We start from the raw sequence: 57,671 nt of genomic DNA, 5'->3' as shown, positions 1-57,671 counted from the left end.
TGTCCACTCGCGGGACCAAGGCAGCTATACCCACGCTGTTGCAGCCGCGCTACATTATGTTGAGTCGCCTTATTCTCCCACATCAAACGATTCATCGCTGGGGCAAGAGCAAGTGGCGCAGAGGTTGCCAGGCAGAGCGTCGTCAATAGATCATCCGCCATCCCAGCCGCTAAACGTGCCAGTGTATTGGCGCTCGCCGGTGCGATCAAAATAAGGTCCGCCCAACGCGCCAACTCAATGTGCCCCATGGATGCCTCAGCGGCAGAGTCGAGTAGATCGAGATGCACGGGGTTGCCTGTGAGCGCCTGAAAAGTCATTGGAGTAATAAACTCACAAGCCCCTCGGGTCATCACGACCCGCACCTCTGCCCCAAGGCTGCCCAGCTGACGAACCAGATCGGCCGATTTATAGGCGGCAATACTGCCCGTTACCGCCACGATAATATGTTTTTTGTCGAGTAGACTCATCAATTTCATTAACAATTCAGGTTGTTTGCGCTACTTTATACAGGATTAGAAATCTTTACACGAAAAAGATCACCGTAAGTCACCCTTTGTGGCTAAATCGAACACCACCATAATACAGGGAGAGATTATGGCAATTACCGACTGGCCCAAAGAAGAGCGGCCCCGCGAAAAATTACTTGCTCGGGGTGCCGATGCACTCTCCGATGCAGAGCTTCTCGCTATTTTCTTGCGTACTGGCACCCGTGGAAAGACCGCGGTCGATCTTGCCCGTGAACTGCTCAATGAATTTGGCTCACTCAATGCTTTGCTTCGCGCTGATCAGCAGCAGTTTTGTCAGGGTGCCGGGCTAGGCGAGGCAAAATATGGCCAACTGCAAGCCGTATTGGCAATGGGGCGTCGTTATCTTTTTGAGTCTTTGCAGCGGGGTGATGCCATTGCCAGCCCCGATGCTACTCGGCAATTTTTGAGTGCTCGGCTACGCCACTATCGACATGAAGTTTTTGCCTGCCTGTTCTTGGACACACGTCATCAGGTCATCCAATTTGAAGAGCTTTTTAATGGCACCATTGATGGCGCGGCGATCTACCCCAGAATTATCGTGCAAAAAGCACTTCAATATAATGCCGCCGCCGTGATATTGAGCCACAACCACCCTTCGGGTATAAAAGAGCCTAGTCTGGCAGACAAACAGATTACCCAGCAGATTTGCAACGCCTTAAAGCTGGTGGATATCCGGGTATTGGATCACTTTATTGTAGGGGATGGCGAGGCGCTCTCTTTTGCCGAAAAAGGGTTGCTGTAGGGTTGGTCTAACAAGGCAGCAGGGGGTAAGCGCTTCTATTTTAACTCTTTTTTGTACTCATCAAAAATCGCCTTTAACGCATCGACCGCATCGCTGACATCATCCTTCGATTTTGTTGGGCTCTTATCCGCTATTGGGCTCTCCTCCTTTGCAGGGGCTGGGGCCTTAGCCGCTGCTGGACGCTTGTCTATTACAGGTGGTCTGAGCACGGTGGGGTTTTCTACACTCACTGCCGCCTGCCTTTTCAAGGCCGGTAATATGTTCTGGCTAGCACTTAACCAGCGCATCAGTATGATCGTAATATTATCAGCACGGGGTGCTGATCGCTTATCCGCCTCGGTGGCGAGTTTGCTGGCCATATCATCGACATAATAGCCATTAACCAATGTTTCAATTTTCTGGTCACCCATTGCGCTCCACAGCCCATCGGTGCAGAGCAACACCATATCTCCCATCTTTAAGGGCACCGCTTTGCTAACACTGATCGATTTAATCGCCTCTAAACCACCCAGACAGCGCGTTACCCGGTGACGCTCCGGATGCGTCAACGCTTGTTGAGCGGTCAATGAACCCTCCTGCATCAGCTCTTCTATGCGAGAGTGATCGCGGGTTCGAAACATCAGCTCGCTCTGACGAAAAAGATAGAGGCGGCTATCACCCACATGCGCCCACCAAGCCATACCGGCCTGAACCAAGCAAATGACAGCAGTGGTACGAGGTTGGATAGGCGGTTGTTGACGGATACCGACACGGTTAATTTCGGCATGGGATTCCAGTACCAATTTTTGTAAAAAAGTGACCGGATTTTTTATTAAACCCTGCTCTTTTTCAAATGAGGAGGCGACACAACGAATAACCGTCTGAGAGGCCAACAGCCCCCCTCGGTGACCACCCATTCCATCGGCAACAACCATCACTAGCGCCTCACCATTAGAGAAGCTGCCATAGCTATCCTGGTTCTCTTTACGATTACCAATACGAGTGACGGTACCAAGCTGATATTTCATCCTAGTCCTTATTAAAACTCGAGAGTGCGGTGCGAATTTTGGTGAGGTTGTCGCTCACCCACTCCATGAAGGCATCTTGTGTGTCATCAGGCGTGTTCTCATTTTCGCCATACCCATCATTCAGCGCATTAAGAAACTCATCAACACTCTGTGCCCGTAACAGCGGGTCTGGCTCCATTGCCCAATCTATCGCCGTCAACAAACTCTCTGAATAGCGTTTTCGATAGAGGGATAGCATCGGCTTGAGTTTGTCATGCTCCATGCGCTGATTAGCCGGAATAGGGGACTCCCCTTCAATACAGGCGCGCATGGTAGTGCCAATCGCATAAATGTCAGACCATGGGCCCATATACCCCCCGGGCTGACACTGTTCATAGGGCGAGTAGCCCGGTGATACCACCTGCCCCGGTTTATTTTGACGGCTGATATGCTGCTGGTGTACCGCACCAAAATCGAGAAGAACCGGCACACCACCTCGACAGATATGAATATTACTTGGCTTAATATCGAGGTGAAGAATACCCATCGAATGGATATGTTTGAGCCCCTCAAGTAGTCGACTGAAGATGGTACGAATAAAGCGCTCGCTCATCCCCCCTTTATGGTCACGAATATAAGCGCGTAAATTCACCCCTTCGGCGTAACCCATGACCATATAGACCGTCTCATGGGCACTGAAAAAATTACTCACATCAACAATGTTTTCATGTTTGATATTGGCCAGGGTGCGCGCCTCGTGAAGAAACAGGCTGCGCCCTTGGTTAAACAAGGCAATATCCGCCTCACTTTTCGGGGCAACGTTGCCATTCTCCTCGCGCATCGCCAACCGTCTGGGCATGTACTCCTTTATCACCACCTTTTGGTTACTGTTTTCCAGATCAGCTGCACTGTAGACCACGCTGAACCCACCCGTCCCTATCACCTCTTGAATCTGGTAATTATCGACGATACAGCCCGCTTTGAGCGTTTTAACTTTTTGGTTCATAAAAAACTATCGGTTAAAGTAGGGTTTTCTTTTCATGCTAATTGGAATATTTCATTCACAGTATGGAAAGATGCGACGGGAAGTATAAATCGTGCAGCGCTCTCGGTATAGTTATAATGAATTTGTAACTATTCAGCGTGTTTAGATTTTGCCTCAAATCAAGGCATTTTCACACGGAAAGAGGGAGCATATTGAACCTATGTAACCGATTGAGTACGAAAATAACCCAGAGTTGAGGTAAAAGATGAATACGCTGAACAGTGACATGAATTGTTGCGAGGGGAAAACCCATGATTAGCAGCATGACCGCCTTTGCGCGCAGTGAAGCCCAAACACCCCAGGGAGAGCTCAGCTGGGAAATAAGGGCAGTCAACCAGCGCCACCTTGATTGCCAACTCCGTCTTGCAGATGAATTTCGTCTCTTCGAGCCAAAAATAAGAGCGCGCATCAACCACAGCCTGAAGCGGGGGAAAGTAGAGTGTCAGCTACGCTTTAAGGCCGCCACTCCGCAAGAGAGTGAATTTTCAATTAACGAACCACTGGCCCGGCAACTGGCACAGGCCAGTCGCACCGTGGATGGCTTTCTATATAGCCCATCCCCTGTCAGCTCCCTTGAGGTGATGAAGTGGCCGGGTGTGCTGCAATTTCCGCCACTCGACCTCAAGCCACTCGAAACCACCGCGATGGCGTTACTGGATCAAGCACTGCAACAACTGGTTGAAAACCGTCAGCGGGAAGGGAGCAACCTACAGCAACTCATTGAGCTGCGCGCTAGCGGCATTCAACAGCAGCTCGAGCTGATTCGTCAGCGGATGCCGCAACTCCGCAGTGCTATAAAAAGCCGCCTGCAACAAAAACTGGCTGAACTGAGTGAAGCGTTTGATAATAACCGCCTCGAGCAAGAGGTACTGTTACTGGTACAAAAGAGTGATATTGATGAGGAGCTGGATCGTCTTGAGGCACACCTTAAGGAGGTGGCTCATATTTTCGCCAAGGGTGGCCTCTGTGGTCGCCGGCTCGACTTCCTGATGCAGGAGTTCAATCGCGAAGCCAATACCATTGCCTCAAAATCGGTCGATACAGAGATTACCCGCGCTGCAGTCGAGCTAAAAGTGCTGATTGAGCAGGCTCGCGAACAGATACAAAATATAGAGTAGAAAGGGTTATAACTAAAAACCCCCGCCAAAATTAATCTGGCGGGGGTTTAAGCGGAAACAGCCCGTTAAGGCCATAAAACCGACACAAGCCGTTTAGTGATTATATTCCAACTCACTCTCAGTACTTACGGTTTTGGTAATCAAGCCCATAATAACAATAACCAGCGGCAGTATGGTGAAAAAAGCTACAATCCCATAAAAGGGTATAGTCAGGTGTTCCATGGCAACAATCCTCTCTCTAGTCTATATAGTTATAATATTATACCGGCCGCCAATGACAGGATCCCCATAACCCTTTATTTGTCACTCGCGTTCAGACCGGATGAGTCGAATCTAGTCGCTTTCCTGAGCAGTGTCCATACATTTCAACCGCCAATTTGCAATATTGCTAAAAATAATCAGACTCTAGGTATGTTGTTGTCTTTTAAGACAAAAGACAACAGTATCCGCAGAGTTTGTGGTGCTTTACTCGCAAGCAAGCTGAATACCTTGCCATGCCACCTCAGCAAGGTGATCAATTTCATCCGTAGAGATCACATAAGGGGGCATGAAGTAGATAACATTACCCAGTGGGCGTAACAGCGCCTGGTGCTTAAGCGCGTGCCGGTAAACAATCAAACCACGTCGCTCTTGCCATGGGAATGGCTCGCGACTCTTTTTATTTTTTACCATCTCAATGGCCAGCACCATACCCGTTTGGCGTACCTCGGCAACATTTGGATGCTCCGCAAAATGTGCAGTCGCCTGCTGCATGTGACGCGCAAGGTGCCGATTACTCTCAATCACATTATCCTGCTCAAAAATATCCAGCGTCGCCAGTGCGGCACGACAAGCGAGTGCGTTGCCGGTATAGCTGTGAGAGTGCAAAAAGGCTTTCAAGGTATCGTAGTCATCATAAAAAGCGTCGTAGATTTTATCGGTAGTCATGGTAACTGAAAGCGGCAAATAACCACCGGTGAGCCCTTTAGAGAGACACATGAAGTCCGGGGTAATATCGGCCTGCTCGCAGGCGAACAAGGTGCCGGTGCGGCCAAAGCCCACCGCAACCTCATCTGCAATCAGGTGGACATTGTGACGATCACAGGCCTCACGCAACAACTCCAGGTAGACTGGGTGATACATACGCATATTGCCTGCACACTGGATCAGGGGCTCAATAATCACGGCACACACCTCATCAGCATGCTGCTCCAGTGTCTGCTCCATCTGCACAAACATGCGACGACTATAAGCCTCTTCACTCTCGCCCTCGTCACGATAGAAACAGTCGGGTGAAGCAACCGTAATCGGCTCTAGTAGCAACTCGGCGTAGATCTCTTTATAAAGCGCCACGTCACCCATCGCCAGCGCACCCAGCGTCTCACCATGGTAGCTATTGGAGAGATTGATAAAGCGCTTCTTTTTATTCTGCCCAGTGTTGTACCAGTAGTGGAAGCTCATTTTAAGTGCCACTTCCACCGCTGAGGAGCCATTATCCGCATAAAAGCAGCGGTTGAGCCCCTCAGGTGTCAGTTTAATAAGGCGCTCGGCCAATTCAATGGCAGCATAATGGGTAAAGCCGGAAAGAATCACATGCTCCAGATCTTCCATCTGCTCACGTAGTGCCGCATTAATACGCGGGTTGGCATGGCCGAAAATATTGACCCACCACGAGCTAATGGCATCGATATAACGATTACCATCAAAATCCTCCAGCCAGACCCCTTCACCACGTTTAATCGGTGTCATGGGTAACCATTCATGGTCTTTCATCTGGCTACAGGGGTGCCAGATGGCCGCAAGGTCACGTTGAATCAGGTCAGCGTTATTCATAACAGTTCCTATTTATCGGTAAAGGGTAGGTCGGACTAAATAGTGGTTGATGTACTAGTCATCGGACAGAAATAGGGTGTTTATTACGAGTGAAGCTATCTGCTAAAACCGCTATAGTGGTGTGATGTCTGAATCATTCTACATCCCCCCCCCTAAACTTCAATGGCAAGAGCAGACTCCCCGCGCAACCGACTATGATGATATCTATTTCTCCCAGGGTTTAGGGCCAGAGGAGAGTCAGTACGTTTTTTTAGAGCAAAATCACCTGCCACAACGCTGGAAGGAGGGTGGCCACTTTACCATTGCCGAAACCGGTTTTGGTACCGCACTTAACTTTTTACTGACATGGCAATTATGGCGCAAAAAAAGCCAACCCAGTCAGCGGCTACACTTTATATCGGTAGAGGGCCATCCACTCACCCATGACGATTTATGCCGTGCAACCGCCCCATGGCCATCACTCCAACCACTGGTAAAAAAGCTGTTAGCGGCCTATCCCGCGTCGGTTGCGGGCACCCATCGCTTGCAACTTGATGATAATGTTAGCTTAACCCTGTTATTTGGCGATATCAGCGAGGTGCTGCCCAGCCTGCACGCCCGGGTTGACGCCTGGTTTCTGGATGGTTTTGATCCAGCCAAAAACCCCGCAATGTGGAGTGATCGCCTCTACCAGCAGATGGCACGACTCACCGCATCCCAAGGCACTTTCGCAACCTTTACCGCCGCCGGAAAGGTGCGGCGAGGTTTACAGACTGCCGGCTTTGAGGTGCAAAAGGTTAAGGGCTTTGGCCGCAAGCGAGAGATGCTTCGGGGTCTCTTGCCACACGCTACTAAACCCGCCAGTAAAGCCCCCTGGTTTGATCTACCTAAACCCGCATTCAAAACAAACTCAACACCACGAGCCGTCATCATTGGTGCCGGTATTGCCGGAGCAGCCTGTACATATCAGCTCTCACGCCACGGCTGGCAAGTCTCGGTGGTAGATCAACACCCCGCCCAAGCTCAGGGTGCCTCCGGTAATCCAGCAGGCGCTTTTTATCCGGCACTCAGCAATGACTTAAGCCCTTACTGCCGCTTCTACCTCAGTGCATTCCTCTACACCACTCGCTGTTTCTCCCAGTGGCAAGCGGCGGGTAAGCAGTTTGGCCTGCTGGGTAAAGGGTTGCTGCAACTCGCATATGATGATTTACGCCAACAACGCCAGCAAGGCATTATCAAACTACTGGGCGAGAGCGCCATTGCGCTACACCTGGATAGAGAGCAAGCCAGTGAGCAGAGTGGTATTCCACAACACACCGGCGGAATCTTTTTCCCCCAGGGTGGCTGGTTAGACCCAGGCAAGTTATGTGAATTTTTATTACAGCAGTCACAGCCAGAGCAGCACTACAACACAACGGTTAAGCGCCTGGAGCGGAGTGGAAAGGGCTGGCGATTAATCACTGATCAATGTGAGTTGGAGGCAGATATTGTAGTGGTTGCTGCTGGCGATGGCATTCAACACCTCAAACAGAGCCAGCCTTTTCCCATCACCATTGCCCGTGGTCAAATCAGCCTGCTGACAGCCTCCGAGCAGAGTAAAAAACTCAAGTGTGCCGTCTGCCACGAGGGCTACCTACTACCCGCCATAGGCAATCAACACGTCGTGGGTGCCAGTTATGGCGTGAATGACCGTGATAGCCGCATTCGTATAGAAGATCGGCAACATAATCTGATGCTGCTGAAAACACGCCAAAGCAATTTTTTTGAATACATCAATATCCACGAACAGGGCAAGGAGCGGGTAGGACTGCGAGCGACCACCCGAGATCGTTTACCACTGGTGGGGGCGATACCGAATCATCACGCTTATGTAAAAGATTATGCCACGCTCTGTCACGGACATCGCCCTGCGCGCTACCCCAGCCCACGCCACCTGGATGGCCTCTACATTTTAGGTGGTTTGAGCTCACGAGGGATAACCAGCGCACTGCTCTGTGCCGAATTGCTAGCCTGCCAGATTAACAACGAGCCACTCCCCCTGCCACAAACGTTGGTGGATGCCCTCAACCCGGCACGTTTTCTGGTGCGAGACCTGAAACGAGGCAAGTGGAAAACAGAGGCATCATTATGAACGCAGTAGTCACCGATTCTGATAATAAACCACGCGGCCACGGGTGGGGGGTATCACCATCATATATGGACTATCACACTCAACACAATGTGCAGCACCTACTCAAAAACACATGATGACCGTACAGCGGCAGAGTTTCAATCTCTCAATAGAGAGGGTAAGCTACCACAATGAATTTATCCTTTACAAAAATGCAGGGCTTGGGTAACGATTTTGTGGTGATTGATGCCATCAACCAAGCGGTTGAACTGACATCGGAGCAAGCCCGATTTATTGCTGATCGTCACTTTGGTGTTGGCTGTGATCAGCTGTTGCTAGTGGAAAAAACAGCACTACCCGGCGTTGATTTTCGCTACCGGATTCTGAATGCCGATGGCAGCGAAGTGGAGCAGTGTGGTAACGGTGCCCGCTGTTTTGCGCGCTTTGTGCGGCATAAGGGGCTGACAAATAAAAATGTCATCGTGGTTGAAACCTGCGCTGGCAACATGACGCTCCACTTGCTGGAAAATGAGCAGGTGCGAGTCGATATGGGGGTGCCGCAGTTGCAACCCGCCAAGATCCCTTTCGATGCACCACAGCAGGCCAGCCGTTACGAAATTGATGTTGCCGGCAAAACATGGCAGGTGGGAGCGGTCTCGATGGGCAACCCCCATGTGGTGGTCGCGGTTGATGATATTCAGCAGGCACCCGTCACAACGCTAGGACCCTTACTGGAGTCACACCCACGTTTCCCAAACCGGGTAAATGTAGGCTTTATGCAGCGGCTCAGCCCACAGCATATCAAACTGCGAGTATATGAACGGGGTGCTGCCGAAACCTTCGCTTGTGGCAGTGGCGCATGTGCGGCGGTGGTTTCTGGTAGAATGCGCGGCTGGCTGGATGAGTCTGTTACGGTCTCCCTCCCTGGGGGGGATTTAATGATCCGTTGGCCTGGTGAGGGTCAATCGGTTGAGATGAGTGGCCCGGCGGTCATTGTTTTTGAAGGTAGTATGGTGTTATGAGTTCACAACAAAAAAGCGCAACGATGGAAGAGCAAGAGAAGCAAACCATCGAATATTTGCGTAACCACCCTGGGTTTTTTAACGACAACGCGGCACTGCTGGCTGAGCTGGAGGTGCCCCATGTGCAGTCGGGCAATCGAGTCTCATTGATTGAACGCCAGGTCAAAATATTGCGCGAGCAAAAGGGCGAACTCAAGGTGCACCTGCAAGAGTTGATTGCCATCGCCCGGGATAATGATAGCCTGAATAAACGCCTCAACAGCCTTACGCTGGCTCTGTTACTTGAAAAAGATAGAGAGGCTTTCATCACGCAGCTAAAAAAACGGCTACATGATGACTTTGCAGCTGATATCGTCACCCTGCACCTGCGTGAAGGGGATATTGAGCCTGGCTGGCAAGATCTCTACCAAATCGTTAAACAAGAGGGTGTGAAGTGCGGCAGCCCCGCAGAGAGCAACAAGCAGCAACTGTTTGGTGAAATGGCCGATGGAATCGACTCTGTTGCGCTCATTTCGCTGGGTGAAGCGGGCTTGCTAGCCATCGGCAGCCACGACAGCGAGCACTTTCACAAAGATGTTGCCACCGACTACCTCAAGCAGCTTGCCGCCGTGGTCAAAGTAATTTTAGCGCGTTTAAACTAATCAGTGGATGCCTCCGAAGCCGACTGGATCAGTGATTTTATCGGCCACCTCAGCAATGAGCGACAACTCTCACCCCACACCCGTAACAACTACCAGCGTGACCTCAAGCAGCTACAACGCTATTGTGATAAGCAGAAAATTGAGCACTGGAGACAGCTCGACAGCGCCGCCATTCGCCACTATATAGCATGGCGACACCGTAATGGCCTAGCAGGCAGTAGCCTGCAACGTGAGCTCTCGGCAATACGCTCCTTCTTCAATTATCTCATTCGAGAAAAGCGCCTAAACAACAACGCAGCGCAAGGGGTGAGCGCCCCCAAGAGAGGGCGAAAGCTACCCAAAACCCTCGATGTTGATGAAATTAGCCAGCTGCTGGATGGCCCTGCCATTGACCCCGAAGATCCGCTGCAACTGCGTGATTTCACCATGATCGAGCTGATGTACTCCTGTGGTTTACGACTCACTGAGCTGGTCACACTGGATATGAGTGGTCTCGACCTTAACAGCGCCATGGTGCGCGTACTGGGAAAGGGCAACAAAACCCGCGAAGTGCCGGTGGGTAGTAAAGCAGTTGCCGCGCTGCGTGACTGGCTCAAGATTCGCCCCTCCCTTGCCAACACCGACGAAACAGCACTCTTCGTCGGCAAACAGGGTAAGCGTCTCACCCCCCGCGCGGTACAAAAGCGCATTAAAGAACAGGGCTTAAGGCAGGGGCTTATGGCCAACGTACATCCCCATCGCCTTCGCCACTCCTTCGCCAGCCACCTGCTCGAATCCAGTGGTGATCTGCGCGCTGTACAAGAGCTGCTCGGCCACGCCGACATCTCAACTACCCAAATTTACACCCACCTCGACTTTCAACACCTTGCCGAGGTGTATGATAAAGCACACCCAAGGGCCAAAAAAAAACCATCACCATGAGCACCAAAAGCCGCAGTTTCAACGGCCTGTGGATTTAAGTGAGTGGTTTGATCAAGAACATGAAACATGTTCCGATTTATTGTGTAGTAACCATTAATAGTGGCGCATAGACAACAAAACACCCGCGCAGGGAATAGCATTTAGATGACCGTAGGGCAGCAAACAGAAAACAACAAACGAGCTCATACCCGTTATACCTTGAAGCTGCCAGCAACCATTACTCGCGCCCTGCCATCCCAACAAGTCGTTGAAATTTATGATTTTTGTATCGGTGGCATGTATCTGGTAACAGGCCATATGGGTACAAACACTACGCCGGTGAGTCATCATGAAGTCATTGATATCAACTTCATTCTGCCAGACAACCTCAGCCACTCCCACCACCTGCAAGCACGGGTAATACGTGTGACCAGCAACAGCCTGGGTGTTGCCTTTCTCAACCCCAACAAAACCACTCTGCAAAGCATTTTAAACTACGCCGTAGCACAACAACCCGCAGCCACACCACTCGCAGTCACCGACCAGAAAGCCGGTGACAGCTACTCTGAAATCGCCACGCTGCTAATGAAAAAAATGCAGGATGTTATTGATGACTATCTGCTGAAGCAGGAGGCAGCGTTGATGAGCCTGGCTAAAAACGCCGACACTCACATTCAACAAAACAGCTACTTTAGTGTGATTGAGCAGTTTAACGGGCCGGCCGGAAAACGCTTCAAAAATGACTTTTTGACAACCTTGCAACAGGTGCTGGCCGAGCGCTCCACGCAGCCAAGCTCACCCGCTCAGCCCACCAATAACCTAGAACAGGCCGAAGACTTTTCACTGGTGAATGATGATGAGCTAAATGACTGGATTGCCCGCTCAGATATTGCCAACAAAATAGAGTCATGTTACCACCAAGAGCTCGTCGGTATTGAGCAGCGCCTCACGCAACTACTGGGCTATACCATCTCTGCCCGCAATAACCCAATGGGGCCAGAGTCTATCTCCAATGCCTATCAGGGGGCACTCAAAAGCCTCACCCTGAATCATGAGGTTTATTCGGCCTGTTGCAGAATATTTCGCGACACCCTGTCCGACGGTATGGGCTCTGTTTATCAGCAGGTAAGTCAACGAATGATTGCGCTTGGCTTGCCGTCTGAGATCAGTTATTCGATTAAGAAAACCACGGCATCAACACCCAGCAACCCCAAAAACAGCGTTGCTGAGCCCACCGCCGAAAAGAGAAAAAATAACCCGCAAGCAGATGAGTCAGAAGAGCTCTATAACCTGATATCGACACTACAATTCCTCCATCAGACAACGCAAAAAGAGCCGACAGAGCATCATCATGAGAGCCACCACCACTACTCGCCACAAGAGCTTGTTGAGACACTTAAAAAACTCAATTCAAACCAACATGCAACACCTCCAGTAGCGACCAGTGAGGAGTCAACACAGCGCTCCATCACACTGCAGCTGCTGCAGGAGATTGAGAGCCGCCATGATGGAAAAACCCTCTCACCTGAAGAGATGCGGGTTATGGAGACCACCGGCACACTCTACGAAGAGATGTATCAAGATAGCCAAATCACCCACGGGGTAAAAGAGTGGCTGGGTAAGCTTGAGCTGCCTATGCTGGATGAAGCACTCCAAGATGACTCCATTCTCTACGATTCAGACCATCTGGCACGACGTTTTATCAACAAGCTGACCCAGCTGGAATATTACAACGATCAGGAGTTGGACAACCTCAAAGGGGACCTGCGAAAAAACATTGAAAGTATGTTGCAGCAACTCTCGCAACAACAAAGCATGGAGCCTGTGCTGGTAACACAGCTACTGGAAAAGGTAGAGTCTCTACTGCATGTTCAGGATAAGGCTTATCAACACAACCTCAGTGATGCTCTTCATGCCTGTAGTGACCACGCCACGCTCCCCTCACTGCAGATCAACAGCTTATCCATACAGAGCCCCGATACCGATGAAGAGCAGTTAAAAGAGTGGCGAAAACGCATTCGGCGCATGAGGAGAGGGGACTGGGTTCTGTTTGATGCGGGCGACAGCGATGCCAAGCGCCTCTGCCTGACCTGGGTTTCAGATGATTTTACCGACTACGCTTTTGTTAACCTGAAAGGGCAAATGCAAGGCACCATCAAGGTCGATATTTTGGCGCTACAGCTATACAGCGGTGCGGCGGTGGTGCTTGATAATGCCGATGACAGCGCGTTTGATCGAGCACAATACAGTATGCTGCAGAAGCTCAATGAGAAGCTCCTGCACGAAACCACCCACGATGCCCTTACCGGGTTGGTCAACCGGCGAGAGTTTGAGAAAAGCCTAAAACAGCTACACTCCACACCATCAGATAGCCAAGACATTATCTGCTACTACGACCTGGATTATTTTGATGTTATTAACAACTCTTTTGGCTACGAAGCAGGGGATAAGCTACTGATAGAAGTGGCCAATATATTCGAAGAGGTATTGGCAGAGCGAGGGCTTTTAGCACGGGTGGGTGGCAATGAGTTTGCCCTGTTACTAAAAGCGTTCACGGTTGATGATGCGCTTACGATTACCGAGCAGTTCAAAGACGCATTGAGAGCGTATCAATTTATCTATGAAGAGAGTAGAAGTGCGGTATCGTTCTGTAGTGGCGTAGTCCCTATCAATCTGGAGCAACACGAGGCCACTCGCCTGTTACAGACCGCTGAAGCCGCCTGCCGCCTGGCTAAGGGGAGGGGTGTTAACCAGCTGCATGTCATTCAAGCTGATGACCATGACCTGAAAAAAAGTAATCTGGTCATCTACTGGGCATCCAAAATAGATGACAAACTCAACAGCAACAGCTTGATGTTGCGCTATCAGCCCATCGTTCCGGTCACTGATAAAACACTGCGACCACATGCAGAGATTCTACTGGGGATCACCGACCAAACCGGCAGCCTCGTCTCCCCCGAACACTTCATACTCGCCGCAGAGCGATACCGCCGTATGCCGGAGATTGACCGCTGGGTAATCAGCAACGTACTAAAATTCTTTAAGAATCACCCCTCACACTTGGATAGACTAGGTGGCATCGCCATCAACCTCTCTGGGCTGTCGGTAAATGATGACAAGATTATCCCTTTTATCATGGACCAGCTAAAGGCATCGCAACTCCCCGCCTCACACATCTGTTTCGAAATAACCGAAACGGCCGGTATCGAAAATCTCTCTGGTGCCGCTGAATTTATCAATGAAATAAAACAGTGTGGCGTCAGTTTTTCGCTGGATGATTTTGGCACCGGCATGTCATCTTACGCCTACCTGAAAAACCTGCCAGTCGATTACATCAAAATAGATGGCTCTTTTGTGCGCGATATTGTCAACAACAAAAGTGACCACGCGATGGTGAAATCAGTCACCGAAATTGGCCACTTTATGGGTAAAAAAATTATCGCCGAATGTGTGGAGAGCAACGCTTCGCTTGAGGTTTTGCGACAAATTGGGGTTGATTATGCGCAGGGATACGCCATACAGCGCCCCCAGCTCATTGATAGCCTGCATACAAAAATTGAAAGTAACACTCATCCGAATAACTCATAAAGACTCCCTTCACACCAAGCGCGCCACTGGTTAAACTCTGTACAATGATGCATAGTAAAAAGATAGAAACTGAACAGAGTAGGAGAGCAGAGTGGCACATACGCCAGAGCATACTGAATTTAAAGCCATTAATATCGCCATATTAACCGTTTCAGATACCCGTACTGAAGAGACCGACAGCTCAGGTAAAATACTTGTCGAGCGTCTCACCCAGCATGGGCACATGCTTGCTGAAAAGGTGATTTTGGTTGATGATCGTTATCAGTTGCGCGCCCAGGTTTCTCAATGGATTGCCGATGATGAAGTACAAGCGGTCATCATTACCGGCGGAACGGGGATGACCGGGCGTGATATTACCCCTGAAGCCATGATGCCGCTATTTGATAAAAATATTGATGGTTTTGGTGAAATATTCCGTTTTCTTTCTCTGGATGATATTGGCACCTCAACAGTTCAGTCACGGGCAGTGGCGGGGGTGGCAAATGGCACCCTCATTTTCTGTATCCCCGGCTCCAGTGGTGCCTGCAAGCTGGCATGGGATGGTATCCTTCAACAGCAGCTGGATAGCCGCACCACACCCTGCAATTTTATCAACCTGATTCCCCGCCTCAAAGAGCGTTAAACGGTTATGAACACCTCTGACAAACCCATGGATATCTGTGAAGAGCATGCCCGAAAACTGCTACGGGTTGAGGAGGCGCTATCGCTCTTTCTCAACAGTGCACCGTTGATCACACAACACGAATCGATACCCACTCAAAAAGCGCTGGGCAGGGTGCTTACCGAAGATATTTTTTCCCCATTCGATATGCCCACCGTCGATAATAGCGCCATGGATGGTTATGCCATTCACCTTAATGATCTCAAAAGCAGCCATGAACGGCGACTTAAAATAGCGCAGACGATTCCTGCTGGCGCTGCGGTGCAACCCTTTAAGCAAGGGAGCTGTGCGCGCATCTTCACCGGTGCGCCCTTGCCAACCGGTGCCGATACTGTTATCCCTCAAGAGGCGTGTAATATTGAAGATGGGTGGGTTATTTTTCCTGGTCAAATAGAGGAGGGTGCCAATATTCGCCGCCAGGGTGAAGAGGTTTCCGGTGGTGACAAGCTGCTCTCCAAGGGGCAAAAGATCAGAGCACAAGAGCTTGGCATGATCGCTACGTTGGGTTTGGCACGCGTCACCGTTACACGTCCGCTTAAGGTCGCGATATTTTCAACCGGTGATGAGCTCACACCACTGGGAGAGCTGCGTGCAAGTGGTCATATATACGACAGTAACCGCTACGTCCTTAATGCCCTTCTACAAACTCAGGGACATGAGGTGATTGACCTGGGAGTGGTTCCAGATCACCTGCAGGCAATCTGCGATACACTGCGTGAAGCGGCAAAGGCAGACCTTATTATCACCAGTGGCGGTGTTTCAGTAGGGGATGAAGATCACGTCAAAGCTGCCGTGGCACAATTGGGGACAATCGACTCCTGGCGCATCGCCATTAAGCCGGGCAAACCGCTCGCCTATGGCACTGTTAAGGAGACCCCTTTTTTTGGTCTTCCGGGTAATCCGGTTGCAACATTCATCACCTTCTGCCTATTTGTCCGCCCCTATCTACAGAGCATGCAAGGCATCCACCACCACACACCTCTCTCAATAACGCTACCCGCCGGGTTCAGCCACAAACCGGGCCGCCGCCGCGAATACCTGCGAGCCAATATTGAGCAGGGGAGGATAGTGCCACTACCACAACAAGGTTCTGCCATGATGAGTTCTCTCACTCAAAGTGAAGGGTTAGTGGTTATCCCTGAGGAGCAGGCAGTTTCAGAGAGCGACTCCCTGGAGTTTATACCCTACAGTGCATATTTCAGCTGATGAGAGCTGAAATCGGCAACCTGTGCGGCGTCATTCTGGCCGGTGGGCGCGGCAGACGTATGGGCGGTGGTGATAAAGGATTACAGGAGTATCAGGGTCGCCCTTTGGTTGAACATCTGTTAGCTCGCCTGCAACCCCAGTTGAAACAGCTCGCTATCAACATCAACCGCAATCAACAACAATACCGTAAATACAAATTAACACTCTGTCAGGACCGCTGGCCCGATTATCGAGGGCCACTCGCCGGTATAGCCAGCGCCTTTGACTCAATTGATACACCCTATCTGTTGTTCTGCCCTTGTGATACCCCACTGATTCCAAAAGATTTGGTGACTCGCCTAATCAAGAGCCAAAACCAACAACAGAACCCGCTCACTATCGTCGAATCACCCCGGGGGATACAACCACTCTGCTGCCTGATGCACCGCTCACTGCAGCCATCACTACTCAACTACCTGAACCGTGGTGAGCGGCGTGTTCAAGAGTGGATGCGACAGCAACAACCGGCTATCACCCATTATCAAAGTGATAAACCCTTCAAAAATATTAATACCCTGGCACAGGTTCAGGCCGTAAACCAAGAGTAATCGTCGTGCAGCAGGCGTGTTTCTATCGGGGGATTAGGGTATATTGGCCAAATTGATTTCAACTCCCTAAGGTAACGCAACAGCATGAGCTCAAACCAGGCCTCTCCAAGTTTTGAATGGATCCGCAGCGAAAGCATCGCCTCACTCAATATAGAGATTCAGGAATATCGTCATAAAAAGACCGGTGCACAGCACTTTCATATCGCAGCTGATGACAGCAATAACGTCTTCCTGGTGGCCTTTCGTACGGTACCTCATGACTCTAAAGGTGTTGCGCACATTCTAGAGCACACCACGCTCTGCGGCAGCCAGCGATATCCAGTTCGTGACCCTTTTTTCATGATGAGCCGCCGCTCACTCAACACCTTTATGAACGCCTTCACCTCCAGCGACTGGACGGCCTACCCCTTTGCCAGCCAGAACCAAAAAGATTTCACCAACCTGTTACAGGTCTACCTGGATGCGGTATTTTTTCCGACCCTGAATGAATTAGATTTTGCACAGGAGGGGCACCGTGTAGAGTTTGCCGAAGAGGGCAACCCTGACTCTGAGCTAGTCTACAAAGGAGTCGTCTTCAATGAGATGAAGGGCGCGATGGGCTCACCATCACGCTCACTGTGGCAAGCGCTAACCAGTCAACTGTTTCCCACCGTCACCTACCACTACAACAGTGGCGGAGAGCCAACAGAGATTCCTAAACTCAGCTACGACGAGCTAAAGGCGTTTCACCACGACCATTACCACCCCTCAAATGCCATTTTTATGACCTATGGCAATACCCATGCGGCAGAGCTGCAACTGCAATTTGAGGAGCACGCACTCAAGCGCTTTGACAAGCTGGATATCAACATAAAAGTCGCCAACGAGCAGCGCTACAGCGAACCTCAGCACGTCACTAAATATTATGCGCTGGAAGATGAGGAGGAGAGTGATAACAAAACCTTCATCAATCTCGGCTGGCTGCTGGGTGAGAGTACCGACCTAGAAGCCAACCTGACCGCCAACCTGCTATCCGACCTGTTACTGGACAACAGTGCCTCACCACTGCGTAATGCGTTGGAGACCACCGAGCTGGCGAATGCACCTTCACCCTTATGTGGCCTGGAAGATACCAACAAGGAGATGGTTTTTGTCTGCGGGGTTGAGGGGGCTGAGGCAGAGAATGCTGAGGCTGTAGAAGCACTTATTCTCGAAGTTTTGAACCGGGTCGCTAAAGAGGGAGTGGCGCAAGAGCAGCTGGATTCAGTGCTGCACCAATTGGAATTAAGCCAGCGAGAAGTGGGGGGAGATAGCTACCCCTATGGTCTGACACTGATTCTCAACGGCCTCTCTAGCGCCATTCATGGTGGTGATATGGTGGCACAACTCAATGTAGATAAAAGCCTCGCGGCACTGCGTAAAAAGGCTGCTCAACCCGGTTTTATACAGCAACAAATCAAAAACCTGCTACTCAATAACCCACATCGAGTTCGCATCACCTATCAACCCGACAGCGAACTTAATAAGCGTTCAGCACAACAAGAAGCTGCACAACTGGCGGCAATTAAAGCTCAGTTGAGCCAACAGCAGAAACAAGCGATTATCGATCAGGCCGCTCAACTAAAAGCACGTCAGTGCCAACAAGATGACCCGGATGTGTTACCAAAAGTTGGGCTGAATGATGTACCCTCTGACCTGCTCATTCCTGACGGCACACAACAGACATCCAATGGCATACCCACCACGCTTTATGCGCAAGGTACCAATGGTCTGATCTACCAACAGTTAGTTGTCGATCTGCCCAATATGGATGAAAGCCTTAAGCAACTCCTGCCCCTCTATTGTGACTGCCTCAGCGAAGTGGGCAGCGCCGGTCGTGACTACCTGGAAACCCAGGCCTTCCAAGCGGCTGTCAGTGGTGGTATCAGTGCTAATATCGCCTACCGTGGTGACCCCGATGATGTCAACAGAACCAACAGCTTCCTAGTTATTAGCAGCAAAGCACTGGTACATAACCAGGATAAGCTCACCTCCCTGATGCAGCAAACCTTCGAGCAGCCACGCTTTGATGAGTTGCCACGCCTCAAAGAGTTGATCACTCAGGTACGGTTCCACTGTGAACAGGGGGTTACCGACCAGGGGCATGGCCTTGCAATGGTTGCCGCTAGCAGCCGCCTTGCACCCAGTGCAGCGCTTTCCCACCACTGGGAGGGGTTGTGTAGCATTCAGCAGATAAAAGCGCTGGACAAGTCATTTTCTGAAAATGCCGAGCTACAAGCGTTTGCAGATAAACTACAACAGATCCATGAAATTATGCAGCGGGCACCACGCCAGCTACTGGTGGTTGGAGAGCAAGAGCACCACCAGCAGTTCTTGAACAATCTCGGTCAATGGCAACACCCAGCCAGCCAGCAGCACACACCCTTCACTATTGACTACACGCCCGGTCTAACCACTGAGGCGTGGACCACCAGTACCCAGGTTAATTTTACCGCCAAAGCTTATGCGGGTGTTGCTGCTAACCATCTCGATGCACCCGCATTAATGATTTTAGCTCCCTACTTGCGTAATGGCTTCCTGCACCGCACAATTCGTGAGCAGGGTGGTGCTTATGGCGGCGGCGCAAGCTTCGATGGCAGCTCAGGTAGCTTCCGCTTCTACTCTTATCGCGATCCACGCTTAACAGAGACGCTGGCCGACTTCGATAACTCGGTACAGTGGTTGCTCAACGAGCAACAACCCAAACATATGCTGGAAGAGGCGATCCTCGGTATTGTCTCTCGCCTGGATCAACCCGCATCCCCCGCAGGCGAAGCCAAGCGAGCCTTCCATAACAACCTGCATGGGCGTACCCCAGCACAACGACGCAACTTCCGCTCACGGGTGCTACAAGTCACCATTAATGACCTACAACGGGTAGCAGAACACTATTTGATTAACGGCCAGGCCAATACCGCCGTAATCTGTAATGAAGAGACCCTGGATAAGGCATCGGCCCTCAATCTGAAACAGATTAAGCTATAAAGGCATCATCATGGAACATGATTACAAGCTGATACTAAAGGTGCGTGATTACGAGTGTGATATTCAAGGTATTGTTAATAACAGTGTCTATATGAACTATCTAGAGCATGCGCGTCATGAGTTTCTGCTGGAGAGAGGTATAAATTTTTCAGAGCTGGCAAATAACAACATCAATCTAGTCGTGATACGTGCTGAGCTGGATTACAAGCTACCACTACTCAGTGGTGATCAGTTTTGGGTTGGCATCAACTTGGTAAAATCATCGAGAGTACGTTTTGATTTCTTGCAGGATATCTACCGAACAAGCGATAACAAATTGATTTTAAAGGCTAAAATAACAGGAACCTCACTCAATGATCGGGGCAGGCCCTACTTGCCAGATGAGATTAAAACGCTCTTCTCGCACGCTGAGCCGGATCTTACATAGTCGCGAAAATCGTATACACTAAATAAGTCGGTTATTTTTGCATTGATCAGCGCGGGGTTAATAATACCCGCACTCACACACAAGCTAAACCCTATACATCAAGATTCGAGACATAAAGTGCATTGCTCTCAATAAAGTCGCGGCGCGGCTCTACATTATCACCCATCAGAGTGGTAAATATTTCATCAGCTGATACCGCATCCTCAATACGCACTTGCAACATACGGCGTGACTCAGGATCCATGGTGGTATCCCACAGCTGATCAGGGTTCATCTCTCCCAGCCCTTTGTAGCGTTGAATATGTTGTCCACGCTTTGCCTCGTTCATCAACCACTCCATCGCCTGTTTAAAGCTATCAATAGGTTGCTGACGCTCACCGCGCTTAATAAATGCACTCTCTTCCAGAAGGCCATCTAACTGCTCTGAGAGCTGCTTGATCACACCGTATTCAGCACTCTCAAAGAACTCCATCGACATATTGCGGATATTGTCCACACCATGCATCTGACAATCTATTACTGCCGTAAACGGCTCATCTTCATCTTCCCGCCTCAGCTCTATACTGTAGATTCCATCTATATTTTCATCTTCATTAAGGCGCTCCGCAAGCTGCACAAACCACTCGCTAGCCTTAGCGTCATCGCTATATAGATGCTCAGTCATTACCGGCATATAAACCATTTTTTCCAGCAGCTCTTGAGGATAGCGCCGCGAGAGCCGGCGAACGGTACTCTGCACAGCAACATAGGACTTAGCCATACTCTCCAGAGCGGTTCCGCCAATACACGGGGCATCCGCATTGACATAGAGACTTGCGTTATCGAGTGCTGTTTGCAATAAGTATTCATTCAATTGCGCATCATCTTTTACGTAGCGCTCCTGTTTACCTTTTTTCACTTTATAGAGTGGTGGCTGCGCGATATAGATGTGGCCTCGCTCTATTATTTCAGGCATTTGACGATAAAAGAACGTCAGCAACAGCGTGCGAATATGAGAGCCATCGACATCTGCATCGGTCATGATAATAATGCGGTGATAGCGTAATTTGTCCAGGTTGAACTCTTCACGCCCAATACCACAACCTAAAGCAGTAATCAGTGTGCCCACCTCTGCCGAGGAGATCATCTTGTCAAAACGAGCCTTTTCAACATTCAAAATTTTACCTTTGAGTGGCAAAATAGCCTGAGTACGGCGATCACGTCCCTGTTTAGCAGAGCCACCAGCGGAGTCACCCTCCACCAGGTAGAGTTCGGACTGTGCCGGATCCTTCTCCTGACAGTCTGCTAATTTACCGGGTAACCCCGCAATATCCAGCGCCCCTTTACGGCGCGTCATCTCACGAGCCTTACGTGCAGCCTCACGAGCACGCGCTGCATCAATAATTTTATTAGCGATCATTTTAGCTTCTGTCGGGCTCTCTAACAGGAACTCACCCAACTTCTCATTCACAATATTTTCTACAATCCCTTTCACCTCTGAAGAGACCAGCTTATCTTTGGTCTGTGAGGAGAATTTAGGATCGGGTACTTTAACCGATAATACTGCGGTCAAACCTTCACGGGCATCATCACCTGAGGTATTCACCTTCTGTTTTTTTGCCAAGCCTTCAGACTCAATATATTGATTTAGAGTACGAGTAAGAGCACCGCGCATACCGGCCATATGTGTACCGCCATCTTTTTGCGGAATATTATTAGTAAAGCAGTAGATATTTTCCTGATAGGTATCATTCCACTGCATGGCCACTTCGACAACCGTGCCCTCTTTTTCTGCTATAAAGTGCATCACATTAGGGTGAAGTGGAGTTTTGTTTTTATTCAAGTAATCAACAAAGGAACTGATACCACCTTCATATTCAAAAATATTCTCTTTCTCTGATCGATTATCTTTAAGCACTATACGCACACCTGCATTCAAGAACGAAAGTTCCCTCAGGCGTTTGGCTAAAATATCGTAGTGGTATTCCAGATTAGTGAATGTTTCACCACTCGGTTTAAAACGGATTTCGGTACCCGTTCTATCGGATGGGCCTACCGCTTTCATGGGTGCTTGTGGTTCACCCATTTTATACTCTTGCTCATAAGCCTCACCATTACGCCAAACCTTCAGCTTAAGTGATTCTGAGAGAGCATTGACCACCGATACGCCGACACCATGCAATCCACCTGATACTTTATATGAATTATCATCAAACTTTCCTCCCGCGTGGAGCACCGTCATAATAACCTCTGCGGCTGAACGTCCCTCATCTTCGTGAATATCTACCGGAATGCCACGGCCATTATCTCTTACTGAAACGGATCCATCTGTATGGATAGTGACATCGATACTACTACAATGGCCTGCAAGAGCCTCGTCAATCGAGTTATCAACCACTTCGAATACCATGTGATGTAGACCTGATCCATCGTCTGTATCACCGATATACATGCCGGGCCTTTTACGCACAGCATCCAAACCTTTTAGTACTTTTATCTTCGAAGAATCGTAGCTATCTGTCATTTAAAAAACTCCCACAAGAAGAATAACTATTATACCACTTCTATCACTAGACCATGTTCCACGTGAAACACTTTTTTATCTTTATCATTAGCAAGCTCTGAACAGTCTATTAATCTGCGCTCTGTGGTTGTTACAAATAGTTGAGCGTTAGAATTTAACAGTGTATTTAAGACTCTACTTCTATTTTCAACATCAAGTTCAGCAGGTAAATCATCCATGAGGATAATACAGCACTTTGAGCGCATCGACTGAAGTAGTTGAACTTGTGCAAGTTTGAATGCGATAACTAATAATTTTAATTGCCCACGCGAGAGTTGATCAACAGCGGAACAACCTAAGTATTTAAATATAAGATCTGCTCGATGCGGCCCATAACCTGTAAAACCTTTTTTTATATCTGATGATAATGTTTTCTTTAAAATCTCATCAAATGATTTTTCATCTGACCACCCTTGGTTAAATGAACAACTAATATCCGTTAGAGAAAACATCTCATCCAGTAATTTATCCAAATAAGGCAGTAATAGTCGTATGTACACTTCTCGATAACCATTCAGTCTATTTCCAACTTTCACCAATTCACTGTCCCAACAGGTGATGGTTTGATGGTGTTGTCGTTGCCTGAGCGCTGAATTTCGCTGCTTAAGTAGTTTTTTGTATGAAAGCCAGCATTGATAAAAAGAGTGTTCCACGTGAAACACTCCCCAATCCAGCAGTGTACGACGCTCCTTTGGTCCACCTTCAATCGCTTTTTGCAAATCAGGGCCAATAAATTGCAATGGAAGTAATGATGCAAGTTCAGCTAATGAAGCGGCATTTTTTCCGGCAATACGTGTTCGACTAAGGCCAACACCGCGTTCGATGCCAATGGGTATTTTTATAGAATTTGAAATTAATTCTGAAAAAACAACAAGATTCTTATTATCACGAGAGATAACATTGCGAATATTATTGCTTCTGAATGATCGACCATGAGCCAGTAGGTAAATAGCTTCTAAGAGGCTGCTTTTGCCTGATCCATTTAAGCCAAATAAAATATTGAGATCGCTAGATGGGGATATATCAACCCAACCAAGGTTTCTCAGTTGGGTTATTTGCAGCTTTTCGATGGACATCGTGTTTTAAGAGATAAGGAAAATAAGAGTCAATGTAGCTTTTAATCAGAGCCGCATCGGCATAACGACATATTTGCAGTTATTACCCTCAACATTTCCAGTCACTAAACAACTACTGTTTGAGTCGCTAAAGTGAAGCACAACGGTACTATCTGTTAGCGCATTAAGTGCATCAAGCACATAACTGACATTGAAGCCAATTTCCAGTGGTGGCCCGTTGTACTCGACTTCAAATTCCTCCTCGGCCTCTTCTAAATCTGGATTATTTGCATTCACTTTAACCAACCCATCTTGAAGTTGGAGCCGGATGCCTCGATATTTTTCATTTGATAGAATAGAGGCGCGGGTTAATGATTGACGAATAACAGTACGGTCGACGGTAGCAAGTTTGTCACAGTTTTGTGGAACCACACGTTTGTAATCAGGGAAGATGCCATCAACCAACTTTGAAGTAAAAGTGAAATCTCTAACCGAAACTCTAATCTGTTTATGGCCAATGCGAACAAGAACCTCGTTCTCACTCTCATCAAGTAGCCGTGATAGTTCCGCAACACCTTTACGGGGAATGATGATTTGTCTTGGCTCACTAATAGCGACCTTGCAAGGTATTTCACAGAGAGCAAGGCGGTGGCCATCGGTTGCTACACTCAGCAGATGGTCGCTGTTTATTTCAATCATCAGACCGTTTAAGTAGTAACGAACATCTTGTTGAGCCATTGAAAACTGTGTTTTTTCAATAAGTTCCTTGAGTTGAAACTGAGGAATAGTGAACTCCACTAAACCCTCTATAGACTCCATATTAGGATATTCAGTTGCAGGCAGTGTGGATAAGGTAAAGCGGCTTTTACCGGAACGCAGTATCGCTCTATTCTCATCAATGGTGACTTCAATCATTGCGTTATCAGGAAGTGCTTTGCAAATATCAAGAAACTTACGAGAGGGTAGCGTTATATCACCACAATCGGATGAATCAATTGTAACTGCTATTTTTAACTCCACTTCCAGGTTAGTGCCACTCAGTTCCATTTTTTTGTTGTCGATATTGAGCAATACATTGGAGAGCACAGGCATCGTCTGACGACGTTCAACAACGCCGCTGATTGCTTGCAGTGGTTTTAGAATCTCTTCACGTTTAATAAGGAATTTCATTTCACGTTACCCTTAAATGGTAATTTTTAGCTTTGAGTCTACACATCGGATAAGAGAGCAGCTCTTTAATACTACAAGTGCTTGATATCGTGTCTTTATCAGAAGAGTAGTTTTTAAATTTTAAGTCTGTAATCACCGAGTAGAATATATCCTATAATAACAGAACTAAAGTAGTTATTTTTAATAGCTTACAGGATTATACATGACAGAGAAATAAGCCATTATCTGCTTTTCTATTTTTATGAAAAATGATCGTATAGGGAGGATAACTCTTAGTCAGTAAATAGGGTAACGGCTAATTGTTTCTTGAGAATAATAGGCTCTTTATTAATATTAGTTATATAGAATATAAAGAACTATTATTACTATTAGCTAGCCGTTATTTCTGTATAACTTGTAATTTTTTAATAAATTCAAATGGTTATTTAAATGATAAGGCTCTGTTTAAGTCGCATAAAAGCGAGTTAAAAGCTGTGTATAGAATGTGAATAACCTACGATTTAGTGGTCGACTCTGTTTTATACACAGATTGTGCACACTATGTTGATAGTATCTTCAGTAGGTTATCCACATCACTGCTAATACGGCTATCCTCATCCATGAGTGATTTTACTTTTCGACAAGCATGTAACACAGTGGTGTGGTCACGGCCACCGAAGGCATCACCAATTTCAGGAAGGCTATGGCTGGTAAGCTCCTTGGAGAGATACATGGCAACTTGTCGTGGACGTGCGATTGAGCGACTACGTTTTTTAGACAGCAGTTCAGCAACGCGCAGTTTATAAAACTCAGCGACAGTTTTTTGAATGTTGTTAATTGAGACCAGCTTCTCCTGAAGTGATAGCAGATCTTTAAGTGCATCCTTTGCAAAATCAAGGGTGATTGGTTTGCCGGTAAACTTTGAGTTTGCGGTTACGCGACGAAGTGCGCCTTCAAGCTCACGCACATTAGAACGAATCCGCTTAGCTATAAAAAATGCAACATTACTTGGTAGAGTAATATCGATCTGCTCTGCTTTTTTTAATAGGATAGCCACTCGGGTTTCAGTATCGGGTGGCTCGATCAGCGCACTGAGTCCCCAGCCAAACCGGGATTTAAGACGGTCTTCAAGTTGATCGACCTCTTTAGGGTAGCGGTCGCAAGTGAGTACAACTTGCTTTTGCCCTTCAAGGAGAACATTAAAAGTATGAAAAAACTCCTCCTGTGAACGCTCCTTCCCAGCAAAAAACTGAATATCATCAATCAGTAAGCAATCAAGACCACGGTAGAAATTTTTGAAGTTTTCAATAGAGTTGAGCTGTAGCGCTTTTACCATATCCTGAACAAAACGCTCTGAGTGCAGATAGAGCACTTTTGCCGCAGGGTTTTGTTGCTTCACATGATTACCGATGGCATGCATGATATGAGTTTTTCCTAGGCCCACGCCACCATAGATGAAAAACGGGTTGTAGGAAGTGCCAGGATTGGAGGCAATCTGCTGTGCTGCGGCATAACAAAGCTGGCTATTTTTTCCAGGAACAAAGCTATCGAATGTAAAATTGGGATTAAGATGACTACCCGTGTGTACGGGTAAGTTTGTGGAGCTGTGGTTTTGGTTTGCCTGTACCCCACCATTATCTTGTACCATTCTGGGTGCTTCGCCGCCAACGCGAAATTGAAGTTCGGGTGCCGCCCCTTTGGTTAATAGGTTCAGGTGGCTATTAATTTGTGTGTGGAAATTACTCTTGACCCAGTTCATAACATATTCGTTCGGTGCTAATAACTGAATGGATTGAGCGCTCTCTATGACATGTAGCGGACGAATCCAGGTATTGAACTCTTGGGTGCTTAACTCATCTTCAAGGTGAGTAAGACATTGTTTCCAAAGTGAATCGGACATCGATTGGTAACCTGCGGAAGATAGTAGGGTAGGTTTTAAGATAGATTTTACGCATTTAGCAGCAAGTTATCCACAACCTTTCCACAGTATCTAAGGCTTTCGACTAATCCATCATCCCCCGATAGAAACGCGAGGTAATGTGTAAGCGTTTAGTTTCACAGTGAAACTAAAATATTAGTCGCACCCGCAGGTTCGGTGGCTATTTTTTGTTTTGCTGTGGAATCAATCGCTTGTGCCGCATGCGTGTCTCTATCGGGGGATGAGGGCTGATTTAATTACTTGACATAAGCTAACGAGAAAAGTATCTTTGGCGGCTCGTTAAGATCGATACAACTGTAGGACTTCCACGATGAAAAGAACATTCCAGCCAAGCGTTATTAAACGCAAACGCACACACGGTTTTCGTGCACGTATGGCCACTAAAGGTGGTCGAGCAATCATTCGAGCTCGTCGTGCTAAAGGCCGTGTCCGTCTCTCTGCATAACAGAGGCGGTTAAGTAATAGAGAAATAGATCGGTAGCAGGCACTAGTCTGCTACCGATTTTTGTTATTAGCCAATAGGTTTCATCGGTTTTCGCACAGACCACACAGAGTGTTGGTTTCACAGGGTAAATACTTTTGTGAAATTAGTATAGAGAAGTGAGAGTGTAGATAACTTATGAAATGTACGGGCTAGCATGCAGTGATTTGAGAGTAGTGTGGCTGGCTTTAGTAAAAAATTGCGACTTTTGACCGCTGCGGATTTTAAGCGGGTGTTCGATGCACCGGATCAACGCTCTGTTGATAATTTGTTTACCCTGCTGGTCAGAAAAAATGAGCTGGGATACTCCCGGTTAGGTATGGCAATCACCAAAAAACGCTTAAAAAGGGCTGTTGACCGTAATTATGCCAAACGCATCATTCGTGAAACATTTCGTGCACAGCAAGATGAGTTAGTCGGTGTGGATATCGTGGTCATGAACCGAAATGGTGTAGCAGGCGCTAAAAAGAGCGCGCTGCACAACTCGTTGAAAAAGCACTGGCCTCGTTTGGTAAAACGATGCGCAAAATCTTAATTCTGTTTATTAGGGGTTATCAGCTTCTTATTAGCCCGCTATTAGGCGATAATTGTCGTTTCTATCCAAGTTGTTCACACTATGCTAAAGAGGCGATTGAAGTGCACGGTGGTGTGAAAGGGCTTTGGCTGACGATTCGGCGTCTGTTACGCTGCCATCCCTTTAATCCTGGTGGGTTTGACCCCGTTCCTGACAATAAAAAAGAGTAATTAATGGAAACTCAAAGATTAATATTGATAGTTGCGCTGATGATTACCACTCTTCTGCTCTGGCAGAGTTGGGAGATACGCCATGGCCAACCCATTCAAAATATAAGCTATGAAGAGGGTGCAAAACCGCTGCAGCCTGCTGATGAATCAGTACCTGAGATGCCGCCGGAAATCGCCTCTGCCAAGGGGCTGAGCATTGAAACCGAGCAGCAGTTAACACCTTCAGCAGAAGCTAAAACAATTCGTATTGTTACTGATCTTTTGGATATTGAGATAAGCAGTGCGGGAGGCGATATACGTAAAGCAAGCTTACTAAAATACCCCATTGAGCTACAAGAGCCCGATAAGGTTATTCGACTGATGAATGACACCATGCCACGCCTGTTTGTTGCGCAGAGTGGCCTGATCTCTCGCAATGCCAAATTACCGGATCACCACACTGTTTATGAGGCCGAAAAGAGTGAATATCGCTTGGCGGATGGTGAAGATGAGCTAAAGGTGAATTTAATTTGGCAGAATGAAGAGGGCATCAGGGTTGTTAAGCAGCTCACCTTCAAGCGTGACAGTTATGAAATTGATATCGATTACTTAGTTGAAAACAGAACCAACAAGCCACTTTCTCTGGCGATGTATCGTCAACTACAGCGTGGTGACTACTCTATTCAAGGTGAGAATAGCTTTATCTACACCTTTACCGGTGCGGTTGTCTCTAACAGCATCAATAGGTATGAGAAGATTCAGTTTGATGACATGGAAGATTGGCAGCCAGAGCATGACTATGCACAGGGTGGCTATATCGCCATGTTACAGCACTATTTTACCAGCGCCTGGTTAGCGAATGATGGCGAAGATAATCGCTTCTACTCGAAGGCGTTGAGTGATGGCCGATATGTTATCGGCATCAGCACCGCCGAGAAAACATTACCCGTAGGTGAGAGCGAAACACTGCATACACGCATGTTTATTGGTCCTAAAGATCAAGAGCGTATGGAGCTGGCCTCCCCTGACCTTCGCTTGACCGTTGATTACGGTATTTTGAGTGTATTGGCCGAGCCGCTATTTTGGTTACTGCGTTTTATCCATGACATTCTGGGTAATTGGGGCTGGTCGATTATCGTACTCACCATAATTATCAAGCTTTGTTTCTATCCACTCACAGACAAACAGTATCGTTCGATGGCTAACTTGCGTAAGTTGCAGCCTAAGATGGAGGCGATTAAAGAGCGCCACGATGGTGACCGCCAGAAAATGGGTCAGGCGATGATGGAGATGTATAAGAAGGAGAAGGTTAATCCGCTAGCGGGTTGTCTGCCGATTCTGGTACAAATCCCTGTCTTTATCGCACTCTATTGGGTACTTGTAGAGAGCGTAGAGATTCGCCAGGCTGATTTTATGTGGTGGTTGAATGACCTCTCATCTCCAGATCCATATTATATATTGCCACTCTTGATGGCGATAAGTATGTTTATTATGCAGCGGCTTAGCCCTAAGCCAAGTGACCCAATACAAGAAAAAGTGATGATGTCACTGCCGATTGTATTTGGTATCTTCTTCGCGTTTTTCCCCGCTGGCTTGGTTCTGTACTGGTTCTTCAACAACCTGCTATCGATTTTGCAGCAGTGGTATGTCACCAAGAAAGTCGAAGCAGGGGGATAGGCTGCTGGGTTGTCATGAGACAATCGCAGCAGTGGCTACGCCGCCCGGTCGAGGTGGCGTAGGCATTGTCCGTGTCTCAGGCCCCGCTACAGCCGCCATTTCTGAGCAGGTCTTGGGGCGACAACTTTCGCCTCGTCGAGCAGAATACCTTCCTTTTAAAGATAGCGATGGCCTGGCTATAGACCAGGGAATTGCGCTATTTTTTCCTAACCCCCACTCATTTACCGGAGAGGATGTACTTGAACTGCAAGGCCATGGTGGCCCGGTAGTGATGGATATGTTACTTGAGCGTGTTGTGCAGTTAGGTGCACGCATCGCCCGGCCCGGCGAATTCTCTGAACAAGCTTTCCTGAACGATAAACTTGACCTTACCCAGGCTGAAGCCATTGCTGATTTAATTGATAGCGCGTCGCAACAGGCCGCCCGCATGGCACTGCGCTCACTGCAAGGTGCTTTTTCAGATCAGATTAACCAACTGGTTGAGCGCTTTATTAATTTACGTGTCTATGTTGAGTCAGCCATAGATTTCCCCGAAGAGGAGATCGACTTTCTCACCGAGGGGAATGTCGCCGCACAGGTTGCAGAGTTAAAAGCATCACTTCAGCAGGTAATTGACTCAGCTCATCAAGGTCAGCTGTTACGTGAAGGGGCAACCATTGTTATTGCCGGCCAGCCCAACGTGGGCAAGTCAACGTTGCTTAACCGCTTGACGGGCCGCGACTCCGCCATTGTGACCAATACTCCCGGTACCACGCGGGATCTCTTGCGTGAACAGATATTGATCGATGGCCTGCCACTTCACATTATTGATACCGCAGGATTGCGCGAAACAAGTGATCAGGTTGAAAAAATTGGTATCCAACGTGCGCGGGACGAAATCAGTAAGGCGGACCGGCTGTTATTGATTGTGGATGGCGCAGAAGGGATTTCCGCTGAAGATCAGTCGATTATTGACCAGTTGTCCGAGCCATCTCCACCGATGACCTTGATACGCAACAAAATTGATAATCACTCTCAACACGCCGCATTTGATGAAGAGGCTGCCATTCCGACCATAAGCCTCTCAGCGAAGCGGGGCGAAGGTGTTGAGTTATTGCGTCAACACCTTAAAGCCTGTGTGGGGTATCAGAGTGGTGCCGAAGGCGGCTTTATGGCGCGTCATCGTCATCTGGATGCGTTGAATAGAGCGATGCAGCATATCAGCCAGGGCGAAGCACAGTTATTGGGTATGGGCGCGGGTGAGCTGCTAGCAGAAGAGCTCCGTCAGGCACAAGGTGCACTGAATGAAATTACTGGAGAATTTGGCAGTGATGAGTTGCTAGGGAAAATATTTTCCAGCTTCTGTATCGGTAAATAGAGTGTGAAATTTCGCCATCTACCCCTCGCTGCACTCCTTTTCGGCAGTCTGTCGATAAGCCATAACGTACAGGCGGAGCAGAGCTGTTTTGCGCCACTGCCGAGTCTGCCGCCGCCCGCGTCAACAGGAGATGAGCAGACCATTTTTATAAGTGCTGATGAGAGTGAGTCCTGGGGAAAGGGCGATATCAGGCTGCGTGGTGATATTGAACTGACCCAAGGCGTACGGTTTTTGCGTGCCGAGCAGATGCTCTACTCCCATGAAAATCAACAAATTACTGCCGAAGGGAATATCTCTCTCATCGAGGAGGGTCTGCTGCTGAAGGGGCGGCGGATTATGCTGAATGTTCAGGATGAAGCGATGACCCTGGAGGGGGGGGAGTACCAAATAGCGGGCCAGGCTGCCCGCGGCGCGGCTGAGATAATATCCATTATCAACAGAGAGCAGATTTTGCTGGAAGATGCGAGCTACACAACCTGCCCGCCGGGTGATGAGAGTTGGCGCTTTCGTGCCGCAACCATCACCTTGAAACCGGCAGAGAACAGCGGTGTGGCTAAACATATGCGATTGGAAATGATGGGCGTACCAGTCTTCTACTTCCCCTATATCAACTTCCCGCTGGGCGAGCGAAAAAGCGGACTACTGCTACCCAATGTTGGCTCATCAAAAAGTGTTGGCCAGGAGGTAACCATTCCTTTTTATTGGAATATCGCTCCTGACCGTGATGCCACGCTCTCGGTTCATCAAATGAGCAAGCGCGGCACCCAATTAACGGGTGAATTTCGTTATTTGAATGATAATGGCGAGGGGCAGCTTGATGTTGAATATATGGATAATGACCAACAGAGTGCGCGTGCGCGCCACTTTGTACGTTACCAGAATCAAAGTTATTGGCAGGCCTGGCAAGCATCCATAAACTTCCAGCAAATCAGTGACCGTGACTACTTCCGTGACCTGAGTCGAGAAAAAGAGCGTTACAGTAGCCGCCTGCTTGAGAGCCAGGCGGTGCTGAGTTATGCCGATGATGCATGGTATGGTTCGTTGGCACTGCAAAATAATAAAATCCTGGATGAAATACCAGCTGCCACCCCACCAGCCCAGCGCCTTCCCCAGCTGCGCTTTGCCCACTACCGTGAGCTTGCCGAGCGTGTCAAGCTTTCGCTACAGGGTGAGTTTGCCTCTTTTCGTCAGAGTGGTGGTTTAAACGCACTGCGTTTGGATATAAAACCGACGCTTTCAGCCTACTATGGTGACAGTGCAGCCTACTTGAAACCAACTATCAGCTGGCAGGCGACAGGCTACTGGGTCAATAATGGCTCGGGTGAAATGCGCCAGCTGCCGAGGGTAAGCCTTGATAGTGGCCTGTGGTTTGAGCGGAGCCTGCAGATCGGTGAAAAACATTACCAGCAATCATTAGAGCCCCGGCTCTACCTTCTCTATGTACCCTATCGGGATCAAGATAGTCTGCCCGCCAGTGGTACGTTGTTTGATACACAACTGAGTGAGTTTGATTTTGACTCGCTCTTTACAGAAAACCGTTACAGTGGCATCGATCGAGTAGGTGATGAGCAGAGAGTCACCCTGTCACTGGCTAGTCGTTGGTTTGATGAGCAGGGTCGCCAACGTCTGCAAATACGCCTAGGTCAGCTTTATCACTTAAGTGAACAGCGGGTAACTATTCCAAATGAAACCATTACCGAAAAAGGGTGGTCAAACCTTTTGGCAGCGATTGATGGCGAGGTAAACCGCTTTGTAACCACCCGTGGTTTGGCGGAGTGGAATACTCGTCAGGGTTGGCTTGAGAAGGCTAATTTTCAAGTGGCTTTTGAGCGGGACAAAAAACGCCGGGTTTCATTGGGGCTGAATTTTCGTCGCACACTCATCAAGCAAAGCACCCTGCAAGCTCGTTGGCCATTGAGTAGTCGCTGGTCAATGATGGGCAATGTAACCTACTCTTTTTACCGTAATGGTGCGCTCAATACTCAACTAGGGCTTGAGTATGATAATTGTTGCTGGCGTGTGCGCATAGCGGCGCAAGAATATATCAGTGATAATGATGGCGGTCGCAATAGTGGCATCGCGGTACAATTCGAACTCAAGGGGCTGACCAGTGTTGGCTCTAAAATCAGAGGCTTTTCTGAAGAAAATTAATATGAAAAAAATAGCAATTATACTCATATTGTTGATAAGTGTAAGTACTCACACACAGGCTGATGGCGATGTGGTTTGGATTGATGGGGTTGCAGCGATTGTTAATGATGAAGTGATCACCCAGGGCGAGTTGCAGAAAAAACTCGACAGCATCATTACGCAGTTACGCAGTGAGGGCAAATCATTGCCCGCCATATCATTACTAAAAAAACAGGTTGTTGAACGCATGGTATTAACGCGTCTGCAATTAAGCATGGCAGAGCAGACCGGTATTCGTATTGATGATGCCACCCTGGATCGCACCCTTGAAAATATTGCGCAACAAAATAACTTAACGATTCGGGAATTTCGTGATGTTTTAACCCGAGATGGTATTGATTTTGCCGAGTTTCGAGAAGATATCAGAAAAGAGCTGACACTTTCACGGTTACGTCAGCGAGAAGTGGATAACCGTATTCTGGTGACAAAGCAGGATGTTGATAACTATCTGTTGACCCAAAAAACCCAACAAGGGGGTGATCAGGAGTATCGCCTGCAACATATCTTGATCGCACTGCCAGAAGGGGTCTCTCCGGAACAGCTGAAACTGAGCCAACAGCAGGCGGCCGAGCTGGTCCAGCGGTTGAGAGCGGGTGCTGATTTTTCAGAGATGGCAATTGCCCACTCGGCAGGCCAAAAAGCGCTGGATGGTGGTGATCTGGGCTGGCGTAAACTTGGCGAACTCCCCAGCGCGTTTGCAGATATTGTGGCCAGCCTGGAGACGGGTGGCATCAGCAACTTAATCCGCAGCCCAAATGGCTTTCATATTATCAAACTGGCTGAAAAGCGCAGCGCCTCGGCTCAGCGCAATGTCATTATTCAGCGTCAGGCGCGTCACATTTTAATCAAGCCGAAAAATCGAGCCGACAGGGCAGAGAGCCGAGCACAGTTGGAACGCATTCTTGAACGGATTGAAAACGGCGAAGATTTTGCTGAACTGGCTAAAAACCACTCAGATGACCGTGGCTCCGCAGTGGAGGGTGGCTCGCTGGGCTGGGTTAATCCAGGCGTGATGGTACCCGAATTTGAAGAGGAGATGGGTAAGCTGGCCGACGGTGAAATCAGCCCAGTATTCCAGAGTCGTTTTGGCTGGCACATTGTCCAGGTGCTGGCCCACCGTGAGCACGACAATACCGAAGAGCTGCAACGAATAGCCGCACAAAAAGCGATTAAACAGCGGCTGGTTGAAGAGGAGTATCAACTGTGGCTGCGTCGCCTGCGTGACGAAGCCTTCGTTGAACTGAAAATTTAAATGACTGCTTTCAGGCGAGATGGCGATGATAAAAAATGATAAGCCACTCTATCGGCTGCTAATCACCCCCGGCGAACCGGCGGGCATTGGCCCCGACTTGGCGATTGGTCTGGCTGAAAAGCCGAATAATGCAGAGCTGGTTCTGGTTGCCGACCCCGCACTGATTGAACAGCGGGCGTTGTTGCTGGGAAAAAATATAAAACTGCAACTTATCGAACCCGCCCAGCCACCCCAGCCCAATATACCGGGTGTGTTGAAGGTGATTCCGGTCCAACTGCAAGCGGCGGTAGTGGCCGGCCAACTGAACAGCCATAACGGGCGTTATGTGTTGGCCTGTCTGGATAAAGCCGTTGCCGCACTCAAAGCAGGCTACCCCGCCGCACTGGTCACCGGCCCGGTGCATAAAGGCATAATCAATCAGGCGGGTATCCCCTTTAGTGGTCATACCGAGTATTTGACAGAGATCACCTCCGCACAGGAGCCGGTCATGATGCTGGCTACCGAAGGGCTTAGAGTTGCACTGTTGACCACCCACCTGCCACTGGCAAAAGTGGCGCAGCAGGTTACCCCGCAGCGGCTAGAGTTGATCATACGAATATTACAACGCGACCTGCAGCAGCGTTTTGGCATAAAAAACCCGAAAATTGCCGTCTGTGGCCTCAACCCCCACGCCGGGGAAGATGGCCACCTTGGCCGTGAAGAGCTTGATATCATGATACCGGTGATGGAGAAGCTCAAAAATGAAGGGGTAGCGCTGCGAGGCCCGCTGCCTGCGGATACACTGTTTATTCCCAAGCACCTTGAGTGGGCAGACGTGGTGTTGGCGATGTATCACGATCAAGGCTTGCCGGTGTTGAAATACCGTGGCTTTGGTCGAGCGGTCAATGTCACTCTTGGATTGCCGATTATTCGCACCTCTGTGGACCACGGTACCGCACTGGAGCTTGCCGCAACCGGAAAAGCGGAGGGTGGTAGTTTGGATTACGCGATACAAGTGGCATTAGAGATGGTGGAAGCAGACAATGCAGCATAAAGCACGCAAACGATTCGGACAGAATTTCCTGCATGATCAGGGGGTAATCCAGAGCATTGTTAATGCCATCTACCCTAAAAAAGAGGATAACCTGATCGAGATTGGCCCCGGACTGGGGGCGCTCACCTCACAACTACTGCCACTGGCCGGCGAGATGCAGGTTGTTGAGCTGGATCGGGATATTATTCCCCATCTAGAGAAGATCTGTGACGGTTTAGGGCGCTTACGGATCACCCAGGCGGATGCCCTGAAGTTTGATTTTTCAGCCCTGGCTCAGCCCGACAAAAAAATGCGCATCGTCGGTAACCTGCCCTACAACATCTCCACCCCGCTGCTGTTCCACCTGATGGAGTACAGCGAGCAGATTCAGGATATGCACTTCATGCTGCAAAAAGAGGTGGTTGATCGCATGTCAGCGATACCCGGCAATAAACACTATGGCCGCTTGAGCATCATGTTGCAGTATTTCTGCCAAGTGGATAAATTGTTTGATGTGCCCCCCGAAGCATTTGACCCGGCACCCAAAGTCGATTCGGCGATTGTTCGCCTAACACCCTATAATGAGTTGCCGATAAAAGTCGATAACCTGAAAACCTACGCCATGGTGGTGACAAAATCATTTGCCCATCGTCGCAAAACACTGCGCAACAACCTTAAAGAGCTGCTCAGCTCAGATGAAATTGAAGCACTGGGAATAAACCCATCCGCACGAGCAGAAACCTTAACCCAGCAAGCGTTTGCCCTGCTGAGTAACCGGGTTAGCGCCCTAAAAGGGTAGACTGGATGGGGGGAGTTACACTCTGCTGTTAAGTCTTGCCATTAATGTTCGCTACAAAAGCGTATCTATCTACGCTATAAGTGGAAACACCATGGACTGGCAAGGTCTGGACTGCTCTGAATGAAATATCTCAAGCTCACAGGACTCTTCATCGTACTTTTTCTGGTGATGGCACTGGATATGTCGAATAGCTTTATTGGCCGGCTTGGCTTTGAGGCCAACTATCTGGCAACCGCCGCAGCGGCCTTGTTGATCGCTTGGCTGACAATGAACCACAGCATTGTCATCATGCTACTGGTGGTTATCTTGGCCACTGCGGCGAGCCTCTCAGGCGAGGCAGCGGCAAGTATCGGTTATGATCGCGATATTGTGCTCGCCCTGTTGATCGCAATCATTGTAGCCCCGATGCTGCGCAAACTGCTGGATATGGAGTAGCCTGTTGTCCGCAACCACCCCGTCTGATGATCAGCTGCGCCTCTTCATTGCGGGGAGTGGCGAGGGTCGCATCTCGGTTGTCGATCGTGCGGGCCTGCGCGCACTGCACTTCTCCTCACCTGCCATCCAGAGCCTGCAGGATCCTCAGGCACCAGAAAAACTTCAGCTTGATTACACCATTGCAATGGCATTGGCGACGTTAATCCATGCAGCACCCCAGCGGGTGTTATTGATTGGCCTAGGCGGCGGCTCATTGGTGCACTTTATCCACCACTATTTTCCGGAAATGCAGATTGATGTCATTGAAAAAATACCCACCGTTATTCAAGTGGCCCGCGACTACTTTCTGCTGCCGGAAGATAAGCGCATTCAACTTTACTGTGGTGATGCACAGCAGACTATCCCCACCCTCACCGGGCCATATGACCTTATCTTTAATGATGCCTACTCAGACCAAGGGCCCGATGCCGCGCTCTATGCAGATGAACTTCATCAACAAGTAGCACGCCTGCTGGGTCGGCAAGGTGTATTGGTGAGTAACCTATGGCAGCGCCGCATTGAGGATAATTTAGCGCTGCTGGGCGTGTTAAAACAGCGCTTGCCTGTAATGGCTTACCACAAAGATAAAACAGGGAGTAACCTGGTGCTCTTCTCCAGTTGTACAGCGTGGTCAAAATCGCAACTGGCACAGCGCAGTCGGCAACTATTACAGCGTAGTGGCACCCCTTTTGGTGAATACAGCCATAACATCTACTATGGTGTTACTTTGCTGCGCTGGAGACTGCGCCTATTACGCTGGATGAAAAAGATATAAAAAACCGCAATGACCATGAGAACTGACATAGGAGTGCTGCTTATATCGGAAACCACCCGCTAACATGACATAACAGGTGTTTGCAGGTGTTTGGCGGCAGGTTTTGACATAGAGCGCACCATATATCGAATACAGGTGGGGTTTCTAACATAAGATGGATATTAAAGATTTTCAGGCAGGCAGTTACCCGCAACAATACCACTACAAGTGTTTTACAACTATGTTGATTAATCACACCTGGGTTATCTCTGGTGGTGATACTCTGCGCTTGCTGAGTGATACTGACAGAGCGTTTTGAATGAGTTAACGGGCCAGCGCCGCAATCGAACATTTGGGCAAGAAAGTAGCAACTGTCATCGCTCAGAAGGGGGCAGATACCCACGGTGTGATTTCCAGCCAAGTGATCAAAGGTGGTTTGATGAGTGATTGAAACAATCAGAACACTTTATACGTAGCTTTTCACAAACACCCTGTTTCCACTCATTGGTACATGCTGGAGAGTATCCTAGCGAATAAGGTAAACACCTGTACGGCCTCGGAATCAACGGTGGAATAGTGTTAATTTTTCATTAGAGTTGACGACTCGTTTTTGGCACGGAGAAAATGCAGTTCATGTGTCATTTGAACGGTTAGCGTTATACTTCAACAAGCTGCTCGATCTCTAGCAGGTTAAAGACTTCGTTATAGATATCTGTTTTCACGTCCGGTACTGATATGGAAACAATCAATGCGTATCGTGCCGATTTATTATAGCGCGCCAGCTTTGTTCTTGTTTTCCACCAACCAATGGCGGGATATATGGCAATCTTTCCTCGTTCGGCCAAATCTGCTGCGGTACCACTCCATACATCTTTATGGATTGAGCCTTTATGTCGGAATTGCGATCCAAGAAGCCAATCAGGATCGGTGGTTTTGCCTGACGTACCCTCCTCCTTATCTCGCGCTTGGCGGTTAATACGCTTTCTGAAGTCATCCACAGATTCAGTAGCACGTTTTACATCGAATTTCAGGCTGTGGCTGGGGTAGCTATATTTACCCTTTACACCACGACTGGATGGGTTTGGTTCGATGAAATAAGAGAGGGTAACTGTCATCTCTACATGAGTTTCGCCTAACTCAAGAAGTGACTCCTTCGGCCAAGGCAGATCATGCAGGTGCATATCTCTCGTGGCAACCGCCTTGCCTTTGATTTTATCGAAGGGTTGTAGCTGATCTTCTATGACCAATGCGAGTGAATTGTTAGCGTTCCAAAGCGCGCGGTCTAAGTTTGGTACGCCAAACCCTACGCAGCGAATACGGTGTTGGGCTTGTTGGCGTGGTGTGCTCCCATGTGAAAATTGTTCACACATGGCATCAGTCCATTGTGCTGAATGAACCATTAACGCTCGAACCGTTTCTGGCCAGAGCTTTGGGTATTGAACATATATTTCAGCCGCGAACCGACTGGCCAGCGCGGTAGCCGCACTTGTTGCATGGAAAGTGGAAAATAGTCTTGTCGTAATCTCATTGTGCGTGGTTAACAGGCATAAGCTCGGAATGGATGCACAGCTATGTTGATCGATACCTACATTTCCTCCTTCAAACATAATTTCAGGTTTGATTGGCGTGGACTTTTCCCATGTAGTTGATGTGGTACTAAAAGGAGATAGACCACCAAAAGGGGCAAGTGCGGTGTAATCAGCGCAGTCGTCATCAGTTATCGTTACCTTTTCCGTGTATGCCCCAACAGTGATAGCGTTCCATGCCTGAGCTGGGTCATGCACATCTTGCAATACGTTATAGTCAGGGTACTTAATCATATCGGTCAGGCTATTACTGGCATTGCCTGCTGATAGCACGATGAGACGAGGTTTTTCACTCTCCCCCAGATAGTCTGCTGACAAACTATCTATTGCCGCAGACCAAGCCGATGGTCTGCCTCTGTCTCTGGCATCCGTCGCGGATAACGCCATTGAGATAATTCTTGTTCGAAACGGGTTTTCAATTTCAGGCAGGGAAATACTATCGGCGGTAACGATGCCAAGGTGCTTTCCTTCGTTGTCCCCGTGGCGACGTAGTGTTTTTACAGACTCTAAACGATGATCTATTTCAATCATGGAATCGCTATCAAGCACAGAGGTTAAATCACCCCAAGCAACTAAACCTGCACAGCCGGTTCCATGACCATCATCATCCGTGCCTGTCCAATTTTCATCAAGGGAAAATTGATCTTCACGGCCAATCACAGGGTTTAGCAATGGATGCCCTATGTTGACACCTGTATCCAAAATACATACGTAGGGCGTTGTATCCGTGGCCTTTGAAAATGAAGCACGGCTTAGTAGTTCATCCGTCCATTCATGCTGCTGATTGGCTGGTATTTCATCAAAAAAAGCGGCAGTCTCTTTTGCTCTACGCAGTTCTGAAATGTTATTGAGTAACAAGCTGGTTTGTGAAAATTGTCTGCGATTGCTTTTAGCAAGTAACACGGAGCTTTCTGGGAAGCGCAGCGATTGCGGTGATACCTCGATCCCTATAGCACTTGCTAACAAAGTAAAGTCATGGAGAACACCTTGCCTATTTCCTCGGACTGGCAACCATACTTCCCACCAAAAACTCTGTTCGAAGTCTTCAGGAAGTTGGTCGAGGTCATCTGTCCAAAGGACCTCTAGCGCAGCCACTCTAAATGACCGTATGGCATCAATCAGCGGACGATTATCGATAGCCCCGCCGTTTTTATTCTTTTTCTCAGAAAGGTAGTCACGTAGCTTTTTTTCAAAAGCTGACAGTTTGCCTTCAGGCACAAAAATAGTTGCGAAGGTTTTATCGTTACGATGGGTTACATTTAACAGTTCAATTTTGTGCGTCTCATTGGCGAGGCTTTCAACCGCAAGTGCTATATCAGGAAAGCTTTCGAACTCTATCTGTATGCCGATTACAGATTCTAGCGGATAATCTGACGCTTCAGTTTTGAGATCCTGTTGATCAGTTTGGATTTGTTGAAGTTGCCCAAGGAGAGCTAAGCCGTGTTGTTGTCGGTTTTGTTCAGGGATTGCCTGTTTTTTACCGCCCCCGGTTGAGACTGAAGTGTATGGCTCAGATTTGCCTGTTCGGCCAAGAAAAAAATGTGGTTTCGCGTCCTTTCGATCAGTCACCCTGTCTCCTTATCGGTGTTTTTGATAGCTCATTTCACGACGGTCATTAATGGCGAGTTCAATGATATTTGGGCTGATTGTTTTGTATTCGTGAATAAGCAGTTCCTTGATCGCATCTTCGGCAGCAAGGGTGATTTCTGCGCTGCTCAATCCTGTCGCTTGGGTTGCGAGTTTGGACCACGGAAATCTTTTTGTGACATAGGGTTGAAGTCTGTTTTTGAGTAAGATAACAATCTCGCTCTTTTCGGGTAGTTGATATTGGATGACATCATCAAAACGCCGGAATAAGGCGTAATCCAAAATCTCAGCGTGGTTGGTGGCGCAGATAATTAAGCTGTTGGAGTCATCTTGTTCAATCATCTGTAAGAAACTATTCAGTATCCGTCTTGCTTCGCCAACGTCATTGGGCGTTGTGCGCTGAGAACCAAGCGCGTCAAACTCGTCGAAAAAGTAGATGCCTCTTACCTCACGAATGGCATCAAAGACTTGTCTAAGTTTTGCCGATGATTCGCCCATGAATTTAGTAATCACGGCATCAAGCCTAACTTGGAATAGCGGATAGCCTAGTTCACAGGCTAGCACCGATGCGGTGAATGTTTTCCCTGTACCTGGCGGCCCGATGAGCAACAATTTGCGCCTGGGTGATAGGCCGTGATTTTTTAATTTACTGATATGACGCTGTTCACGAATGACACGAACAAGCTTATCTGTGAGATCACTTTTGGTGATGAGGTCAGTCAGCCGGAAGTGGGGCGTTGTCGCGTATAGCAACCCTGACGAGTCTTTTAATCCCTTGGATATTGGGACAGGTGGACTGGATTTGGTTTGTTTTTTGGCTTTATCGACGATCTCTCTCAGGTCTTTGGCGAGTTTTCCGTGTCCGCTGCGAGCCTCGTGTGCTGCCATTTGTAGAGCAACAGACAAGAAGCGTTCCTCATCCTTTGCGAGATGCGAGAGTAATAGCGCTTTTATTTGCTCAGAACTAGCCACAGTTTTTAATAATCAATATTGAGATGCGTTTTTGCATTGGGTTTATTGTATGACGATAGCAGTTAAAAGTCGTGTTATCTTTGCTAGTACAGCCTGCTTTGGCCTGTCCAACCTTAAACGAGGTGGGTTAAGCTTAATTTGTCCGGTGAGATGGATTGGTTATAGTAGAGGGTTATCTTCTTCAAGGTCTTCCTGAAGACCTTTGTACATTAATAAGGAGCGACTGCTTATGAAGCGATGCGATTGGGCAAACGGTAACGCTCTGGAAACAGTGCACCATGATGAGGAGTGGGGGGTTCCTGTGCACGATGATCGGTTACTTTTTGAAATGTTGGTTTTGGAAAGTATGCAGTCAGGGTTGAGCTGGGCAACCATTCTTAAAAAACGGGAGGGCTATCGAAAAGCATTCGATAATTTTGATGCCGAAAAAATATCTCGCTATACCGATGAAAAAGCAGCCGCATTGCTCCAGGATGCTGGCATTATCCGGCATAAGCTGAAAATCAAAGCAACCATAGAAAATGCAAAACTGTTTTTAACTATACAGCATGAGTATGGCTCTTTTGACCGCTACATCTGGTCATTTGTTGATGGAAGGCCAATAAAAAATGCTTGGTGTAACCTGTCAGAAGTGCCGGTTAATACCCCGACTTCCGAGGCAATGAGCAAAGATTTGAAGAGCAGGGGTTTCAAGTTTGTTGGCCCAACAACTTGCTACGCTTATATGCAAGCCGTCGGCATGGTGAATGACCATTTAACCTCATGCTTTCGCTACTCTGAGGTGGTGGCACTGTAAATTTACAGTGGCCTGTCAGGCCACTTTAAACAATGGAGGTTTTTAGGCGGGAGCGGGCTAAAAACGTGGTACTGTTTAATATTGATTAAACAGCTCAAAATTCCCTTCTTTATCAAATGCAATGACAGAAAAATCATCTTTGCGGCCCGTCTCCATGCCGGGTGATCCATGGGGCATCTGTGGCACGGCTAGCCCTGCAATATCTAAATTGCGATTGATGAGCTGCTTGATGTCCTGCGCGGGCACATGCCCTTCGATAACATAGCCATCGATGATGCCGGTATGGCAAGATGCCAGCTCACCGGGCAGGCCCAGTTTGTGCTTGATGGTATTCATATCATCACTCACCACATCTTCTACTTTGAAGTTGTGCTTTTCCAAGTGATCAATCCAATCTTTGCAACAGCCGCATGAGGCGGCGCGATAGACGGTGATATTGAGGGGTTTTTCAATCAAGGCTGGGGGTTGTTTGGGGTCCCAGATACTCTCTGCATAGGCAGCCGAGTGCAATGACAGGGCGATAAACAGAGATAACAATATTTGTACAGACCATTTCATGGTTGATTTTCCTATGGTTTTTTGGGGATTATAGCAGAGTGTGAAGGTGTAGATAGTGGCTCCGCTCCTCTGCCTTCATGTGTGGAGCGTAGGGGAGGTCTCCTAGGCAAGGGGTGTTGATGCGCTGGGTGATGGACTGAATGTTCTCTTCAACACAGGCACACTCTGGATCAATGCGGTTGGCTACCCAGCCGGCAAGCGTTACCCCTTTTTCGCGGATCGCTGCCGCCGTGAGGAGTGCGTGGTTGATACAACCTAATTTAATTCCGACGACCAGTATCACCGGCAGTGCCAGCATGGCGGCAAGGTCGGCGATGCTCTGTCGATTATCCAGAGGTACCAGCCAGCCCCCAGCCCCTTCGACAATTGTAATATCAGCCCGTTCGGCGATGGTGTTAAAACACTGCTTTAGGTGCAAAAAATCAATGGAGGTGTTCGCTTGCTGTGCGGCAATGTGCGGGGCGATGGCTGGCGCAAAAGCATAGGGATTAATAGTTTCGTAAGGTAGTGAGTGGTCACTATCTTCAATGAGTTGTAGGGCGTCGTCATTGCGCAGCCCCTGTTCGCTGTTGTGACAGCCGCTAGCCACTGGTTTCATGGCGGCTACTTGCTTGCCATGGCTGGAAAAAGCACGCAGTAACGCACAGCTTACATAGGTTTTTCCTATCTCTGTATCCGTGCCGGTAACAAAATAACCACTATTCATATTGCAATTCCTGACAAAATTAGTAACCATTAGCCGATCGTTGAATTCACATAGTATATGGATGAGCAGAAAAATGAAAAAACAGATGTTATTAGTCGCCGCCGTTGTGGCTGTTTTGAGTGGTTGTTCCGGTTCTAAGGATTATGCACCTACCGCAGGCACTTCCGGCCAGGAGATTTTTGCCAAGGCTTGTATTGGCTGCCATGGTCCCCTGAGTGAAGAAGAGCTCACCACCTTTTGGGAGGTGACACCTGAAAATATGAATGCTGCTTACGTGGCGGCAAAAATAACCCAGGGTAGTATGTCAATGCCCTCTTTCCCCAATATCAAGGGTGCTGAGCTGGAGGCCATTACGGCATTTGTGCTGGAGCACAATAAGAATAAGTAGGCTGGTATGAAAGCAGGCTGCGGTGGCAGCCTGCTGCTATCTTTTCCGGATTTATCTCTCCCCGTTTATCTCATCTCGTTGTAGAATACGCCTCTCTTTATTGTTATCACTTTTCAGGTTGTCATGAAATCACAGCGTCTACAGCATATTCCTGTGAAGGTTGAACAGGTGAATTTGCCGCCTAATCGACAGCGTATGCCGGAGTGGATTCGTGCCTCGTTGAGTAGTGACCCCTCCTATGGCGATACCTCTCGCACAATCAGCCAACAACGTCTGAATACGGTGTGTGAAGCGGCACGTTGCCCCAATCGCGGTGAGTGCTGGAGCAGGGGCACGGCGACTTTGATGTTGCTGGGTGATACGTGTACTCGAGCCTGTGGCTTTTGTCATGTAAAGACCGGGCGACCACCGGTATATGATCTGGACGAGCCGCGCCGTGTAGCCGAGGCAGTGTCAAAAATGGCGCTGGATTATGTGGTTTTAACTTCGGTTAACCGTGATGAACTGGTGGATGGTGGTGCCTTTATCTTTGCCGAAACCCTGCGGCGCTTGCGTAAGAAACAGCCTGAGATTGGGCTGGAAATTCTGACCCCTGATTTTCGTGAATGCCAACAAAATGCTCTTGAGGTGATCTATTCGGCGGTTCAACCCGGTTTGGCACAGCACGCGACTACTTTGGTTTGGGGGCATAATATCGAAACGGTGCCTCGCCTCTATTGGGTTGCACGAAAGGGTGCAAAGTATCAACGCTCACTCGATCTGCTAAAATCAGCAGCACAGCTTGAAGGGGTGGAGAGCAAATCGTCGATTATGCTCGGCTTGGGAGAGTGTGAGCATGAGGTGTTGCAGGCCTTGGCGGACCTGCGGAGTCATCAGGTATCGCGTATCGCCATAGGGCAATACCTGCGCCCCAGCCGTGCACATCTGCCAGTGGATGAGTATATTCATCCCGATAAATTCGCCTGGTATGGTGAGCAAGCCGAGGCGATGGGCTTTAGCTGGGTAAAATCTGCACCGATGGTACGCTCTTCGTACCATGCAGAAGCGTAATTTCAAACAGGGGCAGCAGCATGGCAAGTCGAACTCCACTTTATGATCAGCATGTGGCAATGGGTGCCAAGATAGTGGATTTTTTTGGTTGGGAGATGCCTATTCACTATGGTTCGCAGCTCAACGAACATAAAACTGTACGCAGTGATGCGGGTATGTTTGATGTTTCACACATGAATGTGTTGGATCTGCGGGGCCGTCAGGCAAAAATTTTCCTGCAAAAGCTGGTTGCCAATGATGTCGCTCGGCTAAAAGATGAAGGTAAAGCACTCTATACCTGCATGCTCAATGAGCAGGCTGGAGTCATTGATGACCTGATTATCTATTTTATCCGTGAAGGTGATTACCGTATCGTATTGAATGCCGCAACTCGCGAAAAGGACCTGGCCTGGATTACCGAGCAGTCAGCGGGTTTTGAGGTTGTGCTGGAGAGTCCCGCTGATTTGGCGATGATTGCCGTACAAGGCCCTAATGCACGCGCTAAAACTGAGCAAGTGCTGGGTGAGGGGGTGGGCACTAAAATAGCCAAAATGAAACCTTTCAACGCCTGCTTTTGTGACGGGCTGTTTATTGCACGAACAGGTTATACCGGTGAAGAGGGTTACGAGATTATTTTGTCTGCGGGTGAGGCGGTGGCTCTATGGCAGCAGTTACACCAGGCGGGTGTTGCGCCGATTGGCCTCGGGGCGCGAGATACCCTGCGCCTGGAAGCGGCCATGAGTCTGTATGGTGCCGAAATGGATGAGACCATCTCTCCGCTGGAGTGTGGTCTTGAGTGGACGGTTGCCTGGCAGCCTGCGGAGCGTGATTTTGTCGGCCGTAGTGCGTTACAAGCACAGCGTGATGCCGGTGGTAGAACTAAACTTGTGGGTCTACTCCTTGAAGAACGCGGTGTATTGCGCGATCACCAGAAAGTGATCAGTGAGTGTGGTGAGGGGGAGATCACCAGTGGTACCTTTTCACCCTCACTAGGTCAGTCCATCGCTTTGGCGCGTGTACCTGTGGCCATGGGTAACCGCTGTCAGGTGGAGATTCGCGGTAAGCGGCTGAATGCCCGCGTGGTTAAGCCACCTTTTGTCCGCAATGGTGAAGCCTGTTATAAAGAACCTATTACTCAAAAAGAAGGATTGCCCCGATGAGCAATACACCCAATGAACTGTTCTACACTAAAAGCCACGAGTGGGTGCGCATTGAAGATGATGGCACTTTCACCATCGGTATTTCAGATCACGCCCAAGAGCTACTCGGCGACATTGTCTATATTGAGCTTCCCGAGGTTGGTAGTGAACTCGATGCCGAGCAGGATTGTGCGGTGATTGAATCAGTTAAAGCCGCGTCAGATTTGTACACACCTGTTGCGGGTACGGTTATCGCAATCAATGAAGAGCTGGAAGATTCACCGGAGACAATTAACGGTGATGCCTATGGTGAGGGGTGGATTTTCAAGCTACAGCCCTTCAGCCTAGAGAGTGTAAAAGGCTTGATGCAGGCAGAAGAGTACAGCGCCATGGTCGCTGAAGACGAAGAGTAACCTCACCCAATAAGCTGATAGTGATTTTTTATGCCTTTTATTCCACATACTGAACACGATACCGCACAGATGCTCGATGCCATTGGCGTGCAAAGCATCGAACAGCTGTTTGATGAAATTCCAGAGGCGTTGCGTACCAAAGGGTTGGCCAATATTCCACTGGGGCTTAATGAGCTTGAGGTGACACGGCTGATTAAGCAGCGGGCAAACCGAGACCAGCCATTAATCTGTTTTGCCGGGGCAGGAGCTTATGAGCACCACATTCCGGCAGCAGTCTGGGAGCTGACCACCCGTGGCGAGTTTTATACTGCCTATACACCCTATCAGGCGGAAGCGAGCCAGGGTACTTTGCAGCTGCTGTATGAATATCAAACCATGATGAGCAGCTTAATGGGGATGGATGTCTCTAATGCTTCGTTATACGACGGAGCTTCTGCACTGGCAGAAGCGGTGCTAATGGCAATCAGGGCCAACCGAAAATCGAAAAGCAGGTCTGTTTTGATGCCCACCACGGTACACCCCGATTACCGTCGTGTAGTAAAAAATATTGTAAATAATCAAGGTATTGAACTGGTTGAACTGGACTATTGCACTGAGCGTGGCCAGATTACAGTCGATTCACTGGCTCAATACCAGCAGTCCGACTACGCGGCAATCGTCATCCCCCAGCCCAACTTTTTTGGCAATCTGGAGCAAGTAGATCAGCTGACGGATTGGGCTCATGAGAATAAAATGCTGGTGATTGGCGTGGTCAATCCGATGGCCATGGCCGTTATTGCCCCGCCAGGCGAGTGGGGAGAGCGGGGTGCCGATATCGCCTGTGGCGAAGGCCAGCCACTGGGCATTCCACTCTCATGGGGTGGGCCGTTTTATGGCTTTATCGCCTGCAAGCAGAAGCAGGTACGCCAAATGCCGGGGCGTATCATCGGGCGCACCGTAGACCGTGATGGTAATCGCGGGTTTGTATTAACACTGCAAGCGCGAGAGCAGCACATTCGCCGCTCCAAGGCGACTTCGAATATCTGTACCAATCAAGGGCTGATGGTGACCGCATCAACCATCTATATGAGCTTGATGGGGGCTGAAGGGGTTGAGCGCACAGCGATGCACTCCCATACCAATACCAAAGCACTGCTTGAGCAGCTCACGGCCATTGAGGGGGTCGATAAACAATTTAGCGCGCCCTGCTTCCACGAAGTCGTTATTCAGCTGAACCAGCCGGTTGCCCCGGTACTGGAAAAACTGGCCAAAGCCGGTTATCTGGGTGGGTTTTCGTTGATGGCTGACTATGCCGAGCTGGGGAATGCGCTGCTGGTTTGTGTTACCGAAACCAAGAGTGATGACGAGATAAGCCAATTTGCCAGTGCCTTTGCCCAAATGCTGCGCTAGGAGAACACCAAAATGTTGATTTTTGAACAATCTCAAGCTGACCGTTTTAACAAAGCGCAACAGCCCGGCGAAGCCATTGAGTTGAGTAATATTCCTGCCGAATTTCGTCGTCAAAAACGCGTGGCACTGCCAGGTGTCTCTGAGCTACAGAGTGTGCGCCACTATACCCGGCTCTCACAGAAAAACTTCTCCATCGATACCCATTTTTACCCACTGGGTTCGTGCACCATGAAATACAATCCACGGGCGTGTAACCGCTTGGCGATGCATAGCAACTTTCTGGGGCAGCACCCGCTTACACCCGCCAGCAATGGCCAAGGCTTTCTGCAATGTATCTATGAATTACAGGAGATACTCAAAGAGGCCACCGGTATGAAAAGTGTCTCAATGCAGCCAATGGCGGGTGCGCAAGGAGAGTTTGCGGGTGTGGCGATGATTCGCGCTTATCATGATTCCCGTGGTGATACCGCACGCAGCGAAATTCTCTGCCCTGATGCCGCTCATGGCACCAACCCCGCTACCGCCACCATGTGCGGTTATACGGTGCGGGAGATTCCCACCGGTAAAGAGGGTGATGTAGATCTTGAAGCGCTAAGAACCGTTGTGGGCCCTCAGACGGCAGGCATTATGCTGACCAACCCCTCCACGTTGGGTGTCTTTGATCGCAATATTAAAGAGATTGCTGACTTGGTACACCAAGCCGGTGGCCTGCTCTATTATGATGGGGCCAATTTGAATGCCATTTTGGGTAAGGTAAAACCGGGTGATATGGGGTTTGATGTGATTCATATTAATCTGCACAAAACCTTCTCTACCCCCCATGGCGGGGGTGGGCCAGGCTCCGGGCCGGTAGGTGTAAGTGAGCGCCTACTTCCCTTCATCCCCGTGCCCATGGTGGCCAAAACGGGCGATGATTACCATTGGCTTACCGAAAAAGAGTGCCCCCAATCCATCGGTAGACTCTCTGCCAACATGGGGAATAGCGGCATTATGTTGCGTGCCTACATCTATGCGCGCATGTTGGGCCGAGAAGGGTTGGAGCGGGTGGCTGATTACGCAACACTGAATGCCAACTATCTCATGGTAAAACTTATGGAGGCGGGTTTCGAAGTGGCACTGCCGGGCCGCCGGGCCACCCATGAATTTATCATCACCCTGAAAAAATTGACCCGTGAGACCGGCGTTACCGCAATGGATGTTGCCAAGCGGCTTTTGGACTACGGTTACCATGCGCCGACAACTTATTTCCCGCTGATTGTGCCCGAATGCTTGTTGATAGAGCCCACAGAGACTGAATCGAAAGAGGAAATTGACGGTTTTATTGCGGCACTCTCGGCAGTGAAGCAAGAGGCTTACAGTGACCCTGAAAAAGTAAAAAGCGCACCCCACACCCTGCCGGTTAAACGGTTAGATGATGTGCGTGCTGCCCGCGAACTCGATCTGCGCTGGACGGGTGACTAGTTGTGCGCTCCCCTCGTGATTGATTGAACCATAAAAATTAAAGGAAATGGGATGACGGCTCTAATTTGTGGCTCCTACGCGTATGATAATATTATGGTTTTTCATGACCACTTTAAAAATCATATCTTGCCCGACAAAGTTCACATGCTGAATGTCTCCTTCCTGGTGCCCGAGATGCGCCGTGAGTTTGGTGGTTGTGCGGGCAATATTGCTTATAATCTTAACCTGCTTGCCCCCGGTACCGCGCTGCCGATGGCAACCGTCGGCGGAGATTTTTCACCCTATGCAGCGTGGATGGCTGAGTGCAAAATCAGCCAAGAGCAGATAAAAATAGTTGCCGACAGCTATACTGGGCAAGCTTTTATCACAACGGATCTGGATGATAACCAGATTACCGCATTTCATCCCGGTGCCATGAGCTTCTCTCACCAAAACAGCATTGCCTCTGTCAGTGATATCAGTATTGGGATTGTCTCCCCCGATGGTCGTGATGGCATGATTCAACATGCGGAGCAGTTTGCCGAAGCCGGCATTTCATTTGTTTTTGACCCAGGCCAGGGTTTGCCGATGTTTGGTTGCAAAGAGTTGCTGCGCTTTATCGAGCTGGCTGACTATGCAATTTTCAATGACTATGAGATGCAGTTAATGCAAGATCGCACCGAAAAAACACCCCATGATCTGGCCGCACAGTTGAAAGCGCTGATTGTTACCCGGGGTGGCCAAGGCTCGGTAATTTACACCAAAGATCATCGCATCGAAATACCCGTCGCCCAGTCCACAGCTGTTAATGACCCAACCGGCTGTGGTGATGCGTATCGTGGCGGTTTGTTGTATGGCCTGATGAAGGGCTTAGAGTGGAAAACAACAGGCCGTATCGCCTCACTGATGGGGGCGATCTGCGTGGCGGACCATGGCACACAGAACCACAGCTTCGAGCCGGATGAGTTTAAAAAATTATTCCGAGACAATTTTGACTATTCTCTGTAAACTACGGGGGATAAAAAACAATAATCAAAATGCTACATTAAGGGGCTCGGATGGCAATTGAACTTTTCAACGATGGCAATCATCGCTGTCTGGCGTTTGAAAATTTAGTCAGTGGTGACGGTATACAAGCGAATCAGTTTTTAGTGATTCATGATCGCCACACCGCGTTGATTGATCCAGGTGGTGACCTTACCTACACCCCTCTGTTTATGGAAGTGATCAAACACGTCACCATTAAAGAGCTGGATTATGTCATCGCCTCCCATCAGGATCCGGATATCATCGCCTCTCTGGACAAGTGGATGACCTACACTAACTGCCAGATCGCTTGCTCCGAGCTGTGGTCACGCTTCTTGCCGCACCTGATTCCCCGGCATCTGGAGCAGGTGAGTAAACGAAGTATGGGCAAAGGTCGCTATATCTCGATCCCGGATGGTGGTATGGATCTACCGCTGGGTGGCACGGTATTGAAGGCGATTCCCGCACACTTTTTACACTCTGTCGGCAACTTTCAATTTTATGACCCCATCAGTAAAATATTGTTCTCGGGCGATTTGGGTGCCTCAATGGTTGATGAAAACCTGGACCAACCGGTTACCGATTTTGACGCACATATTCCCACAATGGCGAGTTTTCACCGACGCTATATGGCCAGTAATAAAGCGTGTCGTTTGTGGGCTCACATGGCGCGTCAACTGGATATCGAGATGATTGTTCCACAACATGGCCGCTCCTTTAAAGGCAAAGAGGTGATCGGCCAGTTCATTGATTGGGTCGAAAAGCTGGAGTGTGGGCTGGATTTGATGGATCAAAGCAACTACACGATCCCATAGTTTAAATTGAGTTTAATCACTATCAAGCGCCCCTTTCTGGGGCGTTTGTCGTTTAATTATTTGATTCACCTGAGAGCAGACGATGTCACGAGCCCCCTTAAAGCTTAAAAAAAATGAAGAGCGCCGCATTCTTGGCGGCCATGTTTGGGTTTACAGCAATGAGGTAGATACCAAAGAGACACCCCTGACGGAATTTTCAGCAGGGCAGCTGGTTGACATTATTTCCCATAACGGCAAAGTGCTTGGCAATGGATATGTCAATGCTCACTCGCTGATTTGTGCGCGCATGGTCAGCCGTGATAGCCGCTATCAACTGGATCAATCACTCATTACCCATCGTCTTAAAATAGCCCTCTCCATCCGTGAGCGACTGTTCAAGCAACCCTGTTACCGCTTGGTACACGGTGAGAGCGACATGTTGCCGGGCTTGGTGGTTGATCGTTACTTTGACGTTTTGGTGGTGCAGCTGGGTACAGCGGGGATGGAAGTACTCAAAGAGCAGGTCATTGCCGCGCTGGATAAAGCGATAAAACCGAAGGCTATTCTACTGCGTAATGATGGTGCTATCCGTAAAATGGAAGGGTTGGAGAGCTATGTTGAGAGTGCATTAGGTGAGGTGCCAGAACAGGTAGAGCTGGTTGAAAATGGTGTGAAGTTTTTAGCTCCGATTAAAGATGGACAAAAGACCGGTTGGTTTTATGACCACCGAATGAATCGCGCACGGATGCAACATTACGTACAGGGCAAACGGGTTTTGGATGTATTCAGTTACATTGGCGGCTGGGGGGTGCAAGCTGCCACGGCAGGCGCAGATGAGGTGATGTGTATCGACTCCTCATCAAAAGCACTCGATCTTGTGCACCACAATGGCGAGCTGAATGGCGTGGCAGATAAAATATCCTGCCTGGAGGGCGATGCTTTTGCCGCGATGAAAGCGCTGCGCGAAGAGCGTGAACGCTTTGATGTCATCATTCTAGATCCGCCCGCCTTTATTAAACGCAAGAAAGATATTAAAGAGGGTACCAATGCCTACCGCCGCGCCAATCAAATGGCGATGCAGTTATTGAGCAAAGATGGTATTTTGATCTCAGGCTCCTGTTCGCACCATTTGAGTCGCAGCTCATTACAGAGTGTCATGCAGCAATCAGCACGGCACCTTGATCGTAATATGCAGATTTTGGAACAGGGGCACCAGGGGCCAGACCACCCTGTACACCCGGTGATTCCGGAAACGGACTATCTTAAAGCTATTTTTTCACGGGTTCTGCACCGATAAAAAGCACCCACATAGAGAGTGAGCGGCTACCATCATGAAACAATACCTGGATCTCATGCGTCACGTTTATGAAAAGGGCACCCAGAAAGGGGATCGTACCGGCACCGGTACCCAGAGTGTATTTGGTTATCAGATGCGCTTTGATCTCAGTGAGGGGTTTCCGTTGGTGACAACAAAAAAATGCCACCTGCGCTCCATTATTCATGAGCTGTTGTGGTTTCTTAAAGGCGATACCAACACCCAATATCTGAAAGATAATGGCGTCTCAATTTGGGATGAGTGGGCGACAGAATCGGGAGACCTCGGGCCGGTCTATGGCCACCAGTGGCGTAACTGGCCACAGCCGGATGGAAGCACCATTGACCAGGTGAGCCAGTTAATTGAACAGATCAAAAAAACACCCAATAGTCGCCGCTTAATTATTTCGGCCTGGAATGTGGCAGACCTTCCTGATGAGACGGTTTCGCCACAGAAGAACGTTGAAAATAAGAAGATGGCCTTGGCGCCGTGCCACGCTTTTTTTCAGTTTTATGTGGCGGATGGCAAGCTCTCCTGCCAGCTTTATCAGCGCAGTGCCGATATTTTTATCGGTGTGCCCTTTAATATTGCGTCCTATGCGCTAATGACGATGATGATCGCTCAGGTGTGCGGGTTAGCGGTGGGCGACTTTATTCATACCCTGGGTGATGCCCATCTCTACTCGAACCATCTGCAACAGGCACAGCTACAGCTAGAGCGTGAGCCGCTACCGATGCCTGAAATGAAAATCAATCCGGCGGTAAAGGATATTTTTGGCTTCACTTTCGATGATTTTGAGCTGATCGGTTATGAGTCCCACCCACACATTAAAGCCCCCATCGCAATTTAACCTGAGTAGTGACCATAATCTCATGTGTCTAGGGAGTTAGCAGATGATCATTTCAATTATTGCCGCCATGGGAAATGAGCGCGTTATCGGCATTGAAAACAGGTTGCCCTGGCAGCTGCCAGCGGATATGCAGTGGTTTCGTAAATGCACCCTGGGCAAGCCGATCATCATGGGGCGTACAACCTTTGAGTCAATTGGTAAACCACTGCCGGGACGTAAAAATATAGTGGTTAGCCGAAACCAAAAATACCGGGCAAAAGGGGTGACGGTAGTACATAGCTTAGAGGCCGCAATAGCGTCTGCGAGTGGCGCTGAAGAGGTGATGATTATTGGTGGTGCTAACATCTATAAACAGGCACTTAGTCTGGCCGAGCGGCTCTATATTACCCATATTCATGCCGATTTTGACGGGGACAGCTGGTTTCCTGACTACGCTGCAGGCCAGTGGCAAGTGGTATCACGAGAGCAGCACGGTGCTGATGAAAAAAACGGCTATGAGTATGACTTTACAGTGTTAAAAAGAGCGTGAGTGCTTTGTTAAGAACGGCCTTAAAATGAGCGGCTCCATAGCAGGCCGCTCACTGGTATTCGCACGAAATAGAGCAGCTCATTAAAAGGGGTAGCTCATCTGCACCCAGCCATTGCGCCCCGGCTGCGGGTAGTCACTCATATAACTGACAACGCTACGAACGGGGTCTCCAATAAAGGCCGGTGTGTTATCGGTGGTCATGCTTGCCGGGTAACGAACCTCTTGGTCAAACAGGTTTTTGATCCCCGCCCGCAGTGTTAATCGACTATTCGGCACGGTATAAGTCATCGTAGTATTCACGGTGTGGTAGCTGGCAAGGTCGCTGCGTGGGTCGTCGGCTTCACGCGCTCTGCTGCCTACGTAGTGGAGGTCGACTGAAAAAGTCATCTCGTCATGCTCCATCAACACCCCGAAAGTGCCTAACCACTTGGCAGCACCGGCTATCGACTCACTGGTGGCACTATCGGTGGCATTACTGTAAGAGAGGTTGGCATTAAGCTTGATCCAATCGGATAGATAGCGCTCTGTTTCCGCCTCAATACCATTAATCTCCGCATGACGTAAATTCTCAAAGTTGATGAGGTTTTCAGAAGAGACAATCAGGTTACGCATCTTCGAATGGAACAAAATAATACGATCGACCCGGTTCCAGAGTCGGTGGATGTAGGCTAGCTCCAGCGTGCGAATCGTCTCCGGCTTGATCGCATTGGCGGTGCTGTTCCACAGCTCATAGAAGCTGGGTGGGCGGAAGGCATGGGCGTATTGAACCTTGAGAATATGCGCGTCGGAGTAACGAAATACCCCTGCCAAGCGGGGTGAAATATTGTCACCCACATCGTTGTATTTATCATAGCGCATACCCAGGGTATAGGTGGTCTGATCACTATAGAGATACTCATCCTGTATGACCACGCTGTGGATAGTGCGCCGATTGTTTTCATTGACCCAATTGTTAACGCCGGTAAAGCGCTGCATAGAGGGCAATTGTGGATAGGTTGGGTCGTTTGATAGATCAATATTGCTCTCCCGCCAGGCCTCTCTCACTTCAATCTCTTTCACGGCCACAGTGACCAAGAGATTATGGCCCTGCCAGCCGCCCCAATGCAGCTCCACGCTACCATTCAGTTGACGCTCCCGGTAAAACCCTCTGGCAAGAAATCCCGCTGGATAGGGAATGTAACCTGCTGGCAGCATGGTAATGTCAAAACTGTTTTCGTAGCGTTGCCAGCCGAAAACGGGCTGAATAACAAGGTACGGGTTGGGGGTGAAAAGGTGCGATAGCGTCAGGTTTTGATGATGGTTTTGATAGGCGACCCCCTTGTTGGGGTCAGGAAGTGCATCAAGGGTACCGAAATAATCACCCCGTTTATTATCAAGCAATTGAGCTTTTAGTGTGAAATCACCATAACCCAGGTTAAACAGCGCTGATTTATACTCAACTTCATCGTTGACGCTCCCTGGCGCATTGCTGATGGCCGCCTGTGAAATCTGGGTGTTGTACAGTACATCCTCTCCCGCAGGAGTATTCGTATCACCCCGTTGCCAGCGGGCTAAACTTACGCTGAATTTGGCTCCAGACTGGGGGTCTTCCGCGCTGAATGTGCCACCAATAGAGCGTTTATTAAAACTTCCTCCTCCCGCAAATGAGCGTGATATATTTTTTTGAGTCACCACGTTAATGACACCCGCATAAGCATATTCGCCATACAGAGCAGAACCCGGCCCACGGATCACCTCAATCCGTTCCACCTGCTCGATAGGCATCAGAAAGACGGGATCGGCCAATGCCGAGAGGGCTGAGTTGATAGAGACACCATCCACCAAAACTTTCATATTTCCCGACGCGAAGCTGCCACCCACCCCCCGCACCAATGCAACCTGGTTGCCGATGCGGTCATGGGACTTCTCGATACCTGGCACAAATGCCAGCGCCTCAGCTACCGTTGTCGCACCACGGGCATACAAAACATCGCCGTGTAAAATAGTGATCATCCCCGGTACATAATCGGCATTCAGCTTGCTGCGGGTGGCAATGGTTGTCTCTTCCTCCATAATACCCAGCAGGAACGTCTCCTCTCCCTCCATATCACCCAACAGCTGCTCCAAATCATCCAGCCCCGTGGCATGACTAACCGAGAGAGCCGCAAGAGGGCACAGCAAAACCAGCCATAGCGCGAACAGCCACCGGCTATGTTTCACCTTGGCTAACCGTGTTAATTTTTCCAAAAAAATCATCTAGATATCTTCGAGCATAAGAGGCTGCTACGGGTTGGTTTAAAGGGGGGTTCAGCGTTGGGTTGAGTTATTTTCATCAGTCACATTGTCTATTGGTTTCACAGGAAATACTCGATCCGTGGTGGGTAATCACTGACACAGCATTTTTTCGGAAATTTCCCTGTTAAACCAACATCCTGGGCGATTTTTTCGCACATTAGTGAAATAGTCGAGTGGCCACACACCGACCTATACCTTCGGCCATTTCACGAAAAAACTTAGTAGTTTATAGCTTGGCAGCAATAAGTAGCCCCCTTTAAGCCTGCTCAGATCCCCCGACACAGCAAAAACTATCAGTAAAATAAGGTGCTGGCGTTGGCCGTCAAAAATAGTACAATAGCGCACCAAGCGCCCGTAGCTCAGCTGGATAGAGCGCCGCCCTCCGGAGGCGGAGGTCAGAGGTTCGAATCCTCTCGGGCGCACCATTTTACCTCCTCAAAAACCACAGGTTATCCTTTAACCCTTCAAAAGCCCCTCGCTGTTTTTTAGAATCGGGGCAAAATCGCGGCTGCTTCCAGCAACTCCTCGTCATAGCGTTGCAGCCATAAAAATGTCTGGATGTAACGGCTGGTAATCTCCACCAGACCGCGCCCCGGTGCCGTGCCCAGCTTGGGGGGTTGGGCCGCTTTTTTGATTAAGGCTAGAGCTTGTTCCAGCTCAGCAGCATTTTGCTCAAAGCGCTGCTGGTTGAGGGTGTAGCCACGCACAAGATGCTCTTTCAGTACTTGATTTGCCCACATGCGAAACTGGGTGCCCTGACGCGAGTTCACGCGGTATCCCACAGAGATAATCGCATTCAGGTTGAAGTATTCAACTTGGTAGGTCTTTCCATCCGCCGCAGTTGTTGCATTTTTTGCAAATTTCTTTTTTCACTGATCTCACCTTCGCTCAAGGCATTGCGAATATGGCGTGAGATGACCGAGACACCCCGAGAGTATGGGGTCAGCGAGAGTATGGGGTCAGGTCTTGTTTTTTGCTATATCTGAACTAAGCTGTGAGCATGTCAAGACCGCTGAGAATTGAATATCACGGAGCGCTTTACCATGTGACCTCCAGAGGTGATGGGCGTGATGTTATCTATCTTGACGATGAGGATAGGAAAGAATTTCTGACGGTTCTTAC

51 protein-coding genes, 1 tRNA gene and 1 pseudogene (1 of these 53 running past the window's edge) are annotated in these 57,671 nt (G+C 48.9%); 38 read left to right on the top strand and 15 right to left on the bottom strand.

Features of this window, described 5'->3' with window-relative positions:
• Positions 1-467, bottom strand: the 5' end (the start) of a protein-coding gene (gene coaBC, locus L3J94_00985; protein MCF6217329.1) for a bifunctional phosphopantothenoylcysteine decarboxylase/phosphopantothenate--cysteine ligase CoaBC. 745 nt of this gene lie to the left of the window's left edge; 467 of the gene's 1,212 nt are visible here — the first part of the coding sequence; its start codon is at positions 465-467; its stop codon lies beyond the left edge, outside the window.
• 127 nt (positions 468-594) lie between these two features.
• On the opposite strand from coaBC, the gene radC reads away from it, so the two are divergent.
• On the top strand, positions 595-1,269 hold the full coding sequence (gene radC, locus L3J94_00980) for a DNA repair protein RadC (protein ID MCF6217328.1): 675 nt from the start codon (positions 595-597) through the stop codon (positions 1,267-1,269).
• Between the two features lie 35 nt (positions 1,270-1,304).
• Here the strand turns inward: radC and L3J94_00975 are convergent, their stop codons facing one another.
• Positions 1,305-2,276 (bottom strand): protein phosphatase 2C domain-containing protein, encoded by a 972-nt coding sequence (locus tag L3J94_00975; protein MCF6217327.1) that lies wholly within the window; start codon positions 2,274-2,276, stop codon positions 1,305-1,307.
• Between the two features lies 1 nt (position 2,277).
• The gene (locus L3J94_00970; GenBank protein MCF6217326.1) at positions 2,278-3,261 is read right to left on the bottom strand and encodes a serine/threonine protein kinase; all 984 of its coding nucleotides are present in this window, start codon (positions 3,259-3,261) and stop codon (positions 2,278-2,280) included.
• Between the two features lie 290 nt (positions 3,262-3,551).
• Between L3J94_00970 and L3J94_00965 the strand changes: the two genes are divergently transcribed.
• Positions 3,552-4,418 (top strand): YicC family protein, encoded by an 867-nt coding sequence (locus L3J94_00965; protein ID MCF6217325.1) that lies wholly within the window; start codon positions 3,552-3,554, stop codon positions 4,416-4,418.
• A 465-nt stretch (positions 4,419-4,883) separates the two neighbouring features.
• Here the strand turns inward: L3J94_00965 and L3J94_00960 are convergent, their stop codons facing one another.
• A complete protein-coding gene (locus L3J94_00960; GenBank protein MCF6217324.1) occupies positions 4,884-6,230 on the bottom strand; it encodes an adenosylmethionine--8-amino-7-oxononanoate transaminase in 1,347 nt (448 codons plus the stop codon).
• 124 nt (positions 6,231-6,354) lie between these two features.
• On the opposite strand from L3J94_00960, the gene mnmC reads away from it, so the two are divergent.
• The 10 genes from mnmC to L3J94_00910 all read left to right on the top strand — a co-directional run bounded on the left by mnmC (position 6,355) and on the right by L3J94_00910 (position 20,354).
• Positions 6,355-8,340, top strand: coding sequence for a bifunctional tRNA (5-methylaminomethyl-2-thiouridine)(34)-methyltransferase MnmD/FAD-dependent 5-carboxymethylaminomethyl-2-thiouridine(34) oxidoreductase MnmC (mnmC, locus tag L3J94_00955; protein ID MCF6217323.1), 1,986 nt, complete (start codon positions 6,355-6,357; stop codon positions 8,338-8,340).
• Positions 8,341-8,510: 170 nt separating this feature from the next.
• Positions 8,511-9,341, top strand: coding sequence for a diaminopimelate epimerase (gene dapF, locus L3J94_00950; protein ID MCF6217322.1), 831 nt, complete (start codon positions 8,511-8,513; stop codon positions 9,339-9,341).
• Positions 9,338-9,982 carry a DUF484 family protein gene (locus L3J94_00945; protein MCF6217321.1) on the top strand — a complete coding sequence of 215 codons (645 nt, stop codon included), beginning with the start codon at positions 9,338-9,340 and terminating at the stop codon, positions 9,980-9,982. The genes dapF and L3J94_00945 overlap by 4 nt, the downstream gene beginning before the upstream one ends.
• Positions 9,983-9,985: 3 nt before the next feature.
• Entirely contained in the window at positions 9,986-10,903 is a 918-nt protein-coding gene (xerC, locus tag L3J94_00940; GenBank protein ID MCF6217320.1) for a tyrosine recombinase XerC, read from the top strand.
• A 144-nt stretch (positions 10,904-11,047) separates the two neighbouring features.
• Positions 11,048-14,470: a DUF1631 family protein gene (locus L3J94_00935; protein MCF6217319.1), complete on the top strand. Its 3,423-nt coding sequence runs from the start codon at positions 11,048-11,050 to the stop codon at positions 14,468-14,470.
• A gap of 91 nt (positions 14,471-14,561) precedes the next feature.
• Positions 14,562-15,092: a molybdenum cofactor biosynthesis protein B gene (moaB, locus tag L3J94_00930; protein MCF6217318.1), complete on the top strand. Its 531-nt coding sequence runs from the start codon at positions 14,562-14,564 to the stop codon at positions 15,090-15,092.
• Positions 15,093-15,098: 6 nt separating this feature from the next.
• Positions 15,099-16,337, top strand: a complete 1,239-nt coding sequence (locus L3J94_00925; protein MCF6217317.1) for a molybdopterin molybdotransferase MoeA — start codon at positions 15,099-15,101, stop codon at positions 16,335-16,337.
• Complete coding sequence (gene mobA / locus L3J94_00920) at positions 16,337-16,924, top strand: molybdenum cofactor guanylyltransferase (GenBank protein MCF6217316.1); 588 nt, start codon at positions 16,337-16,339, stop codon at positions 16,922-16,924. Before L3J94_00925 ends, mobA begins: the two co-directional genes overlap by 1 nt.
• 84 nt (positions 16,925-17,008) lie before the next feature.
• A complete protein-coding gene (locus tag L3J94_00915; protein MCF6217315.1) occupies positions 17,009-19,927 on the top strand; it encodes an insulinase family protein in 2,919 nt (972 codons plus the stop codon).
• A gap of 10 nt (positions 19,928-19,937) precedes the next feature.
• Positions 19,938-20,354 (top strand): acyl-CoA thioesterase, encoded by a 417-nt coding sequence (locus tag L3J94_00910; protein ID MCF6217314.1) that lies wholly within the window; start codon positions 19,938-19,940, stop codon positions 20,352-20,354.
• A 91-nt stretch (positions 20,355-20,445) separates the two neighbouring features.
• On the opposite strand, the gene gyrB is transcribed toward L3J94_00910, so the two are convergent.
• The 4 genes from gyrB to dnaA all read right to left on the bottom strand — a co-directional run bounded on the left by gyrB (position 20,446) and on the right by dnaA (position 27,000).
• Complete coding sequence (gyrB, locus tag L3J94_00905; protein MCF6217313.1) at positions 20,446-22,857, bottom strand: DNA topoisomerase (ATP-hydrolyzing) subunit B; 2,412 nt, start codon at positions 22,855-22,857, stop codon at positions 20,446-20,448.
• Between the two features lie 29 nt (positions 22,858-22,886).
• A complete protein-coding gene (gene recF / locus L3J94_00900) occupies positions 22,887-23,972 on the bottom strand; it encodes a DNA replication/repair protein RecF (protein MCF6217312.1) in 1,086 nt (361 codons plus the stop codon).
• A gap of 45 nt (positions 23,973-24,017) precedes the next feature.
• Entirely contained in the window at positions 24,018-25,121 is a 1,104-nt protein-coding gene (dnaN, locus tag L3J94_00895; GenBank protein MCF6217311.1) for a DNA polymerase III subunit beta, read from the bottom strand.
• A 538-nt stretch (positions 25,122-25,659) separates the two neighbouring features.
• Positions 25,660-27,000, bottom strand: coding sequence for a chromosomal replication initiator protein DnaA (gene dnaA / locus L3J94_00890; GenBank protein MCF6217310.1), 1,341 nt, complete (start codon positions 26,998-27,000; stop codon positions 25,660-25,662).
• Positions 27,001-27,349: 349 nt separating this feature from the next.
• On the opposite strand from dnaA, the gene rpmH reads away from it, so the two are divergent.
• From rpmH to L3J94_00830, 12 genes are all read left to right on the top strand, one after another.
• A complete protein-coding gene (gene rpmH, locus L3J94_00885; GenBank protein MCF6217309.1) occupies positions 27,350-27,484 on the top strand; it encodes a 50S ribosomal protein L34 in 135 nt (44 codons plus the stop codon).
• A gap of 214 nt (positions 27,485-27,698) precedes the next feature.
• Positions 27,699-28,055: a ribonuclease P protein component gene (gene rnpA, locus L3J94_00880; GenBank protein ID MCF6217308.1), complete on the top strand. Its 357-nt coding sequence runs from the start codon at positions 27,699-27,701 to the stop codon at positions 28,053-28,055.
• Entirely contained in the window at positions 28,040-28,264 is a 225-nt protein-coding gene (gene yidD / locus L3J94_00875; protein ID MCF6217307.1) for a membrane protein insertion efficiency factor YidD, read from the top strand. The genes rnpA and yidD overlap by 16 nt, the downstream gene beginning before the upstream one ends.
• A gap of 3 nt (positions 28,265-28,267) precedes the next feature.
• Positions 28,268-29,920, top strand: coding sequence for a membrane protein insertase YidC (gene yidC / locus L3J94_00870; protein ID MCF6217306.1), 1,653 nt, complete (start codon positions 28,268-28,270; stop codon positions 29,918-29,920).
• Positions 29,889-31,277 (top strand): tRNA uridine-5-carboxymethylaminomethyl(34) synthesis GTPase MnmE, encoded by a 1,389-nt coding sequence (gene mnmE / locus L3J94_00865; GenBank protein MCF6217305.1) that lies wholly within the window; start codon positions 29,889-29,891, stop codon positions 31,275-31,277. Before yidC ends, mnmE begins: the two co-directional genes overlap by 32 nt.
• A 3-nt stretch (positions 31,278-31,280) precedes the next feature.
• Positions 31,281-33,428 carry an LPS-assembly protein LptD gene (locus L3J94_00860; GenBank protein MCF6217304.1) on the top strand — a complete coding sequence of 716 codons (2,148 nt, stop codon included), beginning with the start codon at positions 31,281-31,283 and terminating at the stop codon, positions 33,426-33,428.
• Position 33,429: 1 nt separating this feature from the next.
• Positions 33,430-34,719 (top strand): peptidylprolyl isomerase, encoded by a 1,290-nt coding sequence (locus L3J94_00855; GenBank protein ID MCF6217303.1) that lies wholly within the window; start codon positions 33,430-33,432, stop codon positions 34,717-34,719.
• Positions 34,720-34,744: 25 nt separating this feature from the next.
• On the top strand, positions 34,745-35,752 hold the full coding sequence (gene pdxA / locus L3J94_00850; GenBank protein MCF6217302.1) for a 4-hydroxythreonine-4-phosphate dehydrogenase PdxA: 1,008 nt from the start codon (positions 34,745-34,747) through the stop codon (positions 35,750-35,752).
• Positions 35,742-36,530: a 16S rRNA (adenine(1518)-N(6)/adenine(1519)-N(6))-dimethyltransferase RsmA gene (gene rsmA / locus L3J94_00845; protein ID MCF6217301.1), complete on the top strand. Its 789-nt coding sequence runs from the start codon at positions 35,742-35,744 to the stop codon at positions 36,528-36,530. Before pdxA ends, rsmA begins: the two co-directional genes overlap by 11 nt.
• 120 nt (positions 36,531-36,650) lie before the next feature.
• Entirely contained in the window at positions 36,651-36,965 is a 315-nt protein-coding gene (locus tag L3J94_00840) for a hypothetical protein (protein ID MCF6217300.1), read from the top strand.
• Positions 36,966-36,969: 4 nt separating this feature from the next.
• Positions 36,970-37,779, top strand: coding sequence for a hypothetical protein (locus L3J94_00835; protein MCF6217299.1), 810 nt, complete (start codon positions 36,970-36,972; stop codon positions 37,777-37,779).
• Between the two features lie 154 nt (positions 37,780-37,933).
• Complete coding sequence (locus L3J94_00830; GenBank protein MCF6217298.1) at positions 37,934-38,077, top strand: hypothetical protein; 144 nt, start codon at positions 37,934-37,936, stop codon at positions 38,075-38,077.
• Positions 38,078-38,101: 24 nt separating this feature from the next.
• Here L3J94_00830 and L3J94_00825 read toward each other — a convergent pair.
• The 3 genes and pseudogenes from L3J94_00825 to L3J94_00815 all read right to left on the bottom strand — a co-directional run bounded on the left by L3J94_00825 (position 38,102) and on the right by L3J94_00815 (position 41,903).
• A pseudogene (locus L3J94_00825) lies at positions 38,102-38,365 on the bottom strand (DEAD/DEAH box helicase).
• 49 nt (positions 38,366-38,414) lie between these two features.
• A complete protein-coding gene (locus L3J94_00820) occupies positions 38,415-40,913 on the bottom strand; it encodes a S8 family peptidase (GenBank protein ID MCF6217297.1) in 2,499 nt (832 codons plus the stop codon).
• A gap of 9 nt (positions 40,914-40,922) precedes the next feature.
• The gene (locus L3J94_00815) at positions 40,923-41,903 is read right to left on the bottom strand and encodes an ATP-binding protein (GenBank protein MCF6217296.1); all 981 of its coding nucleotides are present in this window, start codon (positions 41,901-41,903) and stop codon (positions 40,923-40,925) included.
• Between the two features lie 229 nt (positions 41,904-42,132).
• Here L3J94_00815 and L3J94_00810 point away from each other — a divergent pair, with 229 nt between their 5' ends.
• Positions 42,133-42,699 (top strand): DNA-3-methyladenine glycosylase I, encoded by a 567-nt coding sequence (locus L3J94_00810; protein ID MCF6217295.1) that lies wholly within the window; start codon positions 42,133-42,135, stop codon positions 42,697-42,699.
• A 75-nt stretch (positions 42,700-42,774) separates the two neighbouring features.
• On the opposite strand, the gene L3J94_00805 is transcribed toward L3J94_00810, so the two are convergent.
• Together L3J94_00805 and bioD are read right to left on the bottom strand one after the other, a co-directional pair.
• Entirely contained in the window at positions 42,775-43,257 is a 483-nt protein-coding gene (locus tag L3J94_00805) for a DUF411 domain-containing protein (protein ID MCF6217294.1), read from the bottom strand.
• 28 nt (positions 43,258-43,285) lie between these two features.
• Positions 43,286-43,963, bottom strand: a complete 678-nt coding sequence (bioD, locus tag L3J94_00800) for a dethiobiotin synthase (GenBank protein MCF6217293.1) — start codon at positions 43,961-43,963, stop codon at positions 43,286-43,288.
• A gap of 73 nt (positions 43,964-44,036) precedes the next feature.
• Between bioD and L3J94_00795 the strand changes: the two genes are divergently transcribed.
• The 11 genes from L3J94_00795 to folA all read left to right on the top strand — a co-directional run bounded on the left by L3J94_00795 (position 44,037) and on the right by folA (position 54,275).
• Positions 44,037-44,351 carry a cytochrome c gene (locus tag L3J94_00795; protein MCF6217292.1) on the top strand — a complete coding sequence of 105 codons (315 nt, stop codon included), beginning with the start codon at positions 44,037-44,039 and terminating at the stop codon, positions 44,349-44,351.
• Between the two features lie 123 nt (positions 44,352-44,474).
• Positions 44,475-45,401, top strand: coding sequence for a lipoyl synthase (gene lipA, locus L3J94_00790; protein MCF6217291.1), 927 nt, complete (start codon positions 44,475-44,477; stop codon positions 45,399-45,401).
• 20 nt (positions 45,402-45,421) lie between these two features.
• A complete protein-coding gene (gcvT, locus tag L3J94_00785) occupies positions 45,422-46,540 on the top strand; it encodes a glycine cleavage system aminomethyltransferase GcvT (protein ID MCF6217290.1) in 1,119 nt (372 codons plus the stop codon).
• Entirely contained in the window at positions 46,537-46,932 is a 396-nt protein-coding gene (gene gcvH / locus L3J94_00780; protein ID MCF6217289.1) for a glycine cleavage system protein GcvH, read from the top strand. The genes gcvT and gcvH overlap by 4 nt, the downstream gene beginning before the upstream one ends.
• A gap of 30 nt (positions 46,933-46,962) precedes the next feature.
• Positions 46,963-48,321 carry an aminomethyl-transferring glycine dehydrogenase subunit GcvPA gene (gcvPA, locus tag L3J94_00775; GenBank protein ID MCF6217288.1) on the top strand — a complete coding sequence of 453 codons (1,359 nt, stop codon included), beginning with the start codon at positions 46,963-46,965 and terminating at the stop codon, positions 48,319-48,321.
• Between the two features lie 12 nt (positions 48,322-48,333).
• A complete protein-coding gene (gene gcvPB, locus L3J94_00770) occupies positions 48,334-49,782 on the top strand; it encodes an aminomethyl-transferring glycine dehydrogenase subunit GcvPB (GenBank protein ID MCF6217287.1) in 1,449 nt (482 codons plus the stop codon).
• Between the two features lie 51 nt (positions 49,783-49,833).
• Positions 49,834-50,769 carry a carbohydrate kinase family protein gene (locus tag L3J94_00765; GenBank protein MCF6217286.1) on the top strand — a complete coding sequence of 312 codons (936 nt, stop codon included), beginning with the start codon at positions 49,834-49,836 and terminating at the stop codon, positions 50,767-50,769.
• A gap of 50 nt (positions 50,770-50,819) precedes the next feature.
• The gene (locus tag L3J94_00760) at positions 50,820-51,602 is read left to right on the top strand and encodes an MBL fold metallo-hydrolase (protein MCF6217285.1); all 783 of its coding nucleotides are present in this window, start codon (positions 50,820-50,822) and stop codon (positions 51,600-51,602) included.
• Positions 51,603-51,684: 82 nt separating this feature from the next.
• Entirely contained in the window at positions 51,685-52,878 is a 1,194-nt protein-coding gene (locus tag L3J94_00755) for a class I SAM-dependent rRNA methyltransferase (protein ID MCF6217284.1), read from the top strand.
• A gap of 34 nt (positions 52,879-52,912) precedes the next feature.
• Positions 52,913-53,746, top strand: a complete 834-nt coding sequence (locus L3J94_00750) for a thymidylate synthase (GenBank protein MCF6217283.1) — start codon at positions 52,913-52,915, stop codon at positions 53,744-53,746.
• A 46-nt stretch (positions 53,747-53,792) separates the two neighbouring features.
• Positions 53,793-54,275: a type 3 dihydrofolate reductase gene (gene folA, locus L3J94_00745; GenBank protein ID MCF6217282.1), complete on the top strand. Its 483-nt coding sequence runs from the start codon at positions 53,793-53,795 to the stop codon at positions 54,273-54,275.
• An 81-nt stretch (positions 54,276-54,356) separates the two neighbouring features.
• Here folA and L3J94_00740 read toward each other — a convergent pair whose 3' ends face one another.
• A complete protein-coding gene (locus tag L3J94_00740; protein MCF6217281.1) occupies positions 54,357-56,510 on the bottom strand; it encodes a TonB-dependent receptor in 2,154 nt (717 codons plus the stop codon).
• A 387-nt stretch (positions 56,511-56,897) separates the two neighbouring features.
• Between L3J94_00740 and L3J94_00735 the strand changes: the two genes are divergently transcribed.
• A tRNA-Arg gene (locus L3J94_00735) sits at positions 56,898-56,974 on the top strand.
• Between the two features lie 60 nt (positions 56,975-57,034).
• Here L3J94_00735 and L3J94_00730 read toward each other — a convergent pair.
• Positions 57,035-57,349 (bottom strand): virulence RhuM family protein, encoded by a 315-nt coding sequence (locus L3J94_00730; GenBank protein ID MCF6217280.1) that lies wholly within the window; start codon positions 57,347-57,349, stop codon positions 57,035-57,037.
• A gap of 200 nt (positions 57,350-57,549) precedes the next feature.
• Between L3J94_00730 and L3J94_00725 the strand changes: the two genes are divergently transcribed.
• Positions 57,550-57,671 (top strand): addiction module toxin RelE (locus L3J94_00725; GenBank protein MCF6217279.1); only part of this gene is annotated, 122 nt, incomplete at its 3' end.

The organism is Gammaproteobacteria bacterium (assembly GCA_021647245.1).
In the GTDB taxonomy this organism is placed as follows: domain Bacteria; phylum Pseudomonadota; class Gammaproteobacteria; order RBG-16-57-12; family RBG-16-57-12; genus JAFLJP01.
This window is presented reverse-complemented; position numbering and strand designations above follow the sequence as displayed.

Excerpts from the sequence above, each read along its gene's own strand:
- radC (MCF6217328.1), top strand. The coding sequence starts at position 595 with ATGGCAATTACCGACTGGCCCAAAGAAGAGCGGCCCCGCGAAAAATTA.
- L3J94_00975 (MCF6217327.1), bottom strand. The coding sequence starts at position 2,276 with ATGAAATATCAGCTTGGTACCGTCACTCGTATTGGTAATCGTAAAGAG.
- L3J94_00970 (MCF6217326.1), bottom strand. The coding sequence starts at position 3,261 with ATGAACCAAAAAGTTAAAACGCTCAAAGCGGGCTGTATCGTCGATAAT.
- L3J94_00965 (MCF6217325.1), top strand. The coding sequence starts at position 3,552 with ATGATTAGCAGCATGACCGCCTTTGCGCGCAGTGAAGCCCAAACACCC.
- L3J94_00960 (MCF6217324.1), bottom strand. The coding sequence starts at position 6,230 with ATGAATAACGCTGACCTGATTCAACGTGACCTTGCGGCCATCTGGCAC.
- mnmC (MCF6217323.1), top strand. The coding sequence starts at position 6,355 with ATGTCTGAATCATTCTACATCCCCCCCCCTAAACTTCAATGGCAAGAG.
- dapF (MCF6217322.1), top strand. The coding sequence starts at position 8,511 with ATGAATTTATCCTTTACAAAAATGCAGGGCTTGGGTAACGATTTTGTG.
- L3J94_00945 (MCF6217321.1), top strand. The coding sequence starts at position 9,338 with ATGAGTTCACAACAAAAAAGCGCAACGATGGAAGAGCAAGAGAAGCAA.
- L3J94_00935 (MCF6217319.1), top strand. The coding sequence starts at position 11,048 with ATGACCGTAGGGCAGCAAACAGAAAACAACAAACGAGCTCATACCCGT.
- L3J94_00925 (MCF6217317.1), top strand. The coding sequence starts at position 15,099 with ATGAACACCTCTGACAAACCCATGGATATCTGTGAAGAGCATGCCCGA.
- mobA (MCF6217316.1), top strand. The coding sequence starts at position 16,337 with ATGAGAGCTGAAATCGGCAACCTGTGCGGCGTCATTCTGGCCGGTGGG.
- L3J94_00915 (MCF6217315.1), top strand. The coding sequence starts at position 17,009 with ATGAGCTCAAACCAGGCCTCTCCAAGTTTTGAATGGATCCGCAGCGAA.
- L3J94_00910 (MCF6217314.1), top strand. The coding sequence starts at position 19,938 with ATGGAACATGATTACAAGCTGATACTAAAGGTGCGTGATTACGAGTGT.
- gyrB (MCF6217313.1), bottom strand. The coding sequence starts at position 22,857 with ATGACAGATAGCTACGATTCTTCGAAGATAAAAGTACTAAAAGGTTTG.
- recF (MCF6217312.1), bottom strand. The coding sequence starts at position 23,972 with ATGTCCATCGAAAAGCTGCAAATAACCCAACTGAGAAACCTTGGTTGG.
- dnaN (MCF6217311.1), bottom strand. The coding sequence starts at position 25,121 with ATGAAATTCCTTATTAAACGTGAAGAGATTCTAAAACCACTGCAAGCA.
- dnaA (MCF6217310.1), bottom strand. The coding sequence starts at position 27,000 with ATGTCCGATTCACTTTGGAAACAATGTCTTACTCACCTTGAAGATGAG.
- rpmH (MCF6217309.1), top strand. The coding sequence starts at position 27,350 with ATGAAAAGAACATTCCAGCCAAGCGTTATTAAACGCAAACGCACACAC.
- yidD (MCF6217307.1), top strand. The coding sequence starts at position 28,040 with ATGCGCAAAATCTTAATTCTGTTTATTAGGGGTTATCAGCTTCTTATT.
- yidC (MCF6217306.1), top strand. The coding sequence starts at position 28,268 with ATGGAAACTCAAAGATTAATATTGATAGTTGCGCTGATGATTACCACT.
- mnmE (MCF6217305.1), top strand. The coding sequence starts at position 29,889 with ATGTCACCAAGAAAGTCGAAGCAGGGGGATAGGCTGCTGGGTTGTCAT.
- L3J94_00855 (MCF6217303.1), top strand. The coding sequence starts at position 33,430 with ATGAAAAAAATAGCAATTATACTCATATTGTTGATAAGTGTAAGTACT.
- pdxA (MCF6217302.1), top strand. The coding sequence starts at position 34,745 with ATGATAAAAAATGATAAGCCACTCTATCGGCTGCTAATCACCCCCGGC.
- rsmA (MCF6217301.1), top strand. The coding sequence starts at position 35,742 with ATGCAGCATAAAGCACGCAAACGATTCGGACAGAATTTCCTGCATGAT.
- L3J94_00840 (MCF6217300.1), top strand. The coding sequence starts at position 36,651 with ATGAAATATCTCAAGCTCACAGGACTCTTCATCGTACTTTTTCTGGTG.
- L3J94_00830 (MCF6217298.1), top strand. The coding sequence starts at position 37,934 with ATGGATATTAAAGATTTTCAGGCAGGCAGTTACCCGCAACAATACCAC.
- L3J94_00810 (MCF6217295.1), top strand. The coding sequence starts at position 42,133 with ATGAAGCGATGCGATTGGGCAAACGGTAACGCTCTGGAAACAGTGCAC.
- L3J94_00805 (MCF6217294.1), bottom strand. The coding sequence starts at position 43,257 with ATGAAATGGTCTGTACAAATATTGTTATCTCTGTTTATCGCCCTGTCA.
- bioD (MCF6217293.1), bottom strand. The coding sequence starts at position 43,963 with ATGAATAGTGGTTATTTTGTTACCGGCACGGATACAGAGATAGGAAAA.
- L3J94_00795 (MCF6217292.1), top strand. The coding sequence starts at position 44,037 with ATGAAAAAACAGATGTTATTAGTCGCCGCCGTTGTGGCTGTTTTGAGT.
- lipA (MCF6217291.1), top strand. The coding sequence starts at position 44,475 with ATGAAATCACAGCGTCTACAGCATATTCCTGTGAAGGTTGAACAGGTG.
- gcvT (MCF6217290.1), top strand. The coding sequence starts at position 45,422 with ATGGCAAGTCGAACTCCACTTTATGATCAGCATGTGGCAATGGGTGCC.
- gcvH (MCF6217289.1), top strand. The coding sequence starts at position 46,537 with ATGAGCAATACACCCAATGAACTGTTCTACACTAAAAGCCACGAGTGG.
- gcvPA (MCF6217288.1), top strand. The coding sequence starts at position 46,963 with ATGCCTTTTATTCCACATACTGAACACGATACCGCACAGATGCTCGAT.
- gcvPB (MCF6217287.1), top strand. The coding sequence starts at position 48,334 with ATGTTGATTTTTGAACAATCTCAAGCTGACCGTTTTAACAAAGCGCAA.
- L3J94_00765 (MCF6217286.1), top strand. The coding sequence starts at position 49,834 with ATGACGGCTCTAATTTGTGGCTCCTACGCGTATGATAATATTATGGTT.
- L3J94_00760 (MCF6217285.1), top strand. The coding sequence starts at position 50,820 with ATGGCAATTGAACTTTTCAACGATGGCAATCATCGCTGTCTGGCGTTT.
- L3J94_00755 (MCF6217284.1), top strand. The coding sequence starts at position 51,685 with ATGTCACGAGCCCCCTTAAAGCTTAAAAAAAATGAAGAGCGCCGCATT.
- L3J94_00750 (MCF6217283.1), top strand. The coding sequence starts at position 52,913 with ATGAAACAATACCTGGATCTCATGCGTCACGTTTATGAAAAGGGCACC.
- L3J94_00740 (MCF6217281.1), bottom strand. The coding sequence starts at position 56,510 with ATGATTTTTTTGGAAAAATTAACACGGTTAGCCAAGGTGAAACATAGC.